This window comes from Mycobacterium sp. 050272, from assembly GCF_039023525.1.
In the GTDB taxonomy this organism is placed as follows: Bacteria; Actinomycetota; Actinomycetes; order Mycobacteriales; family Mycobacteriaceae; genus Mycobacterium.
In genome coordinates, this window is record NZ_JBCHKV010000003.1 from 285,843 (window position 1) to 343,513 (window position 57,671).

51 protein-coding genes (2 of these 51 cut by a window edge) are annotated in these 57,671 nt (G+C 66.9%); 23 read left to right on the forward strand and 28 right to left on the reverse strand.

Annotated features, from left to right (window positions below):
• The 5 genes in view from ispD to AAHS21_RS09130 are tightly spaced (at most 51 nt apart) and all read left to right on the forward strand, a layout consistent with a single transcriptional unit that may run on beyond the window.
• Nucleotides 1-653, forward strand: partial view of a 2-C-methyl-D-erythritol 4-phosphate cytidylyltransferase gene (gene ispD, locus AAHS21_RS09110; protein WP_342927346.1) — the 3' portion only. Its footprint begins 19 nt before the window's first position; 653 of the gene's 672 nt are visible here — the last part of the coding sequence; its start codon lies beyond the left edge, outside the window; its stop codon occupies nt 651-653.
• Nucleotides 650-1,129, forward strand: coding sequence for a 2-C-methyl-D-erythritol 2,4-cyclodiphosphate synthase (gene ispF / locus AAHS21_RS09115; RefSeq protein WP_342927347.1), 480 nt, complete (start codon nt 650-652; stop codon nt 1,127-1,129). Before ispD ends, ispF begins: the two co-directional genes overlap by 4 nt.
• Before the next feature lie 51 nt (nt 1,130-1,180).
• Entirely contained in the window at nt 1,181-2,590 is a 1,410-nt protein-coding gene (gene cysS / locus AAHS21_RS09120; protein WP_342927348.1) for a cysteine--tRNA ligase, read from the forward strand.
• Nucleotides 2,591-3,523, forward strand: a complete 933-nt coding sequence (gene rlmB, locus AAHS21_RS09125; RefSeq protein ID WP_342927349.1) for a 23S rRNA (guanosine(2251)-2'-O)-methyltransferase RlmB — start codon at nt 2,591-2,593, stop codon at nt 3,521-3,523.
• 35 nt (nt 3,524-3,558) lie between these two features.
• Nucleotides 3,559-4,521, forward strand: a complete 963-nt coding sequence (locus AAHS21_RS09130; RefSeq protein ID WP_342927510.1) for a glycerophosphodiester phosphodiesterase — start codon at nt 3,559-3,561, stop codon at nt 4,519-4,521.
• Here AAHS21_RS09130 and AAHS21_RS09135 read toward each other — a convergent pair.
• Nucleotides 4,449-5,870 carry a 2-polyprenyl-6-methoxyphenol hydroxylase-like oxidoreductase gene (locus tag AAHS21_RS09135; protein WP_342927350.1) on the reverse strand — a complete coding sequence of 474 codons (1,422 nt, stop codon included), beginning with the start codon at nt 5,868-5,870 and terminating at the stop codon, nt 4,449-4,451. The two genes, AAHS21_RS09130 and AAHS21_RS09135, sit on opposite strands and share 73 nt — an antisense overlap.
• Before the next feature lie 170 nt (nt 5,871-6,040).
• Between AAHS21_RS09135 and AAHS21_RS09140 the strand changes: the two genes are divergently transcribed.
• Nucleotides 6,041-8,662 (forward strand): LuxR C-terminal-related transcriptional regulator, encoded by a 2,622-nt coding sequence (locus AAHS21_RS09140; RefSeq protein WP_342927351.1) that lies wholly within the window; start codon nt 6,041-6,043, stop codon nt 8,660-8,662.
• A gap of 21 nt (nt 8,663-8,683) precedes the next feature.
• Here the strand turns inward: AAHS21_RS09140 and AAHS21_RS09145 are convergent, their stop codons facing one another.
• Genes AAHS21_RS09145 through AAHS21_RS09175 form a run of 7 tightly spaced genes read right to left on the reverse strand, consistent with a single transcriptional unit; the run spans nt 8,684 to nt 14,990 of the window.
• Nucleotides 8,684-9,925 (reverse strand): SLC13 family permease, encoded by a 1,242-nt coding sequence (locus AAHS21_RS09145; RefSeq protein ID WP_342927352.1) that lies wholly within the window; start codon nt 9,923-9,925, stop codon nt 8,684-8,686.
• Nucleotides 9,926-9,928: 3 nt separating this feature from the next.
• Nucleotides 9,929-10,849, reverse strand: a complete 921-nt coding sequence (locus AAHS21_RS09150; RefSeq protein WP_342927353.1) for an MBL fold metallo-hydrolase — start codon at nt 10,847-10,849, stop codon at nt 9,929-9,931.
• Nucleotides 10,849-11,607 carry a 5-oxoprolinase subunit PxpA gene (locus tag AAHS21_RS09155; protein ID WP_342927354.1) on the reverse strand — a complete coding sequence of 253 codons (759 nt, stop codon included), beginning with the start codon at nt 11,605-11,607 and terminating at the stop codon, nt 10,849-10,851. Before AAHS21_RS09155 ends, AAHS21_RS09150 begins: the two co-directional genes overlap by 1 nt.
• Nucleotides 11,608-11,616: 9 nt before the next feature.
• On the reverse strand, nt 11,617-12,342 hold the full coding sequence (locus AAHS21_RS09160; protein WP_342927355.1) for a sensor domain-containing protein: 726 nt from the start codon (nt 12,340-12,342) through the stop codon (nt 11,617-11,619).
• 47 nt (nt 12,343-12,389) lie between these two features.
• Nucleotides 12,390-13,250, reverse strand: a complete 861-nt coding sequence (locus AAHS21_RS09165) for a metal ABC transporter permease (RefSeq protein ID WP_342927356.1) — start codon at nt 13,248-13,250, stop codon at nt 12,390-12,392.
• Entirely contained in the window at nt 13,247-14,074 is an 828-nt protein-coding gene (locus AAHS21_RS09170; RefSeq protein ID WP_342927357.1) for a metal ABC transporter ATP-binding protein, read from the reverse strand. Before AAHS21_RS09170 ends, AAHS21_RS09165 begins: the two co-directional genes overlap by 4 nt.
• Entirely contained in the window at nt 14,061-14,990 is a 930-nt protein-coding gene (locus AAHS21_RS09175) for a zinc ABC transporter substrate-binding protein (RefSeq protein WP_342927358.1), read from the reverse strand. The genes AAHS21_RS09170 and AAHS21_RS09175 overlap by 14 nt, the downstream gene beginning before the upstream one ends.
• 149 nt (nt 14,991-15,139) lie before the next feature.
• On the opposite strand from AAHS21_RS09175, the gene AAHS21_RS09180 reads away from it, so the two are divergent.
• Nucleotides 15,140-16,219, forward strand: a complete 1,080-nt coding sequence (locus AAHS21_RS09180; protein WP_342927359.1) for a LacI family DNA-binding transcriptional regulator — start codon at nt 15,140-15,142, stop codon at nt 16,217-16,219.
• Here the strand turns inward: AAHS21_RS09180 and kstR are convergent.
• The gene (kstR, locus tag AAHS21_RS09185; protein ID WP_175364543.1) at nt 16,216-16,818 is read right to left on the reverse strand and encodes a cholesterol catabolism transcriptional regulator KstR; all 603 of its coding nucleotides are present in this window, start codon (nt 16,816-16,818) and stop codon (nt 16,216-16,218) included. The genes AAHS21_RS09180 and kstR overlap by 4 nt on opposite strands.
• 264 nt (nt 16,819-17,082) lie before the next feature.
• Nucleotides 17,083-18,069: an alpha/beta hydrolase gene (locus AAHS21_RS09190; RefSeq protein WP_342927360.1), complete on the reverse strand. Its 987-nt coding sequence runs from the start codon at nt 18,067-18,069 to the stop codon at nt 17,083-17,085.
• Between the two features lie 222 nt (nt 18,070-18,291).
• Here AAHS21_RS09190 and AAHS21_RS09195 point away from each other — a divergent pair, with 222 nt between their 5' ends.
• Nucleotides 18,292-20,427 carry an acyl-CoA dehydrogenase gene (locus AAHS21_RS09195; RefSeq protein ID WP_342927361.1) on the forward strand — a complete coding sequence of 712 codons (2,136 nt, stop codon included), beginning with the start codon at nt 18,292-18,294 and terminating at the stop codon, nt 20,425-20,427.
• 111 nt (nt 20,428-20,538) lie between these two features.
• Entirely contained in the window at nt 20,539-21,357 is an 819-nt protein-coding gene (locus tag AAHS21_RS09200) for an SPFH domain-containing protein (RefSeq protein ID WP_342927362.1), read from the forward strand.
• A 91-nt stretch (nt 21,358-21,448) separates the two neighbouring features.
• Here the strand turns inward: AAHS21_RS09200 and AAHS21_RS09205 are convergent, their stop codons facing one another.
• Complete coding sequence (locus AAHS21_RS09205) at nt 21,449-21,946, reverse strand: hypothetical protein (protein WP_342927511.1); 498 nt, start codon at nt 21,944-21,946, stop codon at nt 21,449-21,451.
• 71 nt (nt 21,947-22,017) lie between these two features.
• The gene (locus AAHS21_RS09210) at nt 22,018-23,100 is read right to left on the reverse strand and encodes a ferredoxin--NADP reductase (protein ID WP_342927363.1); all 1,083 of its coding nucleotides are present in this window, start codon (nt 23,098-23,100) and stop codon (nt 22,018-22,020) included.
• Nucleotides 23,101-23,256: 156 nt separating this feature from the next.
• Here AAHS21_RS09210 and hsaA point away from each other — a divergent pair, with 156 nt between their 5' ends.
• From hsaA to hsaB, 4 genes are read left to right on the forward strand one after another with little or no spacing between them, the layout of a single operon-like run.
• Nucleotides 23,257-24,441, forward strand: a complete 1,185-nt coding sequence (gene hsaA, locus AAHS21_RS09215; protein ID WP_342927364.1) for a 3-hydroxy-9,10-secoandrosta-1,3,5(10)-triene-9,17-dione monooxygenase oxygenase subunit — start codon at nt 23,257-23,259, stop codon at nt 24,439-24,441.
• Nucleotides 24,442-24,443: 2 nt separating this feature from the next.
• Nucleotides 24,444-25,319 (forward strand): 4,5:9,10-diseco-3-hydroxy-5,9,17-trioxoandrosta-1(10),2-diene-4-oate hydrolase, encoded by an 876-nt coding sequence (hsaD, locus tag AAHS21_RS09220; RefSeq protein ID WP_342927365.1) that lies wholly within the window; start codon nt 24,444-24,446, stop codon nt 25,317-25,319.
• Entirely contained in the window at nt 25,319-26,221 is a 903-nt protein-coding gene (gene hsaC / locus AAHS21_RS09225; protein WP_342927366.1) for an iron-dependent extradiol dioxygenase HsaC, read from the forward strand. The genes hsaD and hsaC overlap by 1 nt, the downstream gene beginning before the upstream one ends.
• Nucleotides 26,222-26,223: 2 nt before the next feature.
• Nucleotides 26,224-26,787: a 3-hydroxy-9,10-secoandrosta-1,3,5(10)-triene-9,17-dione monooxygenase reductase subunit gene (hsaB, locus tag AAHS21_RS09230; protein ID WP_342927367.1), complete on the forward strand. Its 564-nt coding sequence runs from the start codon at nt 26,224-26,226 to the stop codon at nt 26,785-26,787.
• Nucleotides 26,788-26,798: 11 nt separating this feature from the next.
• Here hsaB and AAHS21_RS09235 read toward each other — a convergent pair whose 3' ends face one another.
• The 3 genes from AAHS21_RS09235 to AAHS21_RS09245 all read right to left on the reverse strand — a co-directional run bounded on the left by AAHS21_RS09235 (nt 26,799) and on the right by AAHS21_RS09245 (nt 34,034).
• A complete protein-coding gene (locus AAHS21_RS09235) occupies nt 26,799-27,278 on the reverse strand; it encodes a hypothetical protein (RefSeq protein WP_342927368.1) in 480 nt (159 codons plus the stop codon).
• Between the two features lie 287 nt (nt 27,279-27,565).
• Nucleotides 27,566-30,751: a kelch repeat-containing protein gene (locus AAHS21_RS09240; RefSeq protein WP_342927369.1), complete on the reverse strand. Its 3,186-nt coding sequence runs from the start codon at nt 30,749-30,751 to the stop codon at nt 27,566-27,568.
• 175 nt (nt 30,752-30,926) lie between these two features.
• Nucleotides 30,927-34,034 (reverse strand): kelch repeat-containing protein, encoded by a 3,108-nt coding sequence (locus AAHS21_RS09245; RefSeq protein WP_342927370.1) that lies wholly within the window; start codon nt 34,032-34,034, stop codon nt 30,927-30,929.
• A gap of 165 nt (nt 34,035-34,199) precedes the next feature.
• Between AAHS21_RS09245 and AAHS21_RS09250 the strand changes: the two genes are divergently transcribed.
• Entirely contained in the window at nt 34,200-35,030 is an 831-nt protein-coding gene (locus tag AAHS21_RS09250) for an arylamine N-acetyltransferase (protein ID WP_342927371.1), read from the forward strand.
• Nucleotides 35,031-35,290: 260 nt separating this feature from the next.
• The gene (locus tag AAHS21_RS09255; protein ID WP_342927372.1) at nt 35,291-37,114 is read left to right on the forward strand and encodes a fatty acyl-AMP ligase; all 1,824 of its coding nucleotides are present in this window, start codon (nt 35,291-35,293) and stop codon (nt 37,112-37,114) included.
• Here the strand turns inward: AAHS21_RS09255 and AAHS21_RS09260 are convergent.
• From AAHS21_RS09260 to fadD3, 5 genes are read right to left on the reverse strand one after another with little or no spacing between them, the layout of a single operon-like run.
• Entirely contained in the window at nt 37,104-38,273 is a 1,170-nt protein-coding gene (locus AAHS21_RS09260) for a pyridoxal phosphate-dependent aminotransferase (RefSeq protein ID WP_342927373.1), read from the reverse strand. The genes AAHS21_RS09255 and AAHS21_RS09260 overlap by 11 nt on opposite strands.
• Entirely contained in the window at nt 38,270-39,220 is a 951-nt protein-coding gene (locus AAHS21_RS09265; RefSeq protein WP_342927374.1) for an acyl-CoA dehydrogenase family protein, read from the reverse strand. The genes AAHS21_RS09260 and AAHS21_RS09265 overlap by 4 nt, the downstream gene beginning before the upstream one ends.
• Nucleotides 39,221-39,268: 48 nt before the next feature.
• A complete protein-coding gene (locus tag AAHS21_RS09270) occupies nt 39,269-40,204 on the reverse strand; it encodes an acyl-CoA dehydrogenase family protein (protein WP_342927375.1) in 936 nt (311 codons plus the stop codon).
• Entirely contained in the window at nt 40,201-41,346 is a 1,146-nt protein-coding gene (locus tag AAHS21_RS09275) for an acyl-CoA dehydrogenase family protein (protein WP_342927376.1), read from the reverse strand. The genes AAHS21_RS09270 and AAHS21_RS09275 overlap by 4 nt, the downstream gene beginning before the upstream one ends.
• A 1-nt stretch (nt 41,347) precedes the next feature.
• Nucleotides 41,348-42,892, reverse strand: a complete 1,545-nt coding sequence (gene fadD3, locus AAHS21_RS09280; RefSeq protein WP_342927377.1) for a 3-((3aS,4S,7aS)-7a-methyl-1,5-dioxo-octahydro-1H-inden-4-yl)propanoate--CoA ligase FadD3 — start codon at nt 42,890-42,892, stop codon at nt 41,348-41,350.
• A gap of 48 nt (nt 42,893-42,940) precedes the next feature.
• Here fadD3 and ipdE1 point away from each other — a divergent pair, with 48 nt between their 5' ends.
• From ipdE1 to fadA6, 4 genes are read left to right on the forward strand one after another with little or no spacing between them, the layout of a single operon-like run.
• Nucleotides 42,941-44,089, forward strand: a complete 1,149-nt coding sequence (ipdE1, locus tag AAHS21_RS09285; RefSeq protein WP_342927378.1) for an acyl-CoA dehydrogenase IpdE1 — start codon at nt 42,941-42,943, stop codon at nt 44,087-44,089.
• Complete coding sequence (gene ipdF / locus AAHS21_RS09290; RefSeq protein WP_096290303.1) at nt 44,086-44,874, forward strand: (5R,7aS)-5-hydroxy-7a-methyl-1-oxo-2,3,5,6,7,7a-hexahydro-1H-indene-carboxyl-CoA reductase; 789 nt, start codon at nt 44,086-44,088, stop codon at nt 44,872-44,874. The genes ipdE1 and ipdF overlap by 4 nt, the downstream gene beginning before the upstream one ends.
• Before the next feature lie 42 nt (nt 44,875-44,916).
• The gene (gene kstR2, locus AAHS21_RS09295) at nt 44,917-45,519 is read left to right on the forward strand and encodes a TetR family transcriptional regulator KstR2 (protein WP_342927379.1); all 603 of its coding nucleotides are present in this window, start codon (nt 44,917-44,919) and stop codon (nt 45,517-45,519) included.
• Nucleotide 45,520: 1 nt separating this feature from the next.
• Nucleotides 45,521-46,681, forward strand: coding sequence for a steroid 3-ketoacyl-CoA thiolase FadA6 (fadA6, locus tag AAHS21_RS09300; RefSeq protein ID WP_342927380.1), 1,161 nt, complete (start codon nt 45,521-45,523; stop codon nt 46,679-46,681).
• An 88-nt stretch (nt 46,682-46,769) separates the two neighbouring features.
• Here fadA6 and ipdC read toward each other — a convergent pair whose 3' ends face one another.
• The 4 genes from ipdC to echA20 are packed head-to-tail and all read right to left on the reverse strand — an operon-like array spanning nt 46,770 to nt 50,216.
• A complete protein-coding gene (gene ipdC, locus AAHS21_RS09305; RefSeq protein WP_342927381.1) occupies nt 46,770-47,840 on the reverse strand; it encodes a (3aS,4S,5R,7aS)-5-hydroxy-7a-methyl-1-oxo-octahydro-1H-indene-4-carboxyl-CoA dehydrogenase in 1,071 nt (356 codons plus the stop codon).
• Complete coding sequence (gene ipdB, locus AAHS21_RS09310) at nt 47,837-48,580, reverse strand: cholesterol ring-cleaving hydrolase subunit IpdB (protein WP_342927382.1); 744 nt, start codon at nt 48,578-48,580, stop codon at nt 47,837-47,839. Before ipdB ends, ipdC begins: the two co-directional genes overlap by 4 nt.
• Nucleotides 48,577-49,461, reverse strand: a complete 885-nt coding sequence (gene ipdA, locus AAHS21_RS09315) for a cholesterol ring-cleaving hydrolase subunit IpdA (protein WP_342927383.1) — start codon at nt 49,459-49,461, stop codon at nt 48,577-48,579. Before ipdA ends, ipdB begins: the two co-directional genes overlap by 4 nt.
• Nucleotides 49,458-50,216 (reverse strand): (7aS)-7a-methyl-1,5-dioxo-2,3,5,6,7,7a-hexahydro-1H-indene-carboxyl-CoA hydrolase, encoded by a 759-nt coding sequence (gene echA20, locus AAHS21_RS09320; protein ID WP_342927384.1) that lies wholly within the window; start codon nt 50,214-50,216, stop codon nt 49,458-49,460. The genes ipdA and echA20 overlap by 4 nt, the downstream gene beginning before the upstream one ends.
• An 89-nt stretch (nt 50,217-50,305) precedes the next feature.
• Between echA20 and AAHS21_RS09325 the strand changes: the two genes are divergently transcribed.
• From AAHS21_RS09325 to AAHS21_RS09335, 3 genes are all read left to right on the forward strand, one after another.
• Complete coding sequence (locus tag AAHS21_RS09325; protein ID WP_342927512.1) at nt 50,306-51,064, forward strand: SDR family oxidoreductase; 759 nt, start codon at nt 50,306-50,308, stop codon at nt 51,062-51,064.
• A 15-nt stretch (nt 51,065-51,079) separates the two neighbouring features.
• Nucleotides 51,080-51,985 (forward strand): SDR family oxidoreductase, encoded by a 906-nt coding sequence (locus AAHS21_RS09330; RefSeq protein WP_342927385.1) that lies wholly within the window; start codon nt 51,080-51,082, stop codon nt 51,983-51,985.
• Between the two features lie 189 nt (nt 51,986-52,174).
• Complete coding sequence (locus AAHS21_RS09335) at nt 52,175-53,050, forward strand: sulfotransferase domain-containing protein (RefSeq protein WP_342927386.1); 876 nt, start codon at nt 52,175-52,177, stop codon at nt 53,048-53,050.
• Here the strand turns inward: AAHS21_RS09335 and AAHS21_RS09340 are convergent.
• The 4 genes from AAHS21_RS09340 to AAHS21_RS09355 form a co-directional block, all read right to left on the reverse strand.
• Nucleotides 53,040-55,121, reverse strand: coding sequence for an MDR family MFS transporter (locus AAHS21_RS09340; protein ID WP_342927387.1), 2,082 nt, complete (start codon nt 55,119-55,121; stop codon nt 53,040-53,042). The two genes, AAHS21_RS09335 and AAHS21_RS09340, sit on opposite strands and share 11 nt — an antisense overlap.
• Before the next feature lie 161 nt (nt 55,122-55,282).
• Nucleotides 55,283-55,729 carry a nitroreductase family deazaflavin-dependent oxidoreductase gene (locus AAHS21_RS09345; protein WP_342927388.1) on the reverse strand — a complete coding sequence of 149 codons (447 nt, stop codon included), beginning with the start codon at nt 55,727-55,729 and terminating at the stop codon, nt 55,283-55,285.
• A 10-nt stretch (nt 55,730-55,739) separates the two neighbouring features.
• Nucleotides 55,740-56,138 carry a hypothetical protein gene (locus AAHS21_RS09350; protein WP_342927389.1) on the reverse strand — a complete coding sequence of 133 codons (399 nt, stop codon included), beginning with the start codon at nt 56,136-56,138 and terminating at the stop codon, nt 55,740-55,742.
• Between the two features lie 8 nt (nt 56,139-56,146).
• Entirely contained in the window at nt 56,147-57,310 is a 1,164-nt protein-coding gene (locus AAHS21_RS09355; protein ID WP_342927390.1) for a steroid 3-ketoacyl-CoA thiolase, read from the reverse strand.
• 121 nt (nt 57,311-57,431) lie between these two features.
• On the opposite strand from AAHS21_RS09355, the gene AAHS21_RS09360 reads away from it, so the two are divergent.
• Nucleotides 57,432-57,671: the start of a cytochrome P450 gene (locus AAHS21_RS09360; RefSeq protein WP_342927391.1), read on the forward strand. It continues 1,011 nt past the right edge of the window; only the first 240 of its 1,251 coding nucleotides appear in the window; the start codon lies at nt 57,432-57,434; its stop codon lies off the right edge, out of view.

Sequence of the window (57,671 nt, forward strand, 5' to 3'; positions counted from 1 at the left end):
TCGCAGTGGTTCCGGCCGCGGGGTTGGGGGAACGGCTGCGCGCCGGTATCCCGAAAGCATTTTGCGAACTCGATGGGCGCACTCTGCTGGAATGGGCCGTCGCGGGCCTGCTGAATTCGGGCGTGGTTAGTCATGTTGTGGCGGCGGTGCCCGCGGATCGCGTCGATCAGGCCAAGCAAGTCCTAGGCAGCCAGGCCACCGTCGTGGCCGGCGGGGCCGGGCGCACCGAGTCGGTCAATCTGGCGTTGTCCGCGGTGGCCGGCGAACCGGATTTCGTGCTGGTGCACGATGCCGCCCGGGCGTTGACGCCGCCGGAGCTGATCGTGCGGGTGGTGGACACGCTGCGGGCCGGTCACGGCGCGGTGGTGCCGGCACTGCCGCTGCATGACACCATCAAGGCCGTGGATGCCAACGGCGTGGTGCTGGGCACGCCGGAACGGGCCGGGCTGCGGGCGGTGCAGACGCCGCAGGGGTTCGCCACCGACCTGTTGTTGCGCGCCTACCAGCAAGCGTCGGGCGCGGTTTTCACCGACGACGCGTCGATGGTCGAGTACGTCGGTGGCCAGGTTCAGGTCGTCGACGGCGACCCGCTGGCGTTCAAAATCACCACGCCGCTGGATCTGCTGCTGGCTCAAGCGATTGTGCGCCGGTGACCGAGTTGCCTCGGGTCGGCCTCGGTACCGACGTACATCCGATCGAGCCCGGACGACCCTGCTGGCTGCTGGGTCTGCTGTTTCCCGACACCGACGGCTGCGCCGGCCATTCCGATGGGGACGTCGCGGCGCACGCACTTTGCGATGCGCTGTTGTCGGCCGTCGGATTGGGCGACATCGGGGGCGTGTTCGGGGTCGACGATCCGCGATGGAAGGGCGTCAGCGGCGCCGACATGCTGCGCCACGTCGTCGAGCTGGTATCGGAGGCCGGGTTTCGGGTCGGAAATGCAGCCGTGCAAGTGATCGGCAATCGGCCGAAGATCGGCCCACGCCGCGCCGAGGCCCAGCAACTGCTGTCGGGTCTGCTGGACGCGCCGGTATCGGTCTCGGCGACCACCACCGACGGGCTGGGCCTGACCGGGCGGGGTGAGGGTTTGGCCGCGATCGCGACGGCCCTCGTTGTCGCGCACGGATAGCCCTGCGAGCGGCGGTCGGCCGATCTGAAGTAGCAGGTAAGCTGGCACGTCGTGACCGATCGCCCCCCCATGCGGCTACACGACACCGCAGCCGGTGCCGTGCGCGATTTCGTTCCGCTGCGCGAGGGGCACGTGTCCATCTACCTCTGTGGCGCCACCGTTCAGGGCCAGCCGCACATCGGCCATGTCCGCAGCGGCGTGGCCTTCGACATCCTGCGGCGCTGGCTGATGGCGCGCGGCTATGACGTCGCCTTCATCCGCAACGTGACCGATATCGAGGACAAGATCCTCGCCAAGGCCGCCGCGGCATGCCGGCCATGGTGGGAGTGGGCGGCGACCTACGAGCGCGCGTTCACCGCGGCCTACGACGCCCTGGACGTCTTGCCGCCGTCGGCGGAGCCGCGAGCCACCGGCCACATCACCCAGATGGTCGAATTAATGGAACGCCTGATCGAAAACGGCCACGCGTATGCCGCCGCCGGTGACGTCTACTTCGATGTGCTCAGCTACCCCGAGTACGGCCAGTTGTCCGGCCACAAGATCGATGACGTCCACCAGGGCGAGGGAGCGGGGACCGGCAAGCGCGACCAGCGCGACTTCACCTTATGGAAGGGCGAGAAGCCAGGTGAGCCCTCATGGCCCTCGCCATGGGGGCGCGGGCGCCCGGGTTGGCACCTGGAATGCTCGGCGATGGCACGCACGTATCTGGGTCCCGAATTCGACATCCATTGTGGTGGAATGGATTTGGTGTTCCCCCATCATGAGAACGAAATCGCGCAGAGCCGCGCGGCCGGGGATGGGTTCGCCCGCTACTGGCTGCACAACGGCTGGGTGACGATGGGCGGCGAGAAGATGAGCAAGTCGCTGGGCAACGTGTTGTCCATTCCGGCGATGTTGCAGCGGGTGCGGCCGCCGGAACTGCGCTACTACCTGGGTAGCGCCCACTATCGTTCGATGCTCGAATTCTCCGATACCGCCCTGCAGGATGCGGTGAAAGCCTATGTGGGAGTTGAGGAATTCCTGCACCGAGTGCGGGTTCGAATCGGCGGCGTGGTCCCCGGCGAGTGGACGCCGCGATTCGCCGACGCACTTGACGACGACCTCGCGGTGCCGATCGCGCTGGCCGAGATCCACCACGCCCGCGCCGAGGGCAACCGGGCGCTCGACGCCGGCGACCATGAAGGTGCGCTGCGGCACGCCGGCTCGATCCGCGCGATGATGGGCATCCTGGGCTGCGACCCGCTCGACGAACGCTGGGAGTCGCGCGACGAGACATCGGCCGCACTCGCCGCCGTGGACGTGCTGGTCCAGGCCGAGCTGGAAAGCCGCAAACAGGCGCGCGAGGAGCGCAATTGGGCTCTGGCAGACGAGATCCGGGACCGGCTCAAGGCCGCTGGCATCGAGGTCACCGACACCGCCGACGGGCCGCAGTGGGAACTGCTGGCCAGTGACGACAAGTAGATGGCCGGCAACTCGCGGCGCCAGGGGGCGATCCGGAAGTCCGGCTCCAAGAAGGCCCCGACCGTAGGCTCGGGCGGCCAACGGCGTCGTGGCCTGGAGGGCCGTGGACCCACCCCGCCCGCGCACCTGCGCCCCAACCACCCCGCCGCCAAGCGTTCCGGCCAGCCGCAGCAACGCCGGCCGGCCAAACGCACCGACGAGACCGAAACAGTGCTGGGTCGCAACCCGGTAGTGGAATGCCTGCGTGCCGGGGTCCCCGCGACGGCGCTGTACATCGCGCTCGGCACCGAAGCCGACGAGCGCGTGACCGAATCCGTGGCGCGCGCAGCAGAATCGGGCATCGCGATCCTGGAAGTGCCGCGCACCGACCTGGACAAGATGACCGCCAACCATCTGCACCAGGGCATCGCGCTGCAGGTGCCGCCGTACAACTACGCACACCCCGACGACCTGCTGACGACCGCGCTGCAGTCGCCGCCGGCGCTGCTGGTCGCGCTGGACAACATCTCCGATCCCCGCAACCTCGGGGCAATCGTCCGCTCGGTAGCGGCCTTCGGCGGCCACGGAGTGGTTATCCCGCAACGTCGTTCGGCTTCGGTGACGGCGGTGGCCTGGCGCACCAGCGCCGGCGCCGCGGCCCGCCTGCCGGTTGCGCGCGCGACCAATCTCAACAGAACACTGAAGAATTGGGCCGACCGCGGGGTACGGGTGATCGGATTGGACGCCGGCGGTGACACCGTGGTCGACGACCTGGACGGGACCGACCCGATCGTGGTGGTCGTCGGATCCGAAGGCAAGGGCCTCTCCCGGTTGGTGCGGCAGAATTGCGACCAGGTGGTGTCGATACCGATGGCCGGTCATGCTGAATCGTTGAACGCCTCGGTGGCCGCCGGAGTGGTGCTCGCCGAAATCGCCCGTCAGCGCAGGAGTTAACCGGGTTGGCCGGCCGGCTCGCGCGCCTGGGCGTGGTGCTGGCCGTGGTCGCCCTGCTGGTGCCGCTGCCGGTGTCCGCAGCGCAAGCGCCCGACTTCGATCTGCAGGCACATCGCGGTGGCCGTGGTGAGACTACCGAGGAATCGCTGCGTGCCTTCGCCAAGGCACTCGAACTAGGCGTCAGCACATTGGAACTCGATATCGTCATCACCAGGGACGGGCAGCCCCTGGTGTGGCACGATCCGACGATCGACGCCGAAAAATGCGCCGACACCGGGCCCGCGGTCGCCGACGATCCGCAGTACCCGTACGTCGGAAAGCTGGTGCACGAACTCACTCTGGCGCAGCTACGCACCTTGGACTGCGGTCGGCTGCTCGCCGAGTTTCCCCGGGCCGAAGTGGTGCGGGGCAACAAGATAGCGACCTTGCCGGAGGTCTTCGCGCTCGCCGACTCCTACCGGGCTTCGAATGAACCACCGGTGCGCTACAACATCGAAACCAAGGTGGAGGCCGACCGGCCGAGCCGATCGGCCGAGCCTCAGGAATTCGTCGACGTAATCCTGGGCGCGGTCAGGTCGGCGGGCAAAGTCGCTTCGGTCGAGATCCAGAGCTTCGATTGGCGGACCCTGCCGATGGTGCACCGGGCCGAACCGTCGATCCCGTTGGTGGCCCTGTACAACGAGGAGACCTGGGCGCCGGATTCGCCGTGGCTGGCCGGCGTCGACGCCACAGCTGTCGGGGACGCGGTGGTCGGGGCGCTGATGGTAGGGGCGAACATCGTCTCGCCCAGGTATCAGTTGGTCACCGGCAAGCCGTATGTCGATCACGCACATGCGTTGGGGCTCAAGGTTATTCCATGGACCGTCAACGATGCTAAGGCGATGCGCGAGCAAATCAGCTATGGCGTCGACGGCATCATCACCGATTACCCGACGCTGCTGCGCGGTGTGATGGCCGAGCTGGGCATGCCATTGCCCGCTGCCGCGACGGCGAGCTGACCGCTGCCGTGGTGCCGGCGGCGACGGTTGGCCAAGGCGGCACGCCACAGCATGCCCGGGCGCAGTAGCGCGGTGGCGGGGTCGACGAGCGCGGTCACTCTGATGAACTGATTGACGGCGTCGGGGTCGTATTCGGCGGCGGTGAGCACTCGATCTACGTACGCGTTCAGCAGTCGGGTGAGCAGCGATGGGGTGCCCTCGATTTCGGGTAGGCAGAGGTCGGGGCTGGCCGACAGTTCCCACGCCTGGCGGATCGGCACCGCCGCGGCCCGGAAGAAGCGCGTCGCCAAATCCCGTGTGCCGCTGAGTAAGCAATCGCGCAGTGTCAGCGCCTCGAGTGCGGCGACCGTCATGCCCTGGCCGTAGACCGGGTTGAAGCTACAGATCGCGTCGCCGATGACCAGCAGGCCCTGGGGGAATCGCCGCATCTTGTCGTAGCGGCGCCAGCGGCTGGACGGCGTACGGTGCCGCGTGGGTTCTCCGATCGGTTCGGCGGCTTGAATCGCGGCCAGCAGGTGGGCCGGTGCGAAGTCCTCGACGAACTCGCACATCGATATCAGGTCGGGGTGTGGACCATGACCCGCCAGGCCGGAGACGGTGAACATCCAGGTGTCGTTCTCCGAGTGCAGGATGCCCAGCGAACGCGGCCGGCCCGGCACGGGGCCGACGACGAAGCCGAGTTCGTGCAGCGCATCCGGTGCCATGCTCAACAACTGGCTCACGTAGGTCAGCTCGACCATGACCTCGTCCTCAGGCGGGCGGCCGTAGCCCAGGGAGTCCAGCCACGCCGGTGTGCGGGCGCCGCGCCCAGTTGCGTCGACCACCAAATCGGCTTTGAGCGTGCGGTCTTCGCGGGTGCGACGGTCGACCACCCGCGCCCCGTTGACGCGATGGTTGTCCGCCGTCGCGATCAAGCCCACGATGTCGTGCTCGTCGAGCAGTGTGACGTTGGGGATGGAGCGCAGGCGTGTGCGGACGTGATCCTCGAGGAACGGCCGGGTGGCGAGATAGGCGGTGAACGAGGGGGCGCTGCCGCGGCGCATCATCAGGTGCCCGCCCACGTCGTAGTACAGCTGCGACAGATCCCGGCCGTCGACGTAATGCGCGCCGTCGACGATCAGCTCGTCGAGGATGCTGGGGAAGAATTCCTCGAGAACCTGCGCACCGCGGGGCAGCAGGCCGTGCAGGTGCTTGCCCTGCGGCACACCCCGCCGGGGTACGCCGATGTCGGGCAGCGGGTCGCGCTCCACCACCGTCACCACGTCATAGAACTCACTGAGCGACCGCGCGGCCAACAGGCCGGCCATGCTCGCTCCCAGTACCACCGCGTGAATACCGATCTTCGCCATAGCCCACCGCCTGTGCTGAGCGCTTATCTGACGAAAGCCATGTTGCTGACGGCCGACCGTGGGCGGCAGCGTAGTCGACTACGCGACCGATACGTGGCGGCTACGCATCGGCTCGCCGAAACGTCGGCAAAGCCGCCCCTTCGGTGCTCTCGCACCGTTATAGTCGCCGAGTGATCGGCGCTGAGCCGCTGACCGGGCGCGACAGTGAATTGGGGATCATTCGCCGCGCCCTCAGCGCGGTAGGCAATCACTCGGGCGTGGTAGTCGCCGGAGCCGCTGGCGTGGGCAAGACTTGGCTGGCCCACGAGGCGCTGCGGCGGGCCGCGGCGGCGGGGGAGCGGACGAAATGGATCGTCGGCACCGACTCGGCGCACGTGCTGCCGTTGGGAGCGTTCATCGGCTCACTGGGTGAGGCGATGTCGAACCCGTTGACCGATGTACAACGAGTCATCAATTCGTTTGTCGCGCAACAGCGTCGAGGCAAGGTCGTGGTGGGGGTCGACGACGCGCACTTGCTGGACGGATTGTCTGCCCTCGTCGTCCATCAGCTGGCGCAGTCGGGCGGGGTGCGACTGGTGGTCACAATCCGCACCGGTAGCGACGAACCCGATGCGGTGACGGCGTTGTGGAAGGACGGGCTGCTGGAACGGCTTGATCTTGAACCGCTTTCGGCGGCGGCCACCCGCGAGGTCATCGAGAGCAGGCTGGACGGACCCGTCGATGCGCGCAGCGCGGCCCGGTTCCAAAAGCTGACCGGCGGCAACGCCCTGTTCCTGCGGCAGCTGGTGGCCGACCAGGTGGCCGCCGGGCGGATGCGCAAAACCGCCGGGGTGTGGATGTGGGACGGCGATGTGGCGGTCTCGGCGAGCCTGTCCGACACGCTGGGCCGTCAGATTGGCCGGCTGAGCCCGGGTATGGCGAAGGTCGTCGACACGTTGTCGCAATGCGAGCCGCTGGCCGTCGGCGTGCTCTGCGATCTGGTGGACCGCGGTGACGTGGCTGCCGCCGAGCGGATGGGGCTGGTGAGCATCGAGCGCACCGCCACCGGATTGACGGCGCGCCTGGCCCACCCGTTGTTCGGCGAGCTGCGCCGCGCGAGCGCCGGCGAGCTGTATCTCTCGGAAATCCGGGGCCGGCTCGCGACGCGGTTGGCCGACGACGGCGACGCAGACATGCAGGCCACCGTGCGCCGCGCGCTGCTGCGGCTCGAGTCGGATCTCGCTGCCGACCCTGGGCTATACCTGGAATCGGCGCGGCACGCCATGACGCTGCTTGATCTGGATCTGGCCGACCGTTTCGCCACTGCCGCCGCGAAAGCCGGCGCGCCCGGAGCGGCCGAGGTGCGGGCGATGAACCTGGTGCTGCTTGGGCGCGGTGAGCCGGCCGAGGCGGCGTTGCGCGAGATGGCCTGCGATGGCCAGCCCGGCTGCCACCACTGGGCGACCGTGCGGGCGGCCAATCTGATCTGGTGGCTCGCCAGACCGCACGACGCGGCCCCGATTCTCGCCGGCCTGGCCGCGGGCCCCGAGACACCGGAGCAGCGGGCCGAGCGGTTGGCAGTCCAGGCGTGCCTGGACGCGGTGTCGGCGCGCTGCGAGATCGCGGTCATAAATGCCCGCGCGGCATTGGATTTCCCGGAGCTCCCGGGGTTTCACGCGATGATGGCTTCGCTTGCGTTGATCATGGCGATGGGGGCGCTCGGTCAACTCGACGATCTCTCGGATATCGCGCAGCAGGCGCTGCGGCGCGCGACGACGTCTTTTCAGGCATCCCATATGCGATATTGGTTCGGCGCCGTCTATGGCCGCGCCTGTCGGCTGGCCGGACAGATCGACGAATTCGTCAGCACGGCAAGGCAACTGGCCGACTCGGCCCGCGAGATTCCCGGCCTGGCTTACGCGAACCTCTCGTTCCTGTTGGGCAACGCAGCCCTGGCCCGCGGCGCCGTCGCGGAGTCGGCGCGGTTGGTGCATGAGGCGGTTGCCGGGGTGCAAATACACTCGGTCACAACTGGATTACGGCCGGCGACCTATTTCGCACTTGCCGAAGCACACGCCAAGCTCGGACAAGCCGGCGAGGCCAATGATGCCGTTGCGGCCGCGCGCTCCTGCGTGCCGCCGGACTTTCTGTTCATGCACACCGCACTGGCGCTGGCCGACGGCTGGGCGATGGCGGCCAGCGGCCACCTGACCGAGGCCGTGGCGAGCGCACACGAGGCGGCACGCCTGGCCCGCGACCGCGCCCAGCCCACCCATGAGCTCGCCTGCATTCAGGCCGCGGCTCAATGGGGTGACGCTTCGCAGGCTGCGCGGGCGCGCGAGCTCGCCGATGAGTTGTCGCTGCCGCTGGCCGCCGCGGTCGCAGCACACACGGCGGCCCTGCACGCTGGGGACGGCGAAGGCCTGCTCACCGCCTCGGCGGCCTACCGCCAGATCGGTGACCGGGCCACTGCCGCCGACGCGGCGGCGCAGGCGTCCGTCGCGTTCGACGAGGGCCAGCACCATCGCCGCGCAATGTACGCCGCGGCGCTGGCCAGGGAGTTAGCCGATGAGTGCGGTGGGCTGCACACGCCGGCGTTGCGGACTCCGACCGGTATCAAACTCTCGGGTCGCCAGCGTGATGTCGTCGAACTCGTGGTGGCCGGGCTATCCAACCGGGACATCGCCGAACAGCTGGTGATGTCCGTGCGCACGGTCGAGGGCCACGTGTACCGGGCCTGTCAGCGAGTGGGGGCCCAGTCGCGCGAGGAACTGGCGTCGATCATTCGATCGGGACCCTGCGGCGGACGCTGAGATCGCCTCCCCGCCGAGTGTCTAGAGGCCCAGCAACCTGGCCGAGGACCACAGCGCGAGCACCGACACCACCAGGGCCGGGGGTACGGTGCACAGGCCGAGCCGGGTGTACTCACCGACGCCGGCTTCGACGTCGTGCTGGCGAAGCACGCGCCGCCAGAGCAGGTTTGACAGCGAACCGACGTAGGTCAGGTTTGGTCCGATGTTGACCCCGATCAGCACCGCCAGGACCGCGACCGGGCCGCTGGGCGCGACCAGCGGCAGCAGCACCAGCGTGGCCGGCAGATTGTTGACGACGTTGGCCAGCACGGCGGCCACCGCGGCGATGGCAAGCAGCGCGGGCAGACCCGACCCGTGCGGCAGCACGGCGGACATCGCGCGGTCCATCCCGTTGCGCGTGACCGCTTGCACCACGACGCCGAGTGCCAGCACGAACACCAGAAACGAAACCTGAGCCGAGCGAAGGATTTCCATCACGGTGGTGTGCCGGTGGCGCAGGCTGCGCACCGCGAGCGCCGCGGAGCCGGCCAGCGCCACCCACGCGGGGGCCACGCCCAGCGGCTCGGAGAACGCGAACCCGGCCAGGGTCAGCCCTACCACCACCAACACGAACACCGGCGGCCGGGACGCCGGCTCGAGTTGGTCCGGGTCGGGCGCGACGCGCAGATCGCGCGCGAAGAAGCCGCGGAAGACCAGGTACAGCGTGGCGACCGTGGCCAGCCAGGGCAACGCCATCACCAGGGTGAACTTGGTGAAGGAGACGTTCGCGACGTGAAACGCCAGCAGGTTGGTCAGATTGGACACCGGCAGCAGCAGCGAGGCGCCGTTGGCGAGGTGGGCCGTGGCATAGGCGTACGGGCGCAACGGAGTTCGCAGCCGGCGCACGGCAGCCAGCACTACCGGGGTCAGTAATACCACGGTGGCGTCCAGGCTCAGGACGGCGGTGATGACGGCTGCGATGACGAACACGTGGCGCAGCAGTCCGTGCGAGCCGCGCCGCGTTCGGGCGATCGCCGCGCCCGCGGCCTCGAACAGGCCTTCGTCGTCGCAAAGCTTGGCCAACACCAGCACGGCGCCCAGAAACGCGACCACTCCCGACAAGTCGGCGACCTGCCGGGCCGCCTGATGGACCGAGATCGCGCCGATCGCAACCACGATGAGCGCAGCAGGAACCGCGGCCACTGCCTCGGGCCAGCCCCGCGGGCGTGTAACGGCGAACCCGAGGACCACGGCAAGCAGCAGCAGCGAGACGGTTAAATACAAGGCCTAGACCATCCAAGGGTTTTCGCGTCGCCACACTGTCGGCATGTGCAATGCGACACCATCGCGGGTGGCCAGCTCATCGAGCACCTGAATGGAGAAGTCCAGGTCGTCACCCGCGTATGGCAAGGCCCGCAGCGGCTTTGACAGCGGACGGAAGAAGTCATCCCAGTGGATCAGGATCACTCGGCGCGCGCCCACCGCTTGCACGGTCTCGGCCCAGTAGTCGAGCAGGTAGGACCGGGGCTGCAGACCCAGCTGGCCGACCGATAGGTACACGGCCTCGGCGCGCTGTCCGGCGAGTGCACCCTTGACGAAGCCGGCACTGCCCTGGATCAGCAGTCGCTTGTCCGACGGCAGATGCTGGATCAGCGTCGACCACGACTCGCCGCACCGATAGGCCGATGCCTTCACCGGTGGGACCAGGGGCGCGTCGATCACGCCGGGGAACCGGTCGGGCGGGCAATGGTGCGACTCGATGAGCGTTACGTCGAAGGCGCCCAACCGGATTGGTTCCCCAGGCACCGCTATCATCAGACGGTCCTCCGGCAGGCCGTGGCCACGCCCGACGTTGGCCGCGGACTCACCGCCGACCAGCAGCGCTCCGGTCCGGTCGGCGACCAGCGCGGAATCCATCACATGGTCGACGTGGGTGTGCACCGGTATCACCGCCGACAGCCGCGACACCTTCGCCCGGGCCAGGCAGCCGTCCACCCGCACCGCTGACGGCGACAGCCGGCCGGCCGCGACCCGCGCCAGGCTCGGGCGCGAAAAATAGCCGTCGGTCATCAGTGCCGACGAGCCGTCGTCAATCAGCAGTGTTGCCACACCCATCCAGGTCGCCGAGAGGCCATCGGCGTCGGCAGCGGGCGCGTCGAATCGATCCGCATAGCGCGCGATGTCGGGGCGACCGAGCCGCAGGCGCATCAGCAGAACGGCCTGATGTCGATGCCCGCGGCCTCGAGCTGTTCGCGCACCGCGGTGGCGATCTGCACCGCGCCGGGTGAATCACCGTGCACGCAAACCGATTCCACGCTCACGGGAACCTGGGTGCCGTCGACGGCGGTGATCTGCCCGGAGGACACCATCGCCACCACGCGCTGCGCGATCGCCGCCGGGTCGTCCAGCAGCGCGCCGTCCTCTCGGCGTGAAACCAGTTGGCCGTCCGGCTGGTAGGTGCGATCGGCGAAAGCCTCTGCGATGGTGTGCAATCCGACGCGGGCGGCCTCTTCGAAGAACGCCGAGCCCGCCATGCCCAGCACCGGCAGCGTGGCGTCGGCCAGATATACCGCCGCTGCGACAGCGGCGGCCTGCTCGTGATTGGTCACGATGGTGTTGTACAGCGCGCCATGGGGTTTGATGTAGGAGACCGTCGAGCCGGCCGCGCGCGCGATCGCCTGCAAAGCGCCGATCTGATACACCACGTCGGCGACGAGATCCTCGACGGCGACATCGATGAAGCGCCGGCCGAACCCGGCCAGGTCACGGTAGCTGACCTGGGCACCGATGCGTACGCCACGCTCGGCCGCCAACCGGCACACCCGCATCAGGTTGGCGGGATCGCCGGCGTGGAAGCCGCACGCGACGTTGGCGCTCGTGACGATTCCGAGCATCGCGTCGTCATCGCCCAGGCTCCAGACGCCAAAGCCCTCACCCAAGTCGGCGTTCAGGTCGATAGCGGCCACCTGCCCAGCTTATTGCGGGATCCTGGCAATGATCTGATCGAGGAGGTTGTCGGCCGCGGCATCGGTGTCCTTGCCGAGCAGGCAGACCCGGGCCTCGGCGACGACGGAATCCTGCGCGGCCATCGCGTGCGAGCAGCCCCACCGCTGGTCTTCCTCCTGGCGCATCGCCAACGCGATGCGCGAGCCGCTGACTCGCAAGTCCTGGGTGAGGAAGTAGCTGTGATTGCCGTTCGAGGAGTGAAACCCGTACCGGCGCTGGGCGCATCCTCGCCAATCCTGTTGGGCACGCTGCAGCAACGCCTGGGCATCGCCGGCGGTGGTGAACGACGTGACGAGCTGCGTGGCATCAGCCTGGACTGCGTTGGGCGTGCTGAACTGGTTGCCTCGCATCGCGACATATCCGCTATGGGCGTAGGTCGTCACGTCGCCCACCGAACCGACTCCCAGGCAGCTGCGGTCGTCGATGATCGTCGATGAGTCCGTGGTGGCGGTGGCGGTGCCGATCAGCGCCATGGTCGCGCCGCCCACCAGGGCGACGATTTGCTCCTGACCCAGCAGCAGGCCGTCCAGCACGGTCGTCGGCATCGCGCGTGGTGCCGGGCCGGCCGCCCTGCCGGCGGGGAGGTGGGTCACGGGTGGGGCGGCCAGCGCCTTTCCGTCGACCGCCCGGGTGCAGCCGGCCGTCAGCACACCAGCGGCAAGCAGGGCGACGGGCCATCGGAGTACGGGGTACATCGCCTGCTGCTTCGCCACCTTCGCCTCGGGCTGGGACGCGCGCAAGCTTAAGTGCTGACCTCCCGCCGTCGGCCCAGCAGCCAGCAAAATAGATAAATCAGAAACGAGATCGTTGCAACGAACACCGACACCGGGACGCCCGGCGCCAGCGACAGCACGATCCCCCCCACCGCCGCGACCTCGGCGAAAACCACCGACGCCAGGATCGCCACCGCCGGCGAGGCGACCACCCGGGCCGCCGCGGCCGCGGGCGTGATCAGCAACGACATCACCAGCAACGCACCGACGATCTGCACGGCCTGCGCGGCGACCACCCCAACCAGCGCGGCGAACACGATGCCCAGCGCCCGCACCGGCACCCCGCGGGCCGCCGCGACGTCGGGATCGACAGTGGCGAACAACAGCGGCCGGTAGCAGGCCGCCAGGATGCCGATGACCAGCAGACAGACGAGTGCCAGCGTCGCCAGTCCGGTGTAGCCCACCCCGACGATCTGGCCGGTGAGCAACGCGAAGCTAGTCGTCGTGCGGCCGGGGTAGAGGTAGATGAACAGCACCGCCAGGCCCAGCCCGAACGCCAGCACCACCCCGGTCACCGAATCGCGTTCCCGGTCCCGCTGCCCGAGAACGCCGAACAGTGCGGCCGCCACCGCGCTGCCGATCAGCGCACCCAGGCCCACCTGAAATCCGACCAGCAATGCGAAAGCGGCTCCGGTCAGCGACAATTCGCTTGACCCGTGCACGGCGAACGACATTTGCCGCATCACGATGAACGGGCCAATCAGCCCGGCCGCCAGTCCCAGCAGCGCGGCCGCCAGCAGCGCCTGCTGGACGAAGTCGTGGCTGAGCAGTGCAGCGGTGATGTCAAACGAGAACAGATGATCCAGCACACCGGAGAGCTGGTTGTTCATAACGCGTGCCCGCTGTCGTCGCCGATCACCACGTAGCGGCCGTTGACCGTCACCACCTGGATGTCCGCCCGGTACAAGGTCGAGAGCGTTTCGGTGTTCATCACCTGCTCGACGGTGCCGATCCGGAAGCGGCCGTCGACCAGGTACAGCACCCGGTCGACGTACGGCAGGATCGTGTTGATCTCGTGGGTGACGACCATGACCGTGGTGTCGGCTTCCCGGCGGCGGCGGTCGATCAGCGCCGCGACCAGCTTGGCGTTGGCCGGGTCCAGAGCCAACAGCGGCTCGTCGCACAGCAACAGCATCGGATCGCTGGCCAGCGCCTGGGCGATGCGCATGCGCTGCAACTCCCCGCCCGACATCAGCCCGACCCGCACGTCGGCCAGCGACTCACCGTTGACCTGTGCCAGCGCTTGCCGCACGGCCAGCCGGCGGCGGCTGCGCTCGGCCGAACGCAGCGGCAGCACGCCCCAGCGGTTCCCGTCGATGCCCAGCCGGACCAGGTCGCGCCCGACCAGCATCACGTCCCGGTCGATCGGGCGGTGTTGGGGCACATAGCCGATGGCTCCGCTGCCCGAGGTGACCTCTTTGCCGTCGACGCGCGCGGCGCCGGCGCTGAGCAGCAGTTGTCCGAGCAACACCTTGAGCAGCGAGGTCTTGCCGGTGCCGTTGGGCCCCAGCACCGCGATGAACTCACCCCGTGACACCGACAGGTCCAGGCCGTCCCACAGCACGCGGTCACCGAACGCCAGTCGGGCACCGGTCAGCGAGACGGCCGGTGGTCGCTGGTCGGCGGTCTGCAGCGCGTGGTCAATTACGGGCATTGGCCCGGCCCGATCGCAGCGCGGCCTGCAATTGGTCGACGGTCTTGCGCTGCCAGGTCAGGTAGTCGGCGCCGTCGGGCAGCGTCTCGGTCACCAGCGTGACGGGAACGCCCGCTCGCCGGGCAGCATCCTGCAGGCCGTTGATCGCGGGCGTGGCGGTCTGCGGGTTGACCAGCACGGCCGCGACTTGGTGGCGGTTGACCAGGTCGAGAACGAACGCCATGTCGGCCGGCGACGGATCGGTGCCGTTCTCGTTGGCGGACATGAAACTTTCGGGGGTGCGATCCACCAGGCCGGTGGCCTTCAGCAGGTAGTACGCCACCGGTTCGGTCGCGACGACGGAGGTGTCGGGGAACGTGTTGGCGATGGTGCGTTCCGACGCGGCGATGTTGTCGACGTCGCGGCCGAACGCGGCGGCGTTGGCCCGATAGTCGGCGGCGTTGTCCACGTCGATGGCCGCGAGGCGGTCGGCGATGGTGTTGGCGACGGTCTTGGCAACGCCGAGGTCATAGAAGACGTGCTCGTTGGGCGGACTTCCGTTGTCCGCCTTCGGCGCGAACGAGTAGGCGTCCACCGTCTTGGTGTTCGAATGGCCGCTCAGCACCTGCGTCGCCCAAGGGTCGTAGCCACCGCCGTTGTAGATCATCAATCCGGCGTCCAGGATGGCCGCGGCGTCCGAGGCGCTGGCTTGATAGGTGTGGGGATCGACCGTGGCCCCGGACAGGATCGACTTGACGTTGACATGGTTTCCGGCGACGGCATGGGCGACGCTGCCCCACACATCGGTGGAGGCCACCACGGTGGCCCCCTGCGAGTGCGTCGAACCGGCGGCACCGCAGCCGGTGATCGCCGTCGCTGCGAGCACGCAAGCGGCCAACGCCGTCAGGATGCGCGTGCGCCCGTTTTGTTGTCCCATTTCGTCCCATCAGCGCTGACCGCGGGCGTGAAATTCCGGTGGCTGGCCGGCCCGCCGCGCCATAATACTAATGAAAATCGTTTCCATTAGAAAGTAGCAGATCGCGGCGGCTTAGGCGCGGGCGAGGACGCGCTGTAGCGTCGGCGAACGTGAGTCCCACACCGCGCCGGCGTGCGACTCTGGCGTCGTTGGCGGCCGAGCTCAAAGTTTCTCGCACCACCATCTCGAACGCCTTCAACCGGCCCGATCAGCTCTCGCCCGACCTTCGCGAGCGGGTGCTCGCGACGGCCAGGCGGCTGGGCTACGCCGGACCCGACCCGGTGGCCCGGTCGTTGCGCACCCGCAAGGCCGGTGCGGTCGGATTGTTGATGGCCGAGCCGCTGACGTATTTCTTCAGCGACCCGGCGGCCCGCGATTTCGTCACGGGAGTTGCGCAGTCGTGCGAAGAGCAAGGGCAGGGCCTGCTGCTGGTGGCCGTCGGACCGAGCCGCAGCCGCGAGGACGGCGAGGCGGCGGTGCTGGCCGCCGGGGTGGACGGTTTCGTGGTGTATTCGGTCCGCGACGACGACCCCTACCTGCAAGTGGTGCTGCGGCGGCGGGTGCCGGTGGTGGTCGTCGACCAGCCCAAGGGCCTGGCCGGGGTCTCGCGAGTGGGCATCGACGACAGGGCGGCGATGCGCGAGCTCGCGGCATACGTGCTGGGCTTGGGGCATCGCGAGATCGGGCTGCTGACAATGCGATTGGGCCAGGACCGGCGCCAAGACGTGGCCGACGCGGACCGGCTGCGCTCGTTGACTTTCGACGTGCAGCGCGAACGCATCACCGGCGTGTGGGACGCCATGCAGGCCGCCGGCGTGGACCCCGATTCGCTGACCGTAGTGGAAAGTTACGAACACCTGCCGGAATCGGGGGGTGAGGCGGCCAGGGTGGCGCTGGAGGCCAATCCACGGATCACCGCGTTGATGTGCACCGCAGACATCTTGGCGCTGTCGGCGATGGATTACCTTCGCGCACATGGCATTTACGTGCCGGGCCAGATCAGCGTCACCGGATTCGACGGGGTGCCCGAGGCGATCAGCCGCGGCCTGACGACGGTGTCGCAGCCGAGCCTGCGCAAGGGCCATCGGGCCGGGGAACTGCTGCTCAAGCCGCCGAGGTCCGGCCTCCCGGTCGTCGAGCTGTTGGAGACCGAGCTGATTCGCGGCCGGACCTCCGGTCCGCCGGTTTAGCCGGACGACTCCGAGTCGCCGATCAGCAACCGCACGGCCAGGTCGAGCCGCTTGCTGACATCGGTCGCCGACGCGCGGCGGGTAAGCCAGGCCAGCAGGTTCGACAACCACACGTCGGAGATCACCCGGGCGATGTGGTACTGGTCCTCGGTCGGTTCGCCGTCACTCATCGCGCGGGCGAACATGCTGTCGATCAGCTTCTCCACCTGGTCGACCTCGCTGGCCGCCGACGCGTCGGCGAAGACGTAGGCACGCGTCATAGCCTCGGTGAGCAACGGGTTGCGCTGCATCGCGCGGTTGAGCTTGCCGACCATGAAATTCAGCCGCTGAAACGGCGTGCCGCCCGCCATCGCGGAGCGGTCGGTTTTCGCGTCGATGCGTCCGAACTCCCGGCCCAGGGCCGACACCAGCAAGTGCACTTTCGAGGGGAAATAGCGGTACAGCGTCCCGACCGCCACGTCCGCGCGATCCGCTACCGCGCGCATCTGAACTGCCTCGTACCCGCCCTTGGACGCGATGGCCATGGTGGCGTCCAGGATGCGCTTGCGACGCTCGCGTTGTGCCTCCGAGCCCAGCTCGGATTCAGCCAGTACTGCCACGTTCATGACCTCGCGTGGCTGCGACTCAGGGACGTGGCCAGAGTTAGCGTTCGCGGACGACATCTGACGGGTTGCTCCTCTTTCGGGTGGTTCGTTCGCAAACGATAACCAAGTCGTGCGTGAATTTCCCACCTCCATCCCGCCTGGGCAGCGAGCTGTCCTGCTGCAATGGCGTTCGACCAACGGTCGATCGCTGCCACTATTAGAACACGTTCTAGTGGCGCAAAACGAGGACGTCCACGACGCGCGATGGCTCTGGGCTCCTCACGGCAACGTGGTGACGGTGCCTGAGGTCAGTAGGTCGGTGTAGTAGCTGCCACCCGGGTAGAAATCGGGCGTGATTGTTCCCGCGAACATGTCGGTGATCCAGCCTCGCGTCAGACCCCATACCGCCGCCACATTCGCGGGCTTCGGACGACCGCATACCAGGTTTTCGTAACCTGGTGACGACATGCCGAGCGCGTCGCCGTGGGCGCCGGTGGTCACCTTCACTCCGAGAAAAGCCCGATCCGGCAGATACCGTTCGAGGGCCCTGGTGCCGCTTCGGAAGGCGTTGCAGAGCAGGTGCGGTGACGCCGTGGCGTAGATCGGCAGGGTAGTGCTGGCCAGCCCGGTCAACGCTTTGTCGGTGTTAGAGCCGATGAATGACTTGACGCCGTCTTCGCTGATGATGCCGCGCAGCTGACTGAAGGCGGCCGGGTAGGCGCTATGCAGGCGCTCGGCAACGTATTCGACGGCCTCCGCCCCGGCCGAATGCCCCACGAAGACCAACTTCTCGGGCATCGGCGTGACGGATCGGCCCAGATCTGACGTCGCCGCCCCCAACGACGATGCCAAGGCGCCATTCGGATCGTCTTTGTGGGCAAACACATCGGCGAGGTTGTCGAGGAAGCCGGTGTTGTCGATCAGGTGCTCCACGGTGCAGCCAAGGGGATGGACGGTGGGTAGCGTGGTGGCCATCACGAGGTAGCCGCCGTTGGCGAGCTCGGTGGCAAAGGCAGACCATACGAATTTGCCCTCGACGAAGCCGTGTTGCAACCACACCAATCCGAGCGGCGCCGTGCTCGGGACATACCACGTCGTCGGTACCTGCCGGGTCGAGGTCGCGCACGCAACGTCAATGGTGCTGTCGGCCGCCATGGAATCCCCCCGGGCTGGGCGCGGGGCGGCCACCATTGCGGCGATCGCGGCCGCGCTGAGCACGGCCGCGATGCAGCGGCCGGCGCGGCGGGCCAGCCAACCCAAGGTCATTAAGAAATTGAAACACTTGGGCCACCGCGTCGGGCGTGATCAGGCGCGAATGCAGCACTGGGTGGCGCATATGTTAAGCCGAGCAATCACGGGCCGCACGCACCGACGGTGAGCGCGACGGCATTCGACTTGACGGTCGATCGCTGGCACTATTAGAACACGTTCTAGTGGGCTGTAGCGTCCCTAACGGTCACGATGAATCAAGCACACGGAGGGCCCCAGGTGGTAGCGACCGTCACTGACGAACAGTTCGCGGCGCGCGAATTGGTGCGGGATTGGGCCCGCAATGCCACCTCCGGTCCCGGCGGCACCGTCGCGATCCGTGAGGTCGAGCAAGGCAATCCGGACGCCTGGCGTGCGGTGTTCACCCGGCTGGCCGACCTCGGCATCTTCGGTGTCGCGGTGCCAGAGGAACAAGGAGGTGCGGGCGGCAGCATCGAGGATCTGTGCGCGATGGTCGAAGAGGCGGCCAAGGCGCTGGTGCCCGGGCCGATCGCCACCACCGCGCTGGCCACCTTGGTCCTCACCGATCCCGAGGTGCTGTCCGCGCTCGCGTCGGGAGAGCGGTTCGCGGGTTTGGCGCTCGAGGGTGACGTCCAGTTCGACGGCGCGCAGGCATCGGGCACCGTCGACTTCGTGCTGGGCGGTGCCGACGGAGGTCTGCTGTTGCTGCCCGCCGGCGACAAGTGGGTCCTCGTCGACTCCGGCAGCGACGGCGTGCGGCTGGAGGCGTTGCAGGCCGCCGACTTTTCCCGGCCGCTGGCGCGCGTGGTGCTGACGTCGGCACCGGCGACCCCGATCGACGCGTCACGGCAGCGGGTCGAGGAGCTGGCCGCGACCGTGCTGGCGGCCGAAGCCGCCGGCGTCACCCGCTGGTCGCTCGAGACGGCCGTCGATTACGCCAAGGTGCGCGAGCAGTTCGGTAAGCCGATCGGAAGCTTCCAGGCCATCAAGCACCTGTGCGCGGAGATGCTGTGCCGCGCCGAGCAGGCCGAAGTGGCTGCCTCGGACGCGGCACGCGCGGCCGCCGCCACCTCCGACCAGCGACAGTTCTCGATTGCCGCCGCGCTGGCCGCCGGCGTCGCGATCCCGGCGGTGAAGGCTAACGTCAAGGACTGCATTCAGGTGCTCGGGGGCATCGGCTGCACCTGGGAACACGACGCGCACCTGTACCTGCGCCGCGCGCACGCGATCGGCCGGTATCTGGGCGGGACCGAGCGCTGGCTGCGCCGCATCACCGAGCTCACCCAGGACGGGGTGCGCCGACGGCTGAGCATCGACCTCGCGGAGGTCGAGGACCAGCGCGGCGAGCTTGCCGCGACCATCGCCGAGATCGCCGCGCTGCCGGCCGAGAAGCGGCAGGTAGCTCTGGCCGACGCGGGCCTGCAGGCGCCGCACTGGCCCAAGCCGTACGGGCGCGCCGCGTCGCCGGCTGAGCAGCTGCTGATCGACCAGGAGCTGGCCGCGGCCGGGGTTGACCGACCCGACCTGGTGATCGGCTGGTGGGCGGCGCCGACGATCCTGGAGCACGGCACGCCAGAGCAGATCGAGCGCTTCGTGCCCGCCACCACGCGCGGCGAATTCCTTTGGTGCCAGCTGTTTTCCGAGCCGGGAGCGGGCTCGGACCTGGCGTCGCTGCGCACGAAAGCGGTGCGCGGGGAAGGCGGCTGGTTGCTGACCGGGCAGAAGGTGTGGACGTCGGCCGCGCATAAGGCGGCCTGGGGCGTGTGCCTGGCGCGCACCGATCCAGATGCCCCTAAGCACAAGGGCATCACCTACTTCCTGATCGACATGAAATCGCCCGGCATCGACATCCGGCCGCTGCGCGAGATCACCGGCGACTCGCTGTTCAACGAGGTGTTCCTGGACAATGTCTTCGTGCCCGACGAGATGGTCGTCGGCACGGTGAACGACGGCTGGCGGCTGGCCCGCACCACGCTGGCCAACGAGCGGGTCGCGATGGCCAGCGGGACGGCGCTGGGCAGCCCGATGGAAGAGCTGCTCGAGCTGCTGGCGAAGCGGGATCTCGACGTCGCCGAGCAGGACCGGCTGGGGCGGCTGATCATCCTGGCCCAGACGGGTGCGCTGCTGGACCAGCGCATCGCCCAGCTTGCGGTCGGGGGCCAGGACCCCGGCGCGCAATCGAGCGTGCGCAAGCTGATCGGCGTGCGCTACCGGCAGACGCTGGCCGAATTCACGATGGACGTCGCCGAGGGCGGTGGGCTCGTCGACCGCAGGGCCGACGGCGACCGAGCGGTGTTCGACTTCCTCAACACCCGCTGCCTCACGATCGCGGGAGGCACCGAACAGATCCTGCTGACCGTCGCTGCCGAGCGCCTCCTCGGCCTGCCGCGCTGAGGCTCATCGCGGCGGTGGTGGCGGCCTCCAGGCGAGGAAGTGTCTTTCGGCCATGCGGGCCGTGACTTGTGGCCGCTGACCGAGCCTGCCGGTACTCCTAGCGTTGGCTGGGTGAGTTCTAATGCTGTCATTGCCCTCGTCGCCGTCGCGTTCCTGACTGCGGTGTTACTGGCCGCCTCGATCCGCATAGTCCAGCAGTATCAGCGCGGAGTGCACTTCCGCCTGGGCCGCGTGGTCGGTGTCCGCGAACCGGGGCTGCGGTTCATCATCCCGATCATCGATCGGATGTGGCGCGTTTCGATGCGCATCGTGACTATGCCGATCCAGTCACAGGGGATCATCACCCGCGACAACGTCAGCGTCGACATTGCCGCGGTGGCTTACTTCCGCGTGATCGACGCCCGCAAGTCCGTCGTCGTCATCGAGAACGTCAACGCCGCCATCAACCAGATCGCCCAGACCACCCTGCGTAATGTCGTGGGGCAGCACTCCCTGGACGAGGTGCTCGCCCAGACCGAGAAGATCAACGGCAGCATCCGCCAGATCCTCGACACCACCACCGTGGAATGGGGCGTGGAAGTCACCCTGGTGGAGCTCAAGGACATCCAGCTGCCCGACAGCATGAAACGCGCGATGGCGCGCGAGGCCGAGGCCGAGCGGGAGAAGCGCGCCAAAATCATTGCCGCGGAAGGGGAAGCGCGCGCCGCCGCCGCGCTGGGCGACGCATCCGACACGATGATGGCCCACCCGCTGGCCCTGCAACTGCGCAACCTGCAGACCCTGTTGGAGCTCGGAGTGGAAAAGAACACCACGATCGTGTTCCCGGCCCCGCTGATGAACGCGATCGGGGAGCTCACCAGCTTCCTGACCCGGGAGGCAGAGGCATCGAAAATGCTTGCGCGCGAAGGGGTTTCACCCGTCGTAGTCTGACCCGATGTGGTATTGCTCCAAACGTGCCGCCCGCTACGGCCTCCGGGTTAGTGGGCGCATCGCCGCGGTCGCTGAGGTCCGGCTGACGGCGCTAGCTGAATGTCGTGACCGCGCAGGTGCTCGGCGAGGTGATGTTGACCCCGCTGTAGACCACCTGAATGTGGGTGCAGGTGTAGACGGTTTCATCGGTCTTGGGCTGGCCGGTACCCCAGTCGGTGGAGTCGATGCGCCCGGTCGTCTGGTACTTGTCCGGCGGTCCTTCACCGAAGTAGACGGTCGTGATCTCGTCGGTGCCCATCGATTTCATGACCCGCTCGTACTGCCCGTTGGCGTGCGCGTCCAGGTAGGCCATCCGGTTGTTCGACCGGATCTCGGTGGTCTGGCGCGCCCACAGGCCCGGCGGGAAGCCGATCACCCCGCCATCGGGCGTGCGGGTGTCGGCCCCGGCGACGAAGTCGCAATGGCCATCGGACTTGAAGCAGTTGAGGAACATGTGCGTCTCCAGCTGGTTCGGCCCGTCCAGCGGAAACAGCGTGGTCGCGGTGTTGCTCGCCGCGCCGGCCGCGGGAGCCGGCGCAAAAGTCAACATCAGTCCGACGGCTGCCAACCCCGTTACCGATCGCATCACCGGCAATTCCTTCCGTCGAGCCCCTCGAGCGACTATTCGTCGTAAGTGACTTCTACCGAATCAGATTCCGGGTGAGATTGACAGGCCAAAATTAGCCCCTCGTCGAGGTCCTGCTGCTCGAGCACGTCGTTGACCTCCATGTTGACTTTGCCGCTGCGCAACGTGCAGGCGCAGGCCCCGCAGTGACCTTCCCGGCAGGAGAACGGCGCGTCGAGGCCCTTGGCAAGCAGTACGTCGAGCAGTTTGGCGCTGCGCGGCCACGACACGGTGTGGGTCTCGCCGTCCAGTTCCACCACCGCGGTGGCCGGCGGCTGGTCGCCCTCATCGGTGTCCTCGATCGTCACCGCGGCGAACGGATCCGAATCCAGCGACTTGAACACCTCGATATGCACCTGCGGCGCAGGCACGTCCAGCGTCTCCAGCGCCTGGCGGGCGGCGTCCATGAACGGGCCCGGCCCGCAGATGAAGGCGTGCCGATCGGTGAACGGCGTGGCCAGCTTCGCCAGTGCCGCGGCGCTGGGCAGACCCTGCAGCGATTCCAGCCAGTGCAGCACCGTGAGCCGGTCGGGATACTTGGCGGCCAGTTCGCGCAGCCCATCGGCGAAGATCACCGAGCCTTCGTCGCGGTTGGCGTAGACCAGCGTCACCTGTCCGCTGCCCTCGGACAGCGCCGACTTGCAGATCGACATGATCGGGGTGATCCCGCTGCCGGCGGCCAGCAGCAGGAAATCCTGGTCGAGCGTCTTGGGAACGAAGTTGCCCGACGGGGCCAGCACGTGGATCCGCATGCCCTGGCGTGCGTTGTCACACAGCCAGTTGGACGCATATCCGTCCGCGGTCCGTTTCACCGTGACCGCGAGCGCATCATCGGTGAACGGCGAGCTGCACAACGAGTAGCAGCGTGCCACCGAGCCGGTACGGTCGCTGGGCACCCGCAGTGTCAGGAACTGGCCAGGCGCGTAGCGCAGCCGCTCCGGCGGGATCTCCGGGTCACCCGATGCGTCCGGCACCGCGAAAACCAGCGAGCGTGCGTCGTCGGTCTCGTCGATGACCTCGGCGATCTGCAGTTCAAGGACGTGGTCGCCGAGCGGCTCGTCCAGGTCTGCTTTCGTCAAGACCCGCCCTCCCTTTCCTGACAACTAGAACATGTTACAGAAAACCCAATTCATATCGCCACCAGGCGCAGGCATACCCTGCTCGACACAAATCAGAACATGTTCTAGTCTGCTGTGTAAGTCCACTGAGTAAGTCTGGCCCAGGAGGCAAACCTAGTGACGTCCATTCAACAGCGTGATGCGCAGTCGGTCTTAGCGGGGATCGACGATCTGCTTCCCAGGATCCGGAAGCGCGCTCAGGCGACAGAGGACCTGCGCCGGCTGCCCGAGGAGACCGTTGCCGAGCTCGACGAGGTCGGCTTCTTCACGCTGCTGCAGCCCGAACAGTGGGGTGGTCTGCAATGCGACCCCGCGCTGTTCTACGAGGCCGTGCGGCGGCTGGCCAGCGCCTGTGGCTCCACCGGCTGGGTGAGCTCGATCATCGGCGTGCACAACTGGCACCTGGCACTGTTCGACCAGCAGGCCCAGGAGGAGGTCTGGGGCGAGGACCCCAAGACTCGGGTCTCGTCGTCGTATGCCCCGATGGGCGCCGGCGTGGTCACCGACGGTGGCTACCTGGTCAATGGATCGTGGAACTGGTCGTCGGGTTGCGATCACGCCACCTGGGCATTCCTGGGCGGACCCGTGATCAAGGACGGTCGGCCCGTCGACTTCGGCAGTTTCCTGATCCCGCGCAGTGAGTACCGCATCGACGACGTATGGCATGTCGTGGGCCTGCGTGGCACCGGCAGCAACACCGTCGTCGTCAAGGACGTCTTCGTGCCTCGGCACCGGTTCCTGTCCTACAAGGCCATGAACGACGGCACCGCGGGCGGGTATCAGACCAACACCGCACCGGTCTACAAGATGCCTTGGGGCACAATGCATCCCACCACCATTTCGGCTCCGATTGTCGGGATGGCCTACGGCGCGTACGACGCACACGTCGAGCACCAAGGCAAGCGGGTGCGCGCGGCGTTCGCCGGTGAGAAGGCCAAGGACGACCCGTTCGCCAAGGTGCGTATCGCCGAGGCGGCCAGCGACATCGACGCCGCGTGGCGTCAGCTCAGCGGAAACGTCGCCGACGAGTACGCGCTGTTGTCGGCCGGCAAGGAGATCCCGTTCGAGCTGCGCGCCCGCGCGCGCCGCGACCAGGTCCGCGCCACCGGCCGGGCGATCGCCTCGATCGACCGGCTGTTCGAGGCGTCCGGTGCTACCGCACTGGGCAATGACCAACCGGTGCAACGTTTCTGGCGCGACGCACACGCCGGCCGGGTGCACGCGGCCAACGATCCCGAGCGGGCCTACCAGATCTTCGGGAACAACGAGTTCGGGTTGCCGCCCGGCGACACCATGGTCTAGCCGTGACGGCGACTACGGGGGAGTTGACGTTCGAGTCCACCTCGCGCTTCGCGGAGGTGGACGTGGACGGGCCGCTGAAGCTGCACTACCACGAGGCGGGCCAAGGCAACGAGCAGACGATCGTGCTGCTGCACGGCGGCGGTCCGGGCGCGGCGAGCTGGACGAACTTCTCGCGCAACATCCCGGTGCTGGCGCAGCGGTTTCACGTGCTGGCCGTCGACCAGCCCGGCTACGGCCACTCCGACAAACGCGCCGAACACGGTCAGTTCAACCACTACGCGGCCCGCGCGCTCAAGGGTCTTTTCGACCAGTTGGGCCTGGGACGTGTTCCGCTGGTAGGCAATTCGCTGGGCGGTGGCACCGCCGTCCGGTTCGCGCTGGATTACCCGGACAAGGCTGGACGCCTGGTGTTGATGGGCCCCGGCGGGGTGAGCGTAAACCTGTTCGCCCCCGACCCGACCGAAGGCGTCAAGCGGCTGGGCAAGTTCTCCGCCGAGCCCACCCGGGAGAACCTCGAGGCCTTTCTGCGGGTGATGGTCTACGACCAGAAACTGATCACCCCCGAATTGGTCGAGCAGCGGTTCGAGTTGGCCAGTACGCCCGAATCGCTGACGGCGACGCGGGCGATGGGAATGTCCTTCGCCGGAGCCGATTTCGAGCTCGGCATGATGTGGCGCGAAGTGCACAAGCTGCGCCAGCCGGTGCTGCTGATCTGGGGCCGCGAGGACCGGGTCAACCCACTGGACGGCGCACTGGTCGCACTCAAGACCATCCCGCGTGCACAGCTACACGTTTTCGGGCAATGTGGGCACTGGGCACAGGTGGAGAAGTTCGACGAGTTCAACAAGCTCACCATCGATTTCCTGGGAGGTGCGTGATGAGCATCCGCTCGCTGGGCTACCTGCGCATCGAGGCCACCGACATGGCGGCCTGGCGCGAATACGGGCTCAAGGTCCTCGGCATGGTCGAGGGCAAGGGCGCCACCGAAGGCGCGCTGTATCTGCGGATGGATGATTTCCCGGCCCGGCTGGTGATCGTGCCGGGCGAGCAGGACCGGCTGATCGAAGCCGGCTGGGAATGCGCGAATGCCGCAGGGCTGCAAGAGATCCGGAATCGTCTCGACGTCGAGGGCACGCCTTACAAGGAGGCCACCGCCGCCGAGCTGGCGGATCGGCGCGTGGACGAGATGATCCGGTTCTCCGACCCGTCGGGTAACTGCCTGGAGGTCTTCCACGGCGCCGCCCTCGAGCACCGCCGGGTGGTCAGTCCGTACGGGCACAAGTTCGTCACCGAGGATCAGGGCCTGGGGCATGTGGTCTTGACCACCCGGGACGACGAAGAGACATTGCACTTCTACCGCGACGTGCTGGACTTCAAGCTGCGTGACTCGATGCGGTTGCCGCCGCAGGTGGTCGGACGGCCCGCCGACGGCCCGCCGGCCTGGCTGCGCTTCTTGGGCTGCAATCCCCGCCATCACAGCCTGGCCTTCATGCCGGGGCAGACTCCCAGCGGCATCGTGCACCTGATGGTCGAGGTGGAGAACTCCGACGACGTCGGGCTCTGCCTGGACCGGGCGCTGCGCAAGAAGGTGCCGATGTCGGCGACGCTGGGCCGCCACGTCAACGACCTGATGCTGTCCTTCTATATGAAGACGCCCAGCGGATTCGATGTCGAATTCGGTTGTGAGGGAAGGCAAGTCGAAGACAACGATTGGATCGCCCGGGAGAGCACCGCGATCAGCCTGTGGGGCCACGACTTCAGCGTCGGCTTCAAGGGTTAACCGTGGTCGCGCCGATCGACCCGCGCACGTTCCGCAACGTGCTGGGTCAGTTCTGCACCGGGATCACGATCATCACCACTGTGCACGACGACGTTCCAATCGGCTTCGCATGCCAGTCCTTCGCGGCGCTCTCACTGGACCCGCCGCTGGTGCTGTTCTGCCCGACCAAGGTGTCGAGATCGTGGCAGGCCATCGAGGCCAGCGGCCGGTTCTGCGTCAACATGCTGACCGAGAGCCAGAAGCACGTCTCGGCCCGGTTCGGATCCAAAGAGCCCGACAAGTTCGCCGGAATCGACTGGCACGCATCAGCACTCGGCTCACCGATCATCGACGGATCGCTTGCCCACATCGACTGCACGGTGGCTTCCGTGCACGACGGCGGCGATCACTTCGTGGTGTTCGGCGCCGTGCAGTCGCTGTCGGAGGCGCCGAAGATCAAGCCGCGGCCGCTGCTGTTCTATCGGGGCGAGTACACCGGGATCGAACCGGACAAGACGACGCCCGCTCAGTGGCGCGACGACCTGGAAGCTTTCCTCACCACGACGACGCAGGACACCTGGCTCTAGCGTGTCGGCGCTCAGCCGTGGGTGCCCCGGTAGGTTTCCTGTCGGACTGCCTCCGGGCTGGTTCGCAGATCGTCGCCCGCTGACGACCAGGCCGCGCTGCGGTCTGAGGTGAGTTCGTCGGTCTCGTCTGCCTGCTTAGCCTGCTTTGCGGTCTTGGGGTCGATGCTGTCGGCGCGGTCGAATTGTTCCTGCAGTTGTTCGCGCGATGTCGCCGCGTCGTTCTGATGTTGGGCGGCCCGCTCCTGCAGCCGGGCGGCTTCGGCCGCCTTCACTTCGGCCTCGGCCTGCGCCGCACGTGCCTTCGCGGCGGTCTCCTGAGCGAGTGCTTCTCGGCGTTCGACCTTGGCCGACTCGACCCTGGCCTGCTCGCGGATCGCCTCGGCCTGCCGCTGACGGTGACGTGTTCGGCTCTTGCTGATCACCACGACCAGAGCGGCAATCAACAAGACTGCTACTACGGCTATCACAATCCACATCGTGTTTGTGCTCATCCTGGGCTCCGTTTTCCAAGGTGGGTGTTGTTGGCGCTGCGGCCCTTGGACGAGTCCCCATCTTGCACACAAATAAAACAACGAACCGTGGCGACGGTTTTGTGGGTAAGTGGTTTCGATGCCGCCGTCTTGGGGCATCTCAGAGAGCATCGCGGTGATGGGTTCCCGGTGGCCCGTTGAGGGGGCGGGCCACCGGGCCGATCCGAATTAACGGATCCCCATATTCGACATATATCAAACAACAGCAATAAACGCTGCTTTAGTACACGCGGCCGGACAGTGGCTGACTACATGAAGTCCAGGGCCTCGACGGTCGCGATCGGGCCCTCATGCGTCGGCCGGTTCGCGCCACCGATCACATAGACCGTGTTGCCCACCGTGGCGACCACCTCGGCATGCCGCGGGGTCGGCATCGGCGGCAACGTACTCCACTTCCCTTCGGAGATGTCGTACATCTCGACGACGTTGAGCACCATGGTGGGCTCTTCGCCGCCGACCGCCAGAATCCGGCCGTCGATATACGTTGCGCCGTAGCTGCCCCGCGGCGTCGGCATACCCACCAGCTTGGTCCATTGCCCGGATTGCGGGTCGAACCGCTCGAGGGCCGCGGAGTTCTTGTCCGAGGACAGGAATCGTCCGCCGACCGTGTACACGTAGGTGTCATCGGAGACCGCGGCGAGGTGTTCGCGCGGGGTAGGCATGTCGGCGGCGTCCTTCCACGAGCTGCCGTCGAACACTTCGGTCTGGGGGACTAACTGCTTGGCGTTCTGCCCGCCGACGGCGACGAGTTTGTCACCCACCACCGCGGCGGCCGGCGCCGCGCGGGCGTGCGTCAGCGGTGGCAATTCCACCCAATTGCCGCCACGCAAGGCGAATACCTTATTGGAGCCGTCGGCGATGTTGTCGCTCGCGCCACCGAGGATGACCACCTCACCGCGGTAGGTCGCCGCGGCCGCGTGGTGCAACGGGATGGGCAGCGGCGGGCCCGTTTCCCAGGCTCCGGTCTTCGGGTCGAAACTCTCGACCGTCTGCAGCGCAGTGCCGTTGCGCAGCCCGCCCATGATCCAGATCTTGCCGTTGAGCACCGCCCACGCCATCATCAGCCGCGCAGTCGGTGCGTCCGGCAGCGAGCGCCATTGCGCGGCCGGCTGGATCTTTCGGGCCGGTAGCTTCAGCACTTCGGCCGTCGATATCGACTGGTTGTCGCCGATTACGCTGGATCCGCCGATGGCGTACACGGACTTCTCGACCGCCGCCGCCGCCATGCCGTGCCGGGCGGTCGCCATGTCCGGCAAGCCGGACCAGGTTTTCGACATCAGATCGAACACCGACACGCTCTTGAGAACTTGCCCTCCGGAGATACCGCCGACAGCCACCAGTCGTCCGTCGGCGATGGCAACACCGAGATCGCTGCGCGCCTGGGGAAGTGCGGGCAGAGTCGTCCACGTCTTCGCAACCGGGTCGTACGCCTCGACATTCACCTGGTCGGAGTCCCCGGTGGTGCCGCCTACCGTGTAGACGAGCCTTCCGTCTGAAGCCGCGGCCAATAACTGTCGCGGCGTGGGAATCGGCGCGCCCAGGGTCCAGGAGTTGCCGTCGAAGACCTCGGTGGTGGTCAGCAGCGCGCCGCTGGAGTCGACACCGCCCGTGACGACAAGGCGGTCTCCGACCACGGCGGCTGCTGCCGCCGCGCGGGGCTGCAACAGATGTGGTAACTCCACCCAGCGACTGTTGACGACTCGCCAAACCTGGTCGGTCGCAACGTTTTTGCCTCCAACGGTCTTCCAGCCGCCGAGCACCACCGGATTGCCCTGCCAGTTGACCGCCATCGCGTGCTGAACGGGGACGGGCAGATCGTCACCGCCTTTCCAGCTGTCGATGACGGGGTCGTAGCCCTCTTGTAGTGCTGTGACGGCGCCGTCGTTGCGAATCCCGCCGAAGACCCAGATCGTTCCGTCGACCTGCGTCGTCGCGGCCGCAGCGCGGGACACGCGAGCGTTGGTGATCGGCTTCCACACCATCGGCGCCTGCGTCGTCGGCTTGCCCGCGGCCGGCTCCTGCTTCTTGTTATCGGGTGTCAGGAAGAACAGACCGCCGATGACGAGCAATACGACGACGACGAGCGCGCCTGCGACCAGCCCGATACGGTTGCGCTGCTTGCCCGGCTCGCTGAACCACTCCCGCACCTTGACCAGGATCGGCTTGCGCCAGGACGGCGGGACCGAACCGGATGACGCAGGTTGTCCGGGACCACTCGGTGGCATGCCGGGTCCGCCGCCGCCCGGCGCCGAAGCACCAAGCAATGCTTGGGTTTCCGCGGCGGAGGCGCCCCTGAGGATGCTCGCCGCTTGGGTGAACTCGGACCGACTGGGAGCGGGGGGGTGCAGGCGCGGGGACGCGCCCCCGATGACGTCACCCGGTGGCCGGGCGGAGCCCGGGTCCGCAGCCGGGGGGACCGAGCCGGGAACGGTCGACGTCGTACCGTCCGGCGCCGACGCGATGGCGCCGGTCGAGGCGATCGACGTCTCCGGCCCGCCGCCGGGCGGCTTGTTCAGCGGCCGCTCCGATTCGGTTGCGGTGCTGGTGATCGCCATCGAATCGGGCCGCAATCCACTGAGCTTCTGCGCGGCCTGCAATTCGCGGCCGAACTCCGCTGCGGACGCCGGCCGTTGAGCCGGATCGATCGCCATCGCATGCTCGATCGCCGCGCAGACGGCTTCCGGGATTCCTTCCGGGCGCATGTCGGGAATCCGTGTCGTACTGATGCGCAGATATTGTGCGACGAGGTCCTCGTCGTTCTTGCGTTCATGCGCGGCCGCGCCGGCGATCAGCGCATAGATCGTGGCGCCCAGCGAGTAGAGGTCGGAGGCCACGGTGGCCGGCTTACCGGTCATGACTTCCGGCGCGGTGTAGTCGATTGTGCCCGAGAAGAACCCGGTCGCAGTTTCGTAACCACCCTCGATGTGGGCGATCCCGAAGTCGCTCAGCAGGGGCTCGCCGTAGTCGCTGACAAGCACGTTAGCGGGCTTGATGTCACGGTGTAAGGTGCCGCTTCGGTGCGCGGTTTCGAGTGCGCCGCAAAGCTTTACGGCGATTCGCAGTGCCTCGGGCCAGGCGGTCGGCCCTTCGCGGCGCAGCCGGACCGCCAGGGAATCCGCGGACATGTACGGCATCACGATGTAGGGCCGGCCGCTGTCGGTCACCCCGACGCGCAGAATGTTGACGATGTTCGGATGCCCCGAGAGTCCGCCCATCGCATAGCCTTCACGCAGAAAACGCTCCCGGCTTTCCTCGTCGATATGCGACGGCAACACCTTGATCGCGACGTTGCGGCCCAGCGCTGTCTCGTAGGCGCAATAGATGACTCCTGCGCCGCCCCTGGCGACTTGGCGTGCGTCCTCGAACCCGGCGTCGGACAGTTCCGCGATGATGCCGCTGGGCGGCGCTGCGTCTTTGGGGGACCCATCGCCCATATTCTTAGCGCTCAACTTCCCCGCGATTTTCGAATTCGCGAGCTCAAGAGTATCCCTAGGTGCCTGTTCGGGGACATGGTTCGGGCATGATCAATCGGCGGAAATCCGGCAGGGCCCCCTGTGTGGCGTGGCCGAACTCGGCAGACATCCAGCAAAGGCGTCCTGAACAGCCGTACTAGTTGAAATCGAGGGCCTCGACGGTCGCGACGGGACCCTCATGCGAGGGGCGGTTCGCACCCCCGATGACGTAGACGGTGTTGCCGACGGTGGCCACCACCTCGGCGTGGCGCGGGGTCGGCATCGGCGGCAGCGTCGTCCACTTCCCGGTGGCGATGTCGTACATCTCGCCGACATTGAGCACCCTCGACGGCTCTTCCCCACCGAGCGCGACGATGCGGCCGTCGATGTAGGCGGCACCGTAGCTGCCGCGCGGTGTGGGCATACCCACCAACTTCGCCCACGTTCCCGACGCGAGGTCGAACCTCTCCAGTGCCCCGGAGTTCTGGTCGGGGGAAAGCGACCTGCCGCCGAGCGCATAGACGTACGCGCCGTCTGATACCGCGGCCAGGTGTTCGCGCGGGGTCGGCAGGTCGGCGGCGTCCTTCCACGAAGTGCCGTCGAAGATCTCGGTTTGCGGGACGAGCTGCTTGCCGTTCTGCCCGCCGACCACCACCAGTTTGTCTCCGACGACCGCCGCGGCCGGCGCCGCCCGGCCATGCCGCAGCGACGGCAGCTCGACCCAGTTGCCGCCGCGCAGCGCGAACACCTTGTTCGATCCGTCGGCGATGTTGTCGCCTGTGCCGCCCAGGACGACGACCTCGCCGCGGTAGGCCGTCGCCGCCGCGTGGTGTAGCGCGATCGGCAACGCAGGCCCGGGCTCCCAGATTCCGGTGCGTGGCTCGTAGCTCTCAACCGTTTGCAGCGCAACGCCGTTGCGCAGCCCACCGAGGACCCAGATCTTGTCGTTGAGCACGGCCGAGGCCATCATCAGTCGCGGAGTCGGAGCGTCCGGTAGCGAACGCCACGGCGGCGCCGGCTGGGTCTTTCGGGGCGGCAGCTTGATCATCTCGGCCGACGTGATTGCCTGCTGGTCCCCGATCGCCGTCGATCCGCCGATGGCATAGACCGACCGCTCCACCGAGGCGGCCGCCATGCCGTGTCGTGCGGTCGCCATATCCGGTAGACCGGACCACGTTCTGGTCGTCAGATCGTAGATGGAAACGCTCTTGAGGACCTGGCCCGACGAGATGCCGCCAAGGGCGACCAGGCTTCCGTCCGCGACCGTTGCGCCGAGCTCGCTGCGGGCTTTTGGCAACGCGGGCAACGACGTCCACGCTTTCATGCCGATGTCATATGCCTCGACGGTGGCCAAGTCGGCGCCGTTCGTTCCGCCAACCGCATACACCAGCTTTCCGTCCGAGGCGGCGGCCAGCATCTGCCGGGGTGTGGGCAGTGGCGCACCCAGCGTCCACGCGTTGCCGTCGAACACTTCGGTGGTGTTCAACAGAGCGCCGTTCGCATCGACACCGCCTGTGACGACGATGCGGTCGCCCGCCGCCGCCGCCGCGGCCGCCGCCCTGGGCTGTAGCAGGTGTGGCAACTCGACCCAGTGACCGTTGACTAACCGCCAAACTTGATCGGCTGCAACGTTTTTGCCCTCAGCTGTGGTCCAGCCGCCCAGCACCACCGGATTGCCTTGCCAGGTGACTGCCATCGCGTGCGAAACCGCGACGGGCAGATCGTCGCCGCGTTTCCATTCGTCGATGGCCGGGTCGTAGCCCTCGTGCCGGGCGGTAACGGTACCGTCGCTTCGAATTCCGCCGAAAACCCAAATGGTGCCGTCGACTTGTGTCGTCGCCACCGCATAGCGGGCGACCCGCGCATCCGAGATCGGCGTCCACTGCACGGCCTGTTGTGCGGGGTGCGCCGCGGGTTGTTGTGCATTCGAAGCGGTCGTGTGGTTATCCGCGCCGGACGGCATTGTGGCGTAGACGATCCCGGCGACCAGCACAACGACCATGACGGCCGCGCCGGCGGCTAATCCGATGCGGCTGCGCTTCCTTCCCGGCTCCGAGAACCACCCCGCCGCTCGCGACCGCGGCGGGGGCTTTGCGCCGGGCGGTCCGGCGGGGCCGGACGCATCGTCTTCCGGAGGGGCCCCGTCATCACCGTCTTGGTGCGCCTGCGCAATCTCCGGCTGCACCTCGGCGTCGTAGACGGCGCGCAAGACCGGGGCCGCATCCGAAAACTCGCGCTGGATCACGGATTCCCGGACCAGGGTGGCCGGGGCTGTGGACGGTACCTGCGCGCCGTCGTCGCTGGAAGGGGACCTTTCCAATTGCGAGATCTCAACGGCCGCCGCACGTATCGACTGGCGACCGGAGTCAGTGATTGCCATCGCGTCGGCGGGCAGGCCGTTGCTGCGTTGGGCAGCCTGGAACTCGCGGCCCAATTCCGCCGCGGACGAGGGCCGGTCTGCGGGGTCCACCGCCATCGCGCTTTCGATTGCCGCGCAGACCGCGTCGGGGACTCCGTTGGCGCGCAAATCGGGGACCGAGGTGGTGCTGATACGCAGGTACTGAGCGACGAGGTCTTCGCTCGCCAGGCGCTCGTAGGGGGCGGTTCCGGCGATCAGCGTGTAAATCGTTGCGCCGAGCGAATATACGTCGGAGACCACCGTCGCAGGATTGCCCGCCAACGACTCCGGCGGCGTGTAGTCGATTGTGCCGGAGAAGAACCCGCTCGTGGTTTCATACCCGCCCTGGATGTGAGCGATCCCGAAGTCGGCCAATTGCGGTTCGCCGTAATCGCTGACGAGCACGTTCGCGGGCTTGATGTCACGGTGCAAAATCCCGGTCCGGTGGGCGGTTTCCAGGGCGCCACTCAACTTCACCCCGATACGCATGGCCTCCGGCCACGGAATTCGACCCTCGCGGCGCAGCCGTACCGCCAGGGAATCCTCAGCGCAGTAAGGCATCACGATGTAAGGCTGGCCACTCGAAGTGATGCCGACGCGCAAGATGTTCAAGATGTTCGGGTGCCCCGAGAGCCCACCCATCGCATAGCCCTCACGCAGAAAGCGTTCCCGGCTCTCCTCGTCGAAACTCGCCGGCATCACTTTGATTGCGACCTTGCGGCCCAACGCCGTCTCGTGACAGCGGTAGACCACCCCGGCGCCGCCCTTGCCGACCTGGCGGGCGTTGTCGAATCCGGCGGCGGCCAACTCCTCCGGGATGCCCTTGACTGCCGATGCCGGGCCTTCGGTCTTGGGTGCATCAGCCACGGGCGCCCAACCTCCTGCGTAGGTGTGACTCGCGTGCTCAAGCGTAACTAAAAGCGACCTCGCCCGCGCTTTGAGCGGGACGGACTCGGCAAGGTATGAACGTGCTCCAAACACCTTCTGTCGCCTTGGGTTTCCTGTGGGTTAACCCTCAGTCAGAATGGAGTCATGACACTCGATCTGACTGCGTACTTCGACCGCATCAGTTACGGCGGTGCCGTCGAGCCGACCCTCGAGGTGCTGCAGGCTCTGATGACCGGTCACACCCAGACCATCCCGTTCGAGAATCTCGATCCGATGATGGGCGTGCCGGTCGACGACCTCGGTCCGGACGCCCTGATCGACAAGTTGGTGCGCCGGCGCCGCGGTGGCTATTGCTACGAGCACAACGGGCTGTTGGGTTACGTGCTGGCCAAAATCGGCTTTCGGGTACGGCGGTTGACCGGGCGGGTGATCTGGATGCTGGCGCCCGACGCTGCGGTGCCGGCGCAGACCCACACCGTGTTGGCCGTGACGTTTCCCGGTTCGCAGGGGTCCTATCTCGTCGACGTCGGTTTCGGCGGCCAGACCCTGACGTCTCCGATTCGCTTCGAAATCGGCAACGTCCAACAGACCACACACGAGCCCTACCGGCTGCAGGACCGCGGCGACGGCCTGGTGCTACAGGCGGAACTACGCGGCGAATGGCAATCGCTGTACGAATTCACCACCCACACTCGGCCGCAGATCGATCTGCGGATGGGCAGCTGGTACGTCTCGACAAACCCGGCCTCGCACTTCGTGACCGGCCTGATGGCTGCCCGGGTGAGCGGCGACACCCGGATCAATCTGTCCGGACGTAACCTGGCCATCCACCGCGACGGTGGGACCGAAAAAATCGTTCTCGACGATGCCGCCGCGGTGGTCGACGCCCTGACTGACCGGTTCGGCATCAATATCGACGACGTCGGCGAGCGCGGCCGGCTCGAAGCGCGCATCGCCAATATCGTCGGCAATTGAGGACGAAATCTCCGACGCGTGCCGGGTTTGCAAGAATCGTTTCGCCGGTTGTCGCGGCGACCTAAAAGCGCCTGCCCAAAATGGACGCCCGGCAAATGAATCCCGACGCCCCCGGGCCGTGCCACCAGGCCATGAGCAGTGGCAAAAGCGCCGATAGTGGCCCGATCGTGATCTCCGCCATATCGAACCGGTTCGGCGAATAGCACACGCGCCTATTAATCTGTCCTACCGTGAGTCGGGATCTTTGTTTGGATGACGTTGTGGCCACCTCGGACGATGCGGAACGATTCGCGTCCCGCGAGCTCGCAATCGTCGTGCCCGAAGGCCTGACGCTGACGTCGTACTTCGACAAAAACCGTGCCGAGCACGGGGACAGCCCGGCCTACCGTTTTCTTGATTACTCGCACGAACCAGACGGGCGGCCCGTGGTGCTCAGCTGGAACCAGCTATGGGTGCGGGTGTGCTCGATCGGCGCCCGGCTGCAGCAGGTCACCAAGCCGGGGGATCGGGTGGCGATCCTCGCGCCGCAGGGCCTCGACTACGTCGCGGCGTTCTTCGGGAGCGTCTATGCAGGCAATATCGCCGTGCCGCTGTTCGCGCCGACCATGTCCGGGCATGCCGAGCGGCTGGCCGCGGTGCTGGAAGATGCCCGCCCCGCCGCGGTATTGACCACGACCGCCGTCGCCGAGTCGGTTCGCACGTTCATCCGAACGCTGGCGCCGAACGAGCGCCCGCGGATGATCGCGGTCGACGCGCTGCCGGAGACCCTTGGCTCGATGTTCACCGGCGCAGACCTGCACACCGACGACGTCGCCTACTTGCAGTACACCTCGGGTTCGACCCGGTCACCGGCCGGGGTGGAGATCACCCACCGCTCCGTCTACACCAATGCGATGCAGATGGTCATGTCCGGCGGGCTGGACGTGGATGTGCGCACGGTGAGTTGGCTACCCCTGTATCACGACATGGGGCTGATGATGATCATGTTCACGGCGTTCTTCGGGGCGCACGTCACGATCATGGATCCGATGGCGTTCCTTCGCCGGCCCTACCGCTGGATCAAGCAGTTGGGCATCGAGTCAGCCTACGGCCGCACCTTCGCGGCGGCGCCGAACTTTGCCTTCGAACTGACGTCCGAGCGTGGATTGCCGCCGGCGGGCGAAACTCTCGACCTCAGCAACGTCGTGTGCATCCTCAACGGGTCCGAGCCCGTCACGATGTCGGCCATCGAGAAGTTCACCAACGCGTTTGCTCCGTACGGGCTGCCCGCGAACGCGGTCAAGCCGTCCTACGGGATGGCGGAGGCGACACTCTCGGTGGCCAGCATCTCGCAGGAGGCCGCGGCGAGCGTGATCTACCTCGATCGCGAACAGCTCGGCGCCGGGCGCGCGGTGATCGTCGCACCCGACGATCCCAACGCGGTCGCTCAGGTGTCCTGCGGGCAGCCGATCCCCGATCAGTGGGCGGTGATCACCGACCCGGACGGCGCGGAGGTGCCCGACGGCACCGTAGGCGAAATCTGGTTGCGAGGCGTCAACATCGGTCGCGGCTACTTCGGACGCGAGGACGAAACCCGACGCGTGTTCGGCAACAAGCTGCAGTCCCGGCTCAGCAGTGGCAGCCATGCCGAGGGCGCCGCCGACAACGGCTGCTGGTTGGCCACCGGTGATCTCGGGGTCTACCTGGACGGCGAGCTGTACCTGACCGGCCGGATCAAGGACTTGATCATCATCGACGGCCGCAACCATTACCCGTTCGACATCGAGACCACGGTCAGCGAGTCGTCGCCGGCCATCCGTACCGGTTATGTCGCCGCCTTCTCCGTTCCCGCCGACGCACTCGGATCCACCGATGGCGGCTCCGGCGAGCAGCTGGTGATCGTGGCGGAGCGAGCTGCCGGCGCGGGCCGTACCGACCTCAGTCAGATCGCAGACATTGTGCGGGCGGCGATTTCGCGCAACCACCAAGTCCGGATCGCCGACGTGCGGCTCGTCGCCGCCGGCACCATTCCCCGCACCACCAGCGGCAAACTTGCGCGCAATGCCGCCCGGGCCGAATACCTGGCCGGCAAGTTCAACCGCTGACCGACAGCCACGGCCCGATTCGGTGCAGGGCTTCCTCGATGTCGCTGGTGGGTCCGGCGAACGACAGCCGGACGAACCCGCTGCCACGCTCGGTGTCGAAGTCGATGCCGGGAGCAATCGCAACGCCGGTGTCGGCCAACAGTTTTGAACAGAATTCCAGCGAGTCTTCGGTGTAGTCCGAGACATCGGCGTAGACATAGAACGCGCCGTCGGTCGGAGCCAGCCGGTCGATACCGATTCCGCGCAGCCCGTCCAGCAGCAGTGCGCGGTTGACCGCGTAGTGGTTGAGGTTGCCTTCGGCTTCGGCGGTTGCCTGCGGCGTGAACGCGGCGACCGCGGCGAGTTGCGACAGCACCGGCGGGCAGATGGTGAAGTTGCCGGTCAGGCAGTCCACCGCGCGACGCAGCTCGGGCGGCACCAGAAGCCAGCCCAGCCGCCAGCCGGTCATCGCGTAATACTTGGAAAAGCTGTTTACCACCAAGGCATTTCGTGAGGTCTGCCAGGCGCTGCTGGTTTGCGGGGCACCTTGGTAGACCAGTCCGTGATAGACCTCATCGCTGATCAGCCGGACGCCGGAGGAGTCGCACCACGATGCGATCGCCGCCAGCTCTTCGGCTGGTATCACGGTGCCGGTGGGATTGGCCGGACTGGCCACGATGACACCGCGCACCGGAGGGTCGAGTTCGGCGAGCATCTGTGCGGTAGGCTGGAATCGGGTCTGGGGGCCGCACGGGATCTCCACCACCTCACATCCCAACGCGGACAGGATGTTGCGGTAACACGGGTAGCCGGGGCTGGCCAGCGCGACCCGATCCCCGACATCGAAGCAGGCCAGAAATGCCAGCAGGAACCCGCCCGAGGATCCCGTGGTGACTACCACGGCGTCGGGCTCAACCGAGATGCCATGCAGACGTTGGTAATTCGCCGCGATAGCGGCGCGCAGCTCGGGAATGCCCAGGGCGACGGTGTAGCCCAGCTGGTTGGCTTGCACGGCCGCTGCCGCCGCGGCGCGGACCGGCTCCGGGGCGCCCACGCTGGGTTGGCCCGCCGAAAGGTTGACCAGATCGCCGTGGCTGCGCTGGCGCTCCGCGGCCGCCAGCCAGACATCCATCACATGGAAGGGCGGGATGCCGGCGCGCAGCGCGACGGAGGCGTTCACGACGTTTCGAGCACCTCAGATTCGAGTTGGCGCAGCACCTCTGGCGGCGAGTCGAGCAGCTGGGCGCTGCCGTGTGCGCGTTTGAAATATAAGTGCATGTCGTGCTCCCAGGTAATCGCGATGCCCCCGTGCAGCTGGATGCCCTCGCTCGTCACAGTACACAGCGCCTCGGTGGCAGCCAGCCGAGCCGTTGCGGCGTTGGTGGGGGTGGGGTCGTCGCACGCTTCGTTTACGACGGCCTTGGCCGCGGCGATCGCGACATACAGATCGGCCATCCGATGCTTGAGTGCCTGGAAGCTGCCGATCGGCCTGCCGAATTGCACTCGGTTCTTGGCGTATTCGACGGTCAGTTCCAGGCAGCGTTCGGCGGCGCCGATCTGCTCGGCCGCCAGCAGGATGGCCGCGGTGTCGGCCAGGCCCGGGTCGGGGCCCAGCGCTACGGCGTCTTCGGGCTGGACTCGGGCCAGCCGCCGGGTGGGGTCCATCGCGGTAATGGGCTGCACGCTGAACCGGGTCCACCGGCTCAGTTCTCCGTCGGCCGCGGCGACCACAACGTCGGCGACGTCGCCGTTGACGACGTAATCGGCGTCGAACACCAGTGCCCCGATCGAGTCGCCCGCGGCCAGGGCTTCCAGCGTCTGGACATCCGGCTCGGGTGCGGCCAGCAGTGCGAGCTCCGCCAGCGTGGTGCCCAGCAACGGGGAGGGCACCAAGGCGCGGCCAAGCTCCTGCAAAACCGTTGCGGCATCGGCCAACTCGCCACCGGCCCCGCCCAGCTCCTCGGGTATCACCAGCGCCGCGGCACCGACCTGCTCGCACAGCAGCTGCCACAGCGATTCGTCATAGCCGTGCTCGGATTCGATCGCGGTCCGCACTGCCGCGGGGTTGGCGTGCTTGGTGACCAGCGCAGCGACGGTCTCGCGCAGCAGTTCCCGTTCTTCACTCATGGCGCCGCTCCTCCTCATCGCTTCGCTCTGCATCGTCGACGGCGCGACTCACAATGCCTCCAACACTCGGCGCCGGTGCGCCTGCGGTGTGCCCCAGGCCGACCGCAGCGCTTGCACCTTCAGCAGCCAGAGCGACAGGTCGTACTCCTGGGTGAAGCCGATCGCGCCGTGGGTCTGCAACGCCGACCGAGCGGCCAACAGGCCGGCATCGGACGCCGCGGCTTTCGCCGCGCTCACATCACGGGGCTCCAACGACAAGGCCGCGCCGTAGACGAGCGGGCGCGCCAGTTCGATCGCTATGTGCACGTCGGCCAGCTTGTGCTTGATCGCCTGATAAGAGCCGATCACCCGGCCGAACTGCGCGCGCTGCTTGGCGTACTCGACGGTGGCATCCAGCAGAGCCTCGGCAGCCCCGACCAACTGCGCCGCGGTGGCCAGTGCGCCGAATTCAAAGGCGCGCTCGATATCTGCTTGCCAGGGCGCACCGGTAGCCGCCACGTCATACAGGCGCCGGCTGGGGTCCACGGACCGGTGGCATCCACCCGCGGCCGCTTCGCTGACGCCGTCGCCGGTGGCCAGTAGCACCAGCCCGGCAGCTTGAGCGTCCACCGCGCGCGGGGCGTGCGGCGGCAGCGCGACGGTGGCGATCAGTTCACCGCAGGACAACTCGGCGCTGCGCTGGTCGTCAGCGAGCAAAATAGGTGCCACGGCGATGGATTCGGTGACCGGACCGGGCACACACCAGCGGCCGAGGCGTTCGAGCGCGACCACCAGATCCACCGGGTGGGCGTCGAGGCCGTCGTATTTCTCCGGCACTATCAGTGCGGTGACGCCGAGGTCGGCCAGCTGCTCCCACACCTTGCGGCCAGGCGCGACGTCGCCGTCGGACCACGCGCGCAGCGCGCCGGGCAGGTCCGCCGCACCCAATGCCGCGTCGATGCTGGCCGCGAAGTCGCGCTGCTGTTCGTCGAGCGCAAATTTCACTTCTTGCCTCCGGAGGATTCGCGCGGCAGGCCCAGCAGCCGCTCGGAGATGATATTGCGCTGAATTTCGTTGGTACCGGCATAGATTGGGCCGCCCAGCGCGAACAGCAAGCCATCGGTCCACGGCCCGGCCAGCTCCCCGTCGGCGCCCCGGATGTCCAGCGCGGTTTGGTGAATCGCCACGTCGAGGTCGGACCAGAACACTTTGGTCACCGAGGACTCGGCACCCAGCTCACCGCCGGCGCCCAGCCGGGTCACGGTGCCGAACGTCTGCAACCGGTAGGCCTGCGCCTTGATCCAGGCGTCGGCGACCCGATCGACGAATTCGGTGGGGGAGCCGTTGTCTTTCCACAGCTGCACCAGCCGCTGCGCGGCCGCCAGGAAGCGGGCCGGGCTGCGCAGCGACATGCCGCGCTCGTTGCTGGACGTGCTCATGGCCGCGCGCCAGCCGTCATTCGGGGTGCCAATGACATCCTCGTCGGGCACGAAGACGTCGTCGAGGAAGATCTCACCGAATCCGGTGTCCCCGCCCAGCTGGACGATGGGCCGCACGGTCACGCCCTTGGCCTTCAGGTCGAACATGAAGTAGGTCAACCCGTTATGCCGCTGCGCCGAGGGATCGGAACGGAACAGACCGAAGCCCATCTCGGCGAACGGCGCCCGCGAGCTCCAGATCTTCTGGCCGTTCAACAGCCAGCCGCCTTCGGTCCTGGTGGCGGTGGAGCGCAACGACGCCAGGTCGCTGCCGGATTCGGGCTCCGACCACGCCTGCGCCCAGATCTGTTCGCCACTGGCCATTTTCGGCAGGATGCGGTCCAACTGCTCTTCGGTGCCATGTGCGAACAACGTCGGCGCCAGCATTGAGATGCCGTTGGCGCTGGCCCGACCCGGTGCTCCGGCGCGGAAGTACTCCTCCTCGTAGACCACCCAATGCAACAGCGACGCGTCTCGGCCGCCGTACTTCTCCGGCCAGTTGATGACCGACAGGCCGGCGTCGTACAGCACCTTGTCCCAATGACGATGCTGGGCAAAGCCTTCCGCGTTGTCATACGACTCCGTCGGGATCGACTCGGCATTGGCCGAGAGGAAGTCCCGCACCTCGGCCGCAAAGGCCAGCGTCTCTTCGTCTAGTTCCAGATCCAATTCAGGCCAACTCTCGCAATTGTGGTTTGAGCACCTTGCCGCCGGCATTGCGCGGCAATTCGTCGACGAACCGCACCGACCGCGGTGCCTTGAAGTTCGCCAAATGTTCTCGGGTGTAAGCGATTACTGACTGCTCGTCGAGGTTCGCGCCGGGCCGGGTCACCAGGAATGCCCGGCCGACCTCGCCCAGGCGCTCGTCGGGAACCCCGATCACCGCGACGTCGGCCACCCCATCCATGCGAGCGAGCACCTGTTCGATCTCGGCGGGATAGACGTTGAATCCGCCGCAGATGTACATGTCCTTGAGGCGGTCGGTGATGCGCAGGTTGCCGTTCGTGTCGAGGACGCCGATGTCACCGGTGTGCAGCCAGCCGTCGGTGTCGATGGCCGCGGCGGTGGCCTCCGGGTCGTCGAGGTAGCCCAGCATCACATTCGGCCCGCGCAACAGCACCTCGCCGGATTCGCCGGGAGTTGCCGCATCGATGCGTAATTCGAAGCCGGCGAAGGGGCGACCACAGGTCGTCGCGACCGTCACCGCGTCGTCGTCGGCACGGCAGCTGGTGCCCATGCCGTTGGCCTCAGTCAGGCCGTAGGCGGTCAGCACAATGTCGATATCGAGCTCGGACTGCATGCGTTCCACCAACACAACCGGAACGGTGGCGGCCCCGGTGACGGCGAACCGCAGCGAACTCAGGTCGTAGTCGCCGCGGGCCGGGTGATCGAGCAGCGTTTGGTAAATCGTTGGCGGCCCGGGTAATACGGTGATGCGGTGCTGCTCGATCGCCTGCAGTGCGCGCAGCGGATCGAATGTCAGATGCGGGATCAACGTCGCCCCGGTTTGCAGGCACGCCAGGATGCCGGCCTTGTAACCGAAGTTGTGGAAAAACGGGTTGATGCACAGATAGCGGTCGCTGCTGGTGATCTTGCCGTTGGCTGCCCACGACGCCGACGCCGACAGCGATTGCCGGTGTGCGCACAACACACCTTTGCTGCGGCCGGTGGTTCCGGAGGTGAACAGGATGTCGCTGAGGTCGTCGGGCACGACCGCGGCGGCCCGGGCGATCACCGCGTCGGTGTCGGTGCCCTCCTCGATGAATTCGTTCCAGGTTCCGGCCCCTGTCTCCGGGACGTCGATCGGAATCCGGACGATGTGGCGCAACGCGGGCAGTGCGGCGCGGTCGAGGTCGCCGACCCGATCGTTGCCGAGGAATTGCCCCATTCCGAACAGCACCGGTGCACCTGTGCGCGCCAGGATGTCGCTGGCCTCGGCGGCGGTGTAGCGGGTGTTCAACGGCACCAGCGCGGCGCCGGCGTGGTGAATCGCCAGACAGGCGACCACCCAATGCCACGTGTTCGGCGACCACACGGCCACCCGATCGCCGTGCTTGACACCCAGCGCGATCAGCGCCGCGGCCGCGCGGTGCACCTCGTCGCGCAGTTCGGTCGCGGTGAAGGACCTGTCCTCGGTGATCAGTGCAGCCTGGTCGGGGAATCGGTCGACGAAACGATCCAACGCCGCGGGCACAGTGCGCGGATCGCCAGTCATGGGGATACTCCTAACAAAGCAAGTGCTTGGTAGGTTAGCCTACAGGGCATGCAGGACGTCGAGGAGTTCCGGGCGGAGGTCCGCGGTTGGCTCGCCGACAATCTGGTCGGTGAATTCGCAGCGCTCAAGGGCCTTGGTGGTCCAGGGCGCGAGCACGAAGCATTCGAAGAGCGTCGGGCATGGAATCAGCATCTCGCCGCGGCGGGACTGACCTGTCTGGGGTGGCCCGAAGAGCACGGCGGCCGGGGGCTCTCGACCGCGCACCGGGTGGCCTTCTACGAGGAGTACGCCAAGGCCGATGCTCCGGACAAGGTGAACCACTTCGGCGAGGAGCTGCTCGGTCCCACGCTGATCGCGTTTGGCACGCCCGAGCAGCAGCAGCGTTTCCTGCCGCGAATTCTCGACGTGACCGAGCTGTGGTGCCAGGCGTATTCGGAGCCGGGCGCCGGCAGCGACCTGGCCAACGTTGCGACCACCGCCGAGCTCGACGGTGACGAGTGGGTGATCAACGGCCAAAAGGTGTGGACATCGCTGGCGCACTGGGCGCAGTGGTGCTTCGTGGTCGCGCGCACCGAGAAGGGTTCCAAGCGGCATGCCGGGCTGTCGTATCTGCTGGTGCCGCTGGACCAGCCGGGCGTGGAAATACGCCCGATCATCCAGTTGACCGGTGATTCGGAATTCAACGAGGTTTTCTTCGACGATGCCCGCACCGAGGCTCAACTGGTGGTGGGCGACCCGGGCGACGGTTGGCGGGTCGCGATGGGAACGCTGACCTTCGAGCGCGGGGTATCGACGCTGGGACAGCAGATCCGTTATGCCCGTGAGCTTTCCAACCTGGCCGGTGTTGCGCAGCGCAACGGTGCCGCCGACGATCCGTTCATCCGGCAGCGGCTGACCCGGGCCTGGACCGGTTTGCGGGCGATGCGCAGCTACGCGCTGGCCACCATGGATGTCGAGCAGCCCGGCCAGGACAATGTGTCGAAGTTGCTGTGGGCCAACTGGCATCGCGATCTGGGCGAGCTGGCGATGGACATCGTCGGCAAACCCGGCCTGGCCCTGGCGGACGGCGAGTTCGACGAGTGGCAGCGGCTGTTCCTGTTCAGCCGCGCCGACACCATTTACGGCGGATCCAACGAGATTCAGCGCAACATCATCGCCGAGCGAGTGCTCGGCCTACCCCGGGAGGTCAAGGGATGAGTTTGGCCGAAGCGCCGAAAGAGATTGCCGGACACGGACTCTTGACCGGAAAGGTCGTCGTCGTGACGGCGGCCGCGGGCACCGGCATCGGCTCGGCGACCGCCCGCCGGGCCCTGGCCGAGGGCGCCGACGTGGTGATCTCCGACCACCACGAGCGACGGCTGGGCGAGGCCGCCGAGGAATTGTCGGCGCTGGGTCAGGGTCGAGTCGAGCATGTGGTGTGCGACGTGACGTCGACGGCTCAGGTCGATGCGCTGATCGACTCGGCCACCGCGCGGATGGGGCGCATCGACGTGCTGGTCAACAATGCCGGCCTGGGCGGGCAGACGCCGGTGGCCGACATGACCGACGACGAATGGGACCGTGTTCTGGACGTCACCCTGACCTCGGTGTTCCGCGCCACCCGGGCCGCGCTGCGGTACTTCCGCGACGCGCCACATGGCGGCGTCATCGTCAACAACGCCAGTGTTCTGGGCTGGCGGGCGCAACACTCGCAGTCACACTATGCGGCCGCAAAGGCGGGCGTGATGGCGCTAACCCGTTGCAGCGCAATCGAAGCCGCCGAATACGACGTCCGGATCAATGCGGTGTCGCCCAGCATCGCGCGGCACAAGTTCCTGGACAAGACGACCTCATCCGACCTGCTTGACCGGCTGTCAGCCGGTGAGGCGTTCGGGCGGGCCGCCGAGCCGTGGGAAGTCGCGGCCACGATCGCGTTCTTGGCCAGCGACTACTCGAGCTACCTCACCGGCGAGGTCATCTCGGTTTCCAGTCAGCACCCGTGATCCCGGGTAGCCAAGCAAGCGCTTGGTTGATATCCTGACCGGGTGGACCGAGTGACCGGTCAGGCGAACAGCCGGCGAGACGAGCTCCTGGAGCTCGCCGCCACCATGTTCGCCGAGCGGGGTCTGCGCGCCACGACCGTGCGCGATATCGCCGACGGTGCGGGCATCTTGTCCGGCAGCCTCTATCACCACTTCTCCTCCAAAGAGGAGATGGTCGACGAGCTGTTGCGCAGCTTCCTGGACTGGCTGTTCGCCCGCTACCAAGAAATCGTCGACAGCGAAACCAATCCGCTGGAGCGGCTCAAGGGCCTTTTCATGGCCTCGTTCGAGGCGATCGAGCATCGGCACGCGCAAGTCGTCATCTACCAGGACGAAGCCCAGCGGCTGCTGTCGCAGCCCCGTTTCTCCTACATCGAGGACATGAATCGGCAACAACGCAAGATGTGGGTCGAGTTGCTGAATCAGGGCGTCGACGAGGGCTACTTCCAGCCCGACCTCGACGTCGACCTTGTCTACCGATTTATCCGTGACACCACCTGGGTGTCGGTGCGCTGGTATCAACCCGGCGGACCGCTCACCGCGGAACAGGTGGGCCAGCAATATCTCGCCATCGTGCTTGGCGGGATCACTAACGAAGGAGTCTGAAGTGGCTGAGGCGTACGTCATCGACGCTGTGCGTACCGCGGTCGGCAAGCGCAACGGCGCGCTGGCCGGGATCCATCCCGTCGACCTGGGTGCTTACGCGTGGCGCGGGCTGCTCGACCGGGTGGATGTCGATCCCGCCGCCGTCGACGATGTGATCGCCGGCTGTGTCGACGCCATCGGCGGACAGGCCGGCAACATCGCGCGGCTCTCGTGGCTGGCCGCCGGCTACCCCGAAGAGGTCCCCGGCGTCACCGTGGACCGGCAGTGCGGCTCCAGCCAGCAGGCAGTTTCCTTTGGCGCACAAGCGATCATGGCCGGTACGGCCGATCTCATCGTGGCCGGCGGCATGCAGAACATGAGCTGGATCCCGATCTCGTCGGCCATGACGGTCGGCGAGCAGTTCGGCTTCACCTCGCCGACCAATGAGTCCAAGCAGTGGCTGCACCGCTACGGCGACCAGGAGATCTCCCAGTTCCGCGGCGCGGAGATGATCGCCGAGAAGTGGAACCTGTCGCGCGAGGAGATGGAGCAGTACTCGCTGACCAGCCACGAGCGCGCATTCGCGGCCATTCGCAGCGGCCACTTCGACAACGAGATCATCACTGTCGAAACCGAATCCGGGCCGTTCCGGGTCGACGAGGGCCCGCGCGAGTCGTCGCTGGAGAAGATGGCCGGACTCAAGACGCTGGTCGACGGCGGCCGGTTGACGGCGGCGATGGCCAGCCAGATCTCCGACGGCGCGAGCGCGGTGTTGCTGGCTTCCGAGCAGGCGGTCAAGGACCACAAGCTGAAGCCGCGCGCCCGCATCCACCACATCAGCGCCCGCGCGGCCGATCCGGTGTTCATGCTGACCGGCCCCATTCCGGCCACCCGCTACGCGCTGGAGAAGACCGGGCTCTCGATCAGCGACATCGACACGGTCGAGATCAACGAGGCCTTCGCGCCGGTGGTGATGGCGTGGCTCAAGGAGGCCAAGGCCGATCCGGAAAAGGTTAACCCCAACGGCGGCGCGATCGCCCTCGGACACCCGCTGGGCGCAACTGGCGCAAAGCTTTTCACCACCATGCTCAACGAACTCGAACGCATCGGCGGCCGTTACGGTCTGCAGACCATGTGCGAGGGCGGCGGCACCGCCAACGTCACGATCATCGAGCGGCTGTAGGTCACTGCCGTCTGCTTGTCGCCGAGTGTGAACTCACTGCGAGTTCTCGGCTCATTTCTCGCAGCAGCTTCACATTCGGCGTTGCGGCCTACTCCGCGATCAGCCCGGACGCGGTTTGCAGGTGCTTGATCGCGTCGCGCACGATCGACTCGATCAGCTCGGCGCACGACGGTAAGTCTTCGAGAATGCCGGCGACCTGTCCGGAGGCCAGCACCCCGGCTTCGGTGTTGCCCTCAACGAGGCCGGCTTTCAACAACATTGGAGTGTTGGCCGCCATCACCACCTGCGCCAGGGTCATTTCCTTACCATGACGCATCGCCATGCCGTCCTGGATCATCGACTTCCAGGTCATCCCGGACATGTGCTTGAACTTCGCGGCATTACGCACCGCGGCGGTCAAACCCCTTATCGGCGTGCCGTTTTCCAGCTTCTCGACCAGCCCGGTGCGCAGCACCCGGTGCGGCATGCCGTCCACACGCGTGGTGACCACGGTGCCGTCCAGCGCCGACTCCAGGTAGCGGCGCTTCACCGCGTCGGGCACGGTGGAATCCGACGTGAGCAGAAACCGGGTGCCCATCGCCACGCCGGCCGCACCGTAGGACAACGCCGCAGCAAGCCCGCGCCCGTCGAAGAAGCCGCCCGCCGCGATGACCGGGATGCCGGTGCCCTGCACGGCGTCCAGCACCGACGGCAGCAGCAGCGTGGTCGCGACCGGCCCGGTGTGCCCGCCGCCCTCGCCGCCCTGCACGATCATCGCGTCGGCACCCCAGCTCGCGACCTTGCGCGCGTGCTTGGCCGCGCCGATCGACGGGATCACTACCGCCCCGGCCTCTTTCAGGCGGGCGATCAGTTCCTGCTTGGGCGCCAGCGCGAACGACGCCACCTTCACGCCCTCGCGGATCATCAGCTCAACCCGGTCGCCGGCGTCCGCCGCATCGGCGCGCATGTTCACACCGAACGGCTTGTCGGTGGCGGCCTTGACCTTGCCGATGGCCGTCGCCAACTCGTCCAGTGTCATCGTGGCCGACGCCAAGATGCCGAGCCCGCCGGCATTGGCGGTGGCCGCCACCAACCGTGCGCCGGCCACCCAGCCCATGCCGGTTTGCACCACCGGGTGCTCGACGCCGACCAGTTCGGTCAGCGGCGTGCGCAACTTCATGAACGTATCTCTCGGTCGCGCAATGCTTTCGGGTCGATTTTCTCGCGGATCAGGCGCAGTTCCTCCTCGGTCGGCAGGCGCGTTTCCGCGGCGCCGTCGAGGCCATCGATCTCGAACGACGTGTTCTCCCGGACCTCGTCGGCCGAAACACCCGGATGCAGCGACACCGCCCGCATGCTGCGGTCCGGCCCGCCGAAGTCGAACACGCCGAGGTTCGACACCACCCGATAGGTGTTGGCGAATCGGAATGCCGGATTGTCGGCGTCCACGTTGTCCCAGCCGATTCCGCAGACGATGTCGACCTTCTCGCAGAACACTCGCTTGGAGTGGTTGCCGACCCAGTAACTGGTCGCGTGGTTGATGGCATTGCCGGGCGCGCCGCGCACACCGAACATCTGGCGCTTGGGCTGTTGCAGGGGCCCGAACGCCGAGATGTTCTGATTGCCAAAGCGGTCAACCTGATTCGCTCCCATTACCACGTGGCGCCTGCCCCAGGCCAGGGTCTCGAAGACCCGGCTAAACGGCATCCATCCCTCGACGTCGCCGGAGGCGCCCAACGCGGGCGTATCGGCCAGCAGCTGTGCCTCGCCGTCGGTCAGCAGGATGTCGGGGGAGAACGTCAGCCGGGCCAACCGCGCCCCGACCGAAGCCATGTTTGTCATCGGACTGACCATGATCTCACCGGCATCCCTGAAAAGATCTGCGCAGGCGACCGCACACACTTCGGCTCGGGTGCTCACTTGGCTGCCTCCTCTGCGAAAGCCCGTACGGCTGACTGATATTCGGCTTCGCCACCCGACAAGTAGGTCGCCACGAACTGCTGCCAGCCCTCTTCGGTGGAGGCGGCCTCGGCGTAGTGCCGCTGGAATTTCTCGTCGCGGCCGTAATCCGGTGCGGCGGTAGTGAAGTGCGCACCGTTGGGTGCTTCGACGACGCCGTCGACCATCATCCGGTTCACCAGCAGCGCCTGCGGCGGCACCGCCTTGATCAGCTCCTGGGTGGACACCACCCGCTCCACCGACAGGTAGCGCTTGTCGGCGGCCATCAAGAACAGGTCGTCGAAGTAGGGGTCGATGCCGGTGTAGGCCGCATTGCCTCTGCTGTCACCGAGATTGAGGTGCACGAACGCCGCGTCCAAGCGCAGCGCCGGCATCGCCAGCAGCGTCTCGTACCCACCACCCGGTGCGGGATACGGGCTGGTCACCGTCTGCAGCTCGCCTTCCCAGAAGTCGAGCACCGAGCTGCCCAGTCCCGCGCGAATCGGCAAGAACGGCAACCGTTGTGCCGCGGCCTGCAGCCCGCAGCGCAGCATGCCTTCGTCCATTTCCCGGGCCTCGATCTGCCCGGCGCTGCGCGCTTTGGCGAACCACGGGTCGTAGAACGGCGGCGAGTCCAGGGAGACGAATCCGTAGTAGGCCCGCTTGACCTTGCCCGCGGCGCAAAGCAATCCAAGGTCGGGTCCGCCGTAGGTGACCACGGTCAGGTCCTTGACGTCGGTGCGCAGCATGGCGCGCACGAATGCCATCGGCTTGCGCCGCGACCCCCAGCCGCCGATGCCGATGGTCATGCCGCTGCGCAGCCCGGCAACAGCTTCGTCGAGAGTGGTTCTCTTGTCGCTCAAGACTTCTCACCCTTCGTCGTACCGGCGAACGCGTCGCGGTGCTCGTCGGACACCCCGGCGAGGTTGAGTTCGAACGTAAAGCCTTGTTCCATCCGGTAACTCGAGTTGACCCGCTGCACGTCGATCAAGTTCAGCGCCTCCTTGGCCGCGCGGATGACGCGGGTGTCTTTGGCGGCGATGTCGCGGGCGACTCGCAGAGCGGCCTCGTCGAGCTCGTCGCGGGGGACCACCTCGTGTACCGAGCCGAAGTGGTGCAGGGTTGCGGCGTCCACGGTGGCGGCGGTGAAGAACAACCGCCGCATCATGTGCTGCGGGACCAGTCGCGACAAGTGGGTGGCCGCACCCAGCGCACCGCGCTCCACCTCCGGCAACCCGAAGGTGGCGTCGTCGGAGGCCACGATGACATCGGCGTTGCCGACCAGGCCGATGCCGCCGCCGACGCAGAACCCATTCACCGCGGCGATCACCGGAACGGCGCATTCGTAAACCGCACGGAAGGCGTGGAAGCAGCCGCGGTTGGCATCGATGAGCGCGGTGAATCCCTCGGTGCGCTGCATCTCTTTGATGTCGACGCCGGCGTTGAACCCGCGGCCCTCGGCGCGCAGGATCACTGCGTGGGTCTCGGGGTTCGCGCCGGCGGCAGTGATTGCGTCGCCGAGTTCGAACCAGCCCCGCGATGGGATGGCGTTGACGGGTGGGTAGTTAACCGTGACCGCGACTATGCCCGGTTCTGTGCTGGTGGATGTAATGGTCAATTGGCACTTCCTCGTGAAATTGAGGCCGACTACCTAAGCAAGCACTTGCTTGGTACGCTAGCACAGTGACTCGCGCCGAAGCATCCGCCATCAATTTGGGATTGGCCGGGCGGGTGGTTCTCGTGACGGGCGGCGTCCGGGGGGTGGGCGCGGGAATCAGTGCGGTATTCGCCGAGCAGGGCGCGAGGGTGATCACCTGCGCGCGCCGCGCCGTCGAGGGGTTGCCGTATGAGTTTCATGCCTGCGATATCCGCGAAGAGGACCAGGTCACATCGCTGATCGACACGATCGTCGAGCGGCACGGACAGCTCGACGTCGTCGTCAACAACGCCGGCGGATCGCCCTACGTGCTGACCGCGGAGTCCAGTCCTAAGTTCAACCGCAAGATCATTGAGCTCAATCTCATTGGCGCGCTGCTGGTTTCGCAGTTCGCCAACGAGAAGATGCAGACCCAGCCGGGCGGCGGGTCGATTGTCAACATCTGCAGCCTTAGCGGGCGGCGGCCATCCCCGGGCACCGGCGCATATGGTGCGGCGAAGGCCGGCCTGGAAAGCCTCACCCAGACGTTGGCGATGGAATGGGGACCCAAGGTCCGGGTGAATGCCTGCGTGGTCGGCATGGTCGAGACCGAACAGGCTGACTTGTTCTACGGCGACGCCGAGTCGATCGCCGCGATTTCCAAGAATGTGCCACTGGGCCGGATGGCCAAACCCGAGGATGTCGGTTGGGCAGCAGCCTTTTTGGCTTGCGACGCGGCGTCCTACATCAGCGGTGCTTCGCTCGAGGTACACGGAGGCGGCGAGCCGCCGCACTATCTGGCCACCACGAACGCCAGCGCGGTCAAGTAGAGGAGACAACAGCTAATGGGAATAGTCGACGGCCGTGTCGTCATCGTGACCGGAGCGGGCGGCGGGATCGGTCGCGCGCATGCACTGGCCTTCGCGGCCGAAGGCGCGCGCATAGTCGTCAACGACATTGGCGTGGGCCTGGACGGGTCACCGGCAAGCGGCGGCAGTGCCGCGCAGAGCGTGGTCGACGAGATCACTGCTGCCGGAGGCGAAGCCGTTGCCAACGGATCCAACATCGCGGACTGGGACCAAGCCGCCGCGCTGGTTCAGACCGCGGTCGACACATTCGGCGGACTCGACGTCCTGGTGAACAACGCCGGTATTGTGCGCGACCGGATGATGGCCAACACCAGCGAGGAAGAGTTCGACGCGGTCATCGCCGTGCACCTCAAGGGCCACTTCGCCACGATGCGTCATGCCGCGTCGTACTGGCGGGGGTTGTCCAAAGAGGGCAAAACCGTTGACGCACGGATCATTAACACCAGTTCGGGTGCCGGCCTGCAGGGCAGCGTCGGGCAGGGCAACTACAGCGCCGCCAAGGCCGGCATCGCGGCCATGACGCTGGTCGCCGCCGCCGAGATGGGCCGATACGGCGTCACGGTCAACGCGATCGCGCCGTCGGCCCGGACCCGCATGACCGAGACCGTCTTCGCGGAGATGATGGCAACCCAGGACCAGGCGTTCGACGCGATGGCACCGGAAAACGTTTCGCCCATTGTCGTTTGGCTGGGCAGCGTCGAATCACGCGACGTCACCGGGAAGGTCTTTGAGGTCGAGGGCGGCAAGATCCGCGTCGCCGAGGGCTGGGCGCACGGCCCGCAGATCGACAAGGGCGACCGGTGGGATCCGGCCGAGCTCGGCCCGGTCGTCGCCGACCTGCTGGCCAAGGCGCGGCCGCCGGTCCCGGTCTACGGCGCCTAGAACGTTATTTCTGGCGGACGCGAACACCGATGTCGTATTGTCACTGTGTCCAACACGAATACGACATCGGAAAAATTGGCACGACGGGCGTATCTCGTGCGGCGTGCCCGATCGAAGAGCGGCGCTGTGATGACGAAACCGTTGATCGCCCCAACTCGAGTTGTGCGGGACTATTTGCATAATTCCTTGGTGTGGAATGATTTTCTGGCCCAGGGCGGCCTGGTCGACGGCGACGTCGTCATCGTCACTCCAGTCAAGGCCGGCACCACGTGGACCCAGCGGATAATCCAGCAGATATTGCATAACGGGGACGAGACCGAAGGCAGTCTTTCAGACACCTCACCTTGGCTCGAATCCAGCTGGGGCGATCACGTTGGGATGCTCGACGTGCTCAAGCGACAGCAGGAAGCGGGCAGCAGGCGAGTCATCAAGTCGCACCTGCCCGCGGATGCGCTGCCTCTTGCCCGGGAGGCCCGGTACGTGTTCGTCGGCCGAAACGGCAAGGACGCCGCGATCAGCTTTCACAACATGATCTATCACTACTCCGAGTCGACACTGGCAAAAATCAATCAGATCTACGCCCAGTGGTCGGGTAGTCCGGTGCCGTTGGTGATTCCGGAGGATATGCAAGCCTTCTTCGACCTGTGGCTCGACACCGGCGGCTATGGCTGTTCGGACCTGTTCGACATCGTGCGGTCGTGGTGGACGCTGCGCGGCGAGCCAAACGTCTTGCACCTGCACTACCGCGAACTCACCGATGACCTGCCCGGTCAGATCGCCCGGATCGCGGCGTTCTTGGGCATCGATCCCGCATCGCTGCGCACCGACGTCATCGCCGAACAGTGCTCGTTCGACTATATGAGCGGCCGGGCGGAGAAGATGGCGCCGTTCAACGGGACGCACATGTCCAGCGCCAAAGCCTTCTTCGCCAAGGGGCCCAAGCGTGATTACCGCGACGAGCTGACGGCGGCGCAAGTCGCACGCTTCGACCAGGTCGCGTTGCACGAGCTGGGCGCACCGTGCGCGGGCTGGCTGGAAACAGGCGAACTCTCCGTCACCGGCTGACCGGCGCGGTAGCGCTGCCGGACACCGCCAGCCCGTCGAGCTCGTCGTCCCAATCTCGTTGCACCAGAACGCCATCGGCGATGCGTCGCAGGGCGGCGTCGAACTCTTCGTCATTAGGCAGTTCGACGGAGCCGGACGACGCTGCCAGATGCTCGACGAGCCGCCGCCGGACCAGGCCGGCCAGGGAGTCGACCTGCCGCAGTCCGTTCGCGGTCAGAACAAGCCGGTCGCCATCGCGTGACGCGTAACCGGCCTCGACGAGGCGGTCGAAGAGGGGTTCGAGAACTTGATGGGGTAGGTGCAGGTGGGCGGCGATGTCGGCGAGCCGGGCAGCCTGGAACCATCGCTCGTATTGGTAAATCCGCAACACTGCCCACAGCCCAGCGACGTCGAGCGGACAACCCGGCTGTTCGGCGAGATCGCCCAGCGGCAGCTCAGGCGCCTCGTCCAGCAGGCGTCCGACCGCGATCTCCAAAACATCCTGGGGCGTCTTGATTCTCGGCACGGCGAAGCCGTCTCCCAGGCAGCTGGGGCTGTCGTGGATCGCGTTCAGTGGCGCCTCGCGCAGAAACAGCGCGAGGACGAATCCCACCAGCGCGATGAAGGCCGCGCACAGAAACATCTGTCCCAATGACCCGGCGTATGCCCGGACCACCGAGGCCGCAACGTCCTGAGGAAGCCGATGCAGAGCGGCTGGCGAATGCACGGCGTCGGCCGGCAGGCCGCGGGACGCCAGGGTCGATCCCAAGCGCCGGTTCAGAAAGTTGGCGAACAGCGCCCCGAATATCGCCGCGCCGAAAGCTCCACCCACCAAACGGAAGAACGTGACACCCGAGGTGGCCAGGCCCAGGTCCTCGAACCGGGAGGTGCTCTGCACGATCAGGATCAGCACCTGCATGGAGAAGCCGATCCCGGCACCCAGGATGACGAGGTAGCAGAACTGCACCGGCCAGGGTGTCGACTCGTCCATCCGTGCCATCAGCAGGAAGCCGACAGCCATCAATGCCGTTCCGGCGAGCGGAAAGATCTTGTACCGGCCGGTCCGCCCGACCAGGGTGCCCGCGGCCAGCGAGGTGGTCAGGAGCCCGACCACCATGGGCAGCGTGCGCAGACCCGAGATGGTCGGCGAGGCGCCGTCGACGTAGCGCAGGTACATCGGCACGAAGGTGAGTGCGCCCAGCAACGCGAATCCGACCAACAACGACAGCAGGGAACACACCGAGAACACCGGGCTGCGAAACAGTCGGGGCGGCAGAATGCCTGCGGGGGCCCGGCTTTCCACTCGGACGAAGACGAGCAGCGCCAGCGCGGCTCCGCTGAACAGCGCGATGATCGGGGCCGAGCCCCACGGGTAGGTGGTTCCGCCCCAACTCGTGGCTATGATCAAAGCCGTAGTGGCCAGGGCGATTATCACGATGCCGACGTAATCGATGGCCGGTTTGGGGCGCCGGGGCAGCACCGGGATGGTCGCGGTGGCTACCGCGAGAACCGCGATGGAGCTCGGCACGTTGACCCAGAACGCCCACCGCCAGTTCAGGTAGTCGGTGAAGAACCCGCCGAGCAACGGGCCGGCGACGGTGGCGACGCCGAACACCGCCCCGAGGATGCCCTGATAGCTGCCGCGGTCCCGAATCGGGAACACCTCGCCGACCAGTGCCGCGGCGGTCACCGACGTCGCCCCCGCGCCGATACCCTGCACCACGCGCGACAGTGCCAACATGGTCATTGTTTCGGAGGACGCGCACAGCGCCGAGCCGATCAGGAAGACCACCACGGCACTTTCCAGCACCCGCTTGCGGCCTAACAGGTCACCGAGCTTGCCGGCCGCCGGTACGACGACGATGCCCCCGAGCAGATAGGCGGCAACGGCCCACGATTGCTGACCGGAGCCGCCCAGCTCTTCCACGATCGTCGGCAATGCGGGCACCACCATCGCCTGGCCCATTGCCGCGATCAACACCCCGAGCGACAGCGCCGCGAAAAGGACGCCGCGTCGCGCCGGGCTGATCGTCGGCGTGCAGGGGAGCAGCGGTACGGAATCGGAGGTCGTGGGTGCGGCCGGTCTCGTCATCACTGTGCTCCCGTCGATGTCGGAGCCCCGCATGGGTTCGCCACGTTCGTTCTAGCAGTTGGACGCGGTCGTGTCCTGTTGTTGCGGGCCATCACGCGAAGGGATGCGGCCGGGGCGGCTCGGTCGGCCGGCCGCCGCTCGCGGTGTACGGGAGCCTAGGTTTACGGATCGCAGATGACGATCGGGATCACCCGCTCGGTCCACGACCGGTAGTCACCGAACGACGGGTACATGGCGTCCAACTTCGGCCAATACTCTTCACGCTCGGTCTCGGTGGCGTCGCGTGCCGTCAACTGCAGGACTTCGTCCTTAATCTGCACCGAGACTTTGGGATTGGCCTTGAGGTTGAGATACCACATGGGGTGCTTGTCGCTACCGCCCCTTGACGCGACCAGGATCACGCGGTTGCCCTCGCGCAGGTAGAGCAGCGGGCTCACCCGGGGCTCACCGGTCTTGCGACCTGTCGTCGTCAGCAGCGCGACGGGCGCCTTCTGGAAGACGCCGCCGAGTCTTCCGTTGCTGCGCTTGTAGATCCAGGTGTTGCCCTTCGACATCCACTTGATGAAGAAGCTGACGACGGGTGAGTTGAGAGATTTGGGCTTTTCCATGTTGTAGTCCCTAGCGCTGAATGAACGGGTGGAACCGGACCCTGATGTGGTGGATTTCTGCTTCCCCGCTGGGCGTCTCGGCGGGGATCACGAACGTCTCGTCAACCCGTGCGCCGACGCGGCGTCCACCGAACGCCGCCTTGGTCAGCACGTTGTATTCGGCGCGCACCTCGTCACCGTCGATGGAATAGTCCGGCGGCGTTGTCCCGGCAAGCAACCGGTACTGCGGTCCGCGATTGAGGCTGCGCCGCAGGTGATTTCCGGAGAAGCCGTTCTTGAAACCCTGCTCGATGCGGGTGCACCCCGGCGCGAAAGGAACCGCATCGCCGGCGTGGCTGACCAGGGCGTCGATATATGCCTGCGCCGCGGCGATGCGGTTCTTCTCCGAAACCGGCTTTGTGACAAGCACTTCTGGTGCTAGATGCGCTCGATGATAGTGCCGGTGGACAGCGCGCCGCCCGCGCACATCGTGATCAGCGCGGTGGTCTGATCGGTGCGCTCCAGTTCGTGCAGCGCGGTGGTGATCAGCCGGCTGCCGGTGCTGCCCACGGGGTGGCCCAACGCGATCGCGCCGCCGTTGACGTTCACCTTGTCCATATCGGGGTTGTGCACCCGCGCCCAGGACAGCACGACCGAGGCGAAGGCCTCGTTAATCTCGGTGATGTCGATGTCGCCCATCTTCATCCCGGCCTTCTCCAGCACCTTGGCGGTCGACTGCACCGGTCCGTCCAGGTGGTAGTACGGCTCGGCACCGACCAGCGCCTGGCTGATGATGCGGGCCCGCGGCTTCAGGCCCAGTGCCTTGGCCTTGTCCTCGTCCATCCACAGCACCGCGGCCGCGCCGTCGGAGATCTGCGACGACGTACCCGCTGTGTGGATCCCGCCCTCGATCACCGGCTTCAGCGAGGCCAGGCCCTCCAGCGTGGTCTCGCGCAAGCCCTGGTCCTTGGTCACGACGTGACGGTCGCTAGTCGGCTGCTTGTTCTCGTCGAGCACCGGCGCTTCGATGCCGCTGATCTCGCGGTCGAATCGGCCTTCGGCCCACGCTTGCTGGGCCTTGCGCTGCGAGTCGAAGCCGAACTGGTCGATGTCCTCGCGGCTGATGCCGCGACGCTTGGCGATGCGCTCGGCGGCGGTGAACTGATCCGGCAAATCGATGTCCCACGACGCCGGCCGAAGGATCCCGCGATCGGGTCCGGCGTTGGCGCCCAGCCCAACTCGGCTCATCGCCTCGATGCCGCAGGCGATGCCGATGTCGATGGCACCCACCGCGATCAGGCCCGCGATCAGGCCGTTGGCCTGCTGGCCGCTGCCACACTGGCAATCCACGGTCGCAGCGCCTACGTGCTCCGGGAGCCCGGCAACCAGCCAGCTCACCCGGGTGATGTTGTTGGACTGCTCGCCGAACTGCGTGACGCAGCCGCCGATGATCTGCTCGACGTCGCCGGCGTCGATACCGGCCTTCTCCACGAGAGCCTTCTGCGTGGCGCCCAGTAACTCGGTGGCGTGCAGACCGGACAGCCACCCGTTCCGCTTACCGATGGGGCTACGTGTGGCTTCGACGATGACAGGGTTACCCATTCCGTCAGGCTAGAACACGTTTCATTACTCTGACAAGCGAGGATGCCCGGGCGGCTTTTATCAGCGCAGGAGCCGTGTTTTACTGGCACTAGAACACGTTGCAATTGAGGAGCGCATACACATGGCACCCCCCAACATTCCCGCAGACTTCGACTTTCTGGACCCCGACGTCAACCTGGCCGGGCTGCCGGTTGCGGAGCTAGCCGAGCTACGCAAGGCCGAGCCCATCCACTGGGTGGACATCCCGGGCGGTTCGGGCGGCTTCGAGGACAACGGTTACTGGATTGTCACCAAGCACGCCGACGTCAAGGAGATCTCGCGTCGCAGTGACGTCTTTTCCAGCTGGCAGAACGGTGCGATC

What these genes read in the sequence shown, in the direction of transcription:
- fadD3 (WP_342927377.1), bottom strand. Translation starts at nt 42,892, where the DNA reads ATGACTGGCGATCCGCGCACTGTGCCCGCGGCGTTGGATCGTTTCGTC.
- AAHS21_RS09160 (WP_342927355.1), bottom strand. Translation starts at nt 12,342, where the DNA reads ATGTACCCCGTACTCCGATGGCCCGTCGCCCTGCTTGCCGCTGGTGTG.
- AAHS21_RS09150 (WP_342927353.1), bottom strand. Translation starts at nt 10,849, where the DNA reads ATGCGCCTGCGGCTCGGTCGCCCCGACATCGCGCGCTATGCGGATCGA.
- AAHS21_RS09190 (WP_342927360.1), bottom strand. Translation starts at nt 18,069, where the DNA reads ATGACCTTGGGTTGGCTGGCCCGCCGCGCCGGCCGCTGCATCGCGGCC.
- AAHS21_RS09165 (WP_342927356.1), bottom strand. Translation starts at nt 13,250, where the DNA reads ATGAACAACCAGCTCTCCGGTGTGCTGGATCATCTGTTCTCGTTTGAC.
- AAHS21_RS09135 (WP_342927350.1), bottom strand. Translation starts at nt 5,870, where the DNA reads ATGGCGAAGATCGGTATTCACGCGGTGGTACTGGGAGCGAGCATGGCC.
- ipdC (WP_342927381.1), bottom strand. Translation starts at nt 47,840, where the DNA reads ATGAAGTTGCGCACGCCGCTGACCGAACTGGTCGGCGTCGAGCACCCG.
- AAHS21_RS09235 (WP_342927368.1), bottom strand. Translation starts at nt 27,278, where the DNA reads ATGAGCACAAACACGATGTGGATTGTGATAGCCGTAGTAGCAGTCTTG.
- ipdF (WP_096290303.1), top strand. Translation starts at nt 44,086, where the DNA reads ATGAGTTTGGCCGAAGCGCCGAAAGAGATTGCCGGACACGGACTCTTG.
- AAHS21_RS09240 (WP_342927369.1), bottom strand. Translation starts at nt 30,751, where the DNA reads ATGGGCGATGGGTCCCCCAAAGACGCAGCGCCGCCCAGCGGCATCATC.
- AAHS21_RS09330 (WP_342927385.1), top strand. Translation starts at nt 51,080, where the DNA reads ATGGGAATAGTCGACGGCCGTGTCGTCATCGTGACCGGAGCGGGCGGC.
- AAHS21_RS09340 (WP_342927387.1), bottom strand. Translation starts at nt 55,121, where the DNA reads ATGACGAGACCGGCCGCACCCACGACCTCCGATTCCGTACCGCTGCTC.
- AAHS21_RS09345 (WP_342927388.1), bottom strand. Translation starts at nt 55,729, where the DNA reads ATGGAAAAGCCCAAATCTCTCAACTCACCCGTCGTCAGCTTCTTCATC.
- AAHS21_RS09250 (WP_342927371.1), top strand. Translation starts at nt 34,200, where the DNA reads ATGACACTCGATCTGACTGCGTACTTCGACCGCATCAGTTACGGCGGT.
- ipdE1 (WP_342927378.1), top strand. Translation starts at nt 42,941, where the DNA reads ATGCAGGACGTCGAGGAGTTCCGGGCGGAGGTCCGCGGTTGGCTCGCC.
- AAHS21_RS09205 (WP_342927511.1), bottom strand. Translation starts at nt 21,946, where the DNA reads ATGTTGACTTTTGCGCCGGCTCCCGCGGCCGGCGCGGCGAGCAACACC.
- AAHS21_RS09170 (WP_342927357.1), bottom strand. Translation starts at nt 14,074, where the DNA reads ATGCCCGTAATTGACCACGCGCTGCAGACCGCCGACCAGCGACCACCG.
- AAHS21_RS09355 (WP_342927390.1), bottom strand. Translation starts at nt 57,310, where the DNA reads ATGGGTAACCCTGTCATCGTCGAAGCCACACGTAGCCCCATCGGTAAG.
- rlmB (WP_342927349.1), top strand. Translation starts at nt 2,591, where the DNA reads ATGGCCGGCAACTCGCGGCGCCAGGGGGCGATCCGGAAGTCCGGCTCC.
- AAHS21_RS09265 (WP_342927374.1), bottom strand. Translation starts at nt 39,220, where the DNA reads ATGAGTGAAGAACGGGAACTGCTGCGCGAGACCGTCGCTGCGCTGGTC.
- AAHS21_RS09175 (WP_342927358.1), bottom strand. Translation starts at nt 14,990, where the DNA reads ATGGGACAACAAAACGGGCGCACGCGCATCCTGACGGCGTTGGCCGCT.
- hsaC (WP_342927366.1), top strand. Translation starts at nt 25,319, where the DNA reads ATGAGCATCCGCTCGCTGGGCTACCTGCGCATCGAGGCCACCGACATG.